General features: G+C 31.0%; 68 protein-coding genes and 1 tRNA gene (2 of these 69 cut by a window edge). 34 read left to right on the top strand and 35 right to left on the bottom strand.

The window, feature by feature from the left end; translation table 11 throughout:
- On the bottom strand, positions 1 to 553 hold the 5' portion of the coding sequence (locus EU91_RS07005; RefSeq protein ID WP_032523904.1) for a response regulator transcription factor. The gene continues 230 nt to the left of window position 1, outside the view; 553 of the gene's 783 nt are visible here — the first part of the coding sequence; it begins with the start codon at positions 551 to 553; its stop codon lies off the left edge, out of view.
- 402 nt (positions 554 to 955) lie between these two features.
- On the opposite strand from EU91_RS07005, the gene EU91_RS07010 reads away from it, so the two are divergent.
- Positions 956 to 1,315 (top strand): DUF7326 family protein, encoded by a 360-nt coding sequence (locus EU91_RS07010; protein ID WP_032523903.1) that lies wholly within the window; start codon positions 956 to 958, stop codon positions 1,313 to 1,315.
- Between the two features lie 210 nt (positions 1,316 to 1,525).
- On the opposite strand, the gene EU91_RS07015 is transcribed toward EU91_RS07010, so the two are convergent.
- The 3 genes from EU91_RS07015 to EU91_RS07025 all read right to left on the bottom strand — a co-directional run bounded on the left by EU91_RS07015 (position 1,526) and on the right by EU91_RS07025 (position 2,602).
- Positions 1,526 to 1,597: transfer RNA gene (locus EU91_RS07015), tRNA-Asn, on the bottom strand.
- A 49-nt stretch (positions 1,598 to 1,646) separates the two neighbouring features.
- On the bottom strand, positions 1,647 to 2,321 hold the full coding sequence (locus EU91_RS07020; protein ID WP_032524188.1) for an ABC transporter ATP-binding protein: 675 nt from the start codon (positions 2,319 to 2,321) through the stop codon (positions 1,647 to 1,649).
- 8 nt (positions 2,322 to 2,329) lie between these two features.
- Positions 2,330 to 2,602: a hypothetical protein gene (locus tag EU91_RS07025; RefSeq protein WP_032523902.1), complete on the bottom strand. Its 273-nt coding sequence runs from the start codon at positions 2,600 to 2,602 to the stop codon at positions 2,330 to 2,332.
- A gap of 154 nt (positions 2,603 to 2,756) precedes the next feature.
- On the opposite strand from EU91_RS07025, the gene cysK reads away from it, so the two are divergent.
- Together cysK and EU91_RS07035 are read left to right on the top strand one after the other, a co-directional pair.
- Complete coding sequence (gene cysK, locus EU91_RS07030) at positions 2,757 to 3,725, top strand: cysteine synthase A (protein WP_032523901.1); 969 nt, start codon at positions 2,757 to 2,759, stop codon at positions 3,723 to 3,725.
- 15 nt (positions 3,726 to 3,740) lie between these two features.
- Positions 3,741 to 4,418 (top strand): J domain-containing protein, encoded by a 678-nt coding sequence (locus EU91_RS07035; protein ID WP_032523900.1) that lies wholly within the window; start codon positions 3,741 to 3,743, stop codon positions 4,416 to 4,418.
- A 10-nt stretch (positions 4,419 to 4,428) separates the two neighbouring features.
- Here EU91_RS07035 and EU91_RS07040 read toward each other — a convergent pair whose 3' ends face one another.
- Positions 4,429 to 4,665 carry an NAD(P)H-quinone oxidoreductase subunit O gene (locus EU91_RS07040; protein ID WP_032523899.1) on the bottom strand — a complete coding sequence of 79 codons (237 nt, stop codon included), beginning with the start codon at positions 4,663 to 4,665 and terminating at the stop codon, positions 4,429 to 4,431.
- A 136-nt stretch (positions 4,666 to 4,801) separates the two neighbouring features.
- Between EU91_RS07040 and EU91_RS0108400 the strand changes: the two genes are divergently transcribed.
- The gene (locus EU91_RS0108400) at positions 4,802 to 5,728 is read left to right on the top strand and encodes a TIGR01777 family oxidoreductase (protein WP_032523898.1); all 927 of its coding nucleotides are present in this window, start codon (positions 4,802 to 4,804) and stop codon (positions 5,726 to 5,728) included.
- On the opposite strand, the gene EU91_RS07045 is transcribed toward EU91_RS0108400, so the two are convergent.
- The 3 genes from EU91_RS07045 to EU91_RS07055 are packed head-to-tail and all read right to left on the bottom strand — an operon-like array spanning position 5,679 to position 6,801.
- Positions 5,679 to 5,948: a hypothetical protein gene (locus EU91_RS07045; protein WP_032523897.1), complete on the bottom strand. Its 270-nt coding sequence runs from the start codon at positions 5,946 to 5,948 to the stop codon at positions 5,679 to 5,681. The genes EU91_RS0108400 and EU91_RS07045 overlap by 50 nt on opposite strands.
- Before the next feature lie 25 nt (positions 5,949 to 5,973).
- A complete protein-coding gene (locus tag EU91_RS07050; protein ID WP_032523896.1) occupies positions 5,974 to 6,402 on the bottom strand; it encodes a tetratricopeptide repeat protein in 429 nt (142 codons plus the stop codon).
- Positions 6,403 to 6,408: 6 nt separating this feature from the next.
- Entirely contained in the window at positions 6,409 to 6,801 is a 393-nt protein-coding gene (locus EU91_RS07055; protein ID WP_032523895.1) for a HesB/IscA family protein, read from the bottom strand.
- Positions 6,802 to 6,900: 99 nt separating this feature from the next.
- Here EU91_RS07055 and zds point away from each other — a divergent pair, with 99 nt between their 5' ends.
- Positions 6,901 to 8,355, top strand: coding sequence for a 9,9'-di-cis-zeta-carotene desaturase (zds, locus tag EU91_RS07060; RefSeq protein ID WP_032523894.1), 1,455 nt, complete (start codon positions 6,901 to 6,903; stop codon positions 8,353 to 8,355).
- Between the two features lie 3 nt (positions 8,356 to 8,358).
- The gene (locus tag EU91_RS07065) at positions 8,359 to 8,829 is read left to right on the top strand and encodes an SRPBCC family protein (protein WP_032523893.1); all 471 of its coding nucleotides are present in this window, start codon (positions 8,359 to 8,361) and stop codon (positions 8,827 to 8,829) included.
- On the opposite strand, the gene EU91_RS07070 is transcribed toward EU91_RS07065, so the two are convergent.
- From EU91_RS07070 to EU91_RS07080, 3 genes are read right to left on the bottom strand one after another with little or no spacing between them, the layout of a single operon-like run.
- Entirely contained in the window at positions 8,822 to 9,619 is a 798-nt protein-coding gene (locus EU91_RS07070) for a uroporphyrinogen-III synthase (protein WP_032523892.1), read from the bottom strand. The two genes, EU91_RS07065 and EU91_RS07070, sit on opposite strands and share 8 nt — an antisense overlap.
- Complete coding sequence (gene rbfA, locus EU91_RS07075) at positions 9,606 to 9,998, bottom strand: 30S ribosome-binding factor RbfA (protein ID WP_032523891.1); 393 nt, start codon at positions 9,996 to 9,998, stop codon at positions 9,606 to 9,608. Before rbfA ends, EU91_RS07070 begins: the two co-directional genes overlap by 14 nt.
- A complete protein-coding gene (locus EU91_RS07080) occupies positions 9,998 to 10,207 on the bottom strand; it encodes a DUF751 family protein (RefSeq protein ID WP_002806502.1) in 210 nt (69 codons plus the stop codon). Before EU91_RS07080 ends, rbfA begins: the two co-directional genes overlap by 1 nt.
- Before the next feature lie 54 nt (positions 10,208 to 10,261).
- Between EU91_RS07080 and EU91_RS07085 the strand changes: the two genes are divergently transcribed.
- The gene (locus EU91_RS07085; protein ID WP_032523890.1) at positions 10,262 to 10,987 is read left to right on the top strand and encodes a glutathione S-transferase family protein; all 726 of its coding nucleotides are present in this window, start codon (positions 10,262 to 10,264) and stop codon (positions 10,985 to 10,987) included.
- On the opposite strand, the gene EU91_RS07090 is transcribed toward EU91_RS07085, so the two are convergent.
- On the bottom strand, positions 10,974 to 11,681 hold the full coding sequence (locus tag EU91_RS07090; protein WP_082303023.1) for a DUF6816 family protein: 708 nt from the start codon (positions 11,679 to 11,681) through the stop codon (positions 10,974 to 10,976). The genes EU91_RS07085 and EU91_RS07090 overlap by 14 nt on opposite strands.
- A 1-nt stretch (position 11,682) precedes the next feature.
- Between EU91_RS07090 and EU91_RS07095 the strand changes: the two genes are divergently transcribed.
- On the top strand, positions 11,683 to 11,940 hold the full coding sequence (locus EU91_RS07095) for a chlororespiratory reduction protein 7 (protein WP_011375677.1): 258 nt from the start codon (positions 11,683 to 11,685) through the stop codon (positions 11,938 to 11,940).
- Here the strand turns inward: EU91_RS07095 and EU91_RS07100 are convergent.
- Positions 11,937 to 12,494 carry a shikimate kinase gene (locus tag EU91_RS07100; protein WP_032523888.1) on the bottom strand — a complete coding sequence of 186 codons (558 nt, stop codon included), beginning with the start codon at positions 12,492 to 12,494 and terminating at the stop codon, positions 11,937 to 11,939. The genes EU91_RS07095 and EU91_RS07100 overlap by 4 nt on opposite strands.
- Before the next feature lie 50 nt (positions 12,495 to 12,544).
- On the opposite strand from EU91_RS07100, the gene EU91_RS07105 reads away from it, so the two are divergent.
- From EU91_RS07105 to petL, 5 genes are all read left to right on the top strand, one after another.
- A complete protein-coding gene (locus EU91_RS07105; protein ID WP_032523887.1) occupies positions 12,545 to 13,471 on the top strand; it encodes a 6-pyruvoyl trahydropterin synthase family protein in 927 nt (308 codons plus the stop codon).
- Positions 13,468 to 14,118, top strand: coding sequence for a RibD family protein (locus EU91_RS07110; protein ID WP_032523886.1), 651 nt, complete (start codon positions 13,468 to 13,470; stop codon positions 14,116 to 14,118). Before EU91_RS07105 ends, EU91_RS07110 begins: the two co-directional genes overlap by 4 nt.
- A 17-nt stretch (positions 14,119 to 14,135) precedes the next feature.
- Complete coding sequence (locus tag EU91_RS07115) at positions 14,136 to 15,290, top strand: GNAT family N-acetyltransferase (RefSeq protein WP_032523885.1); 1,155 nt, start codon at positions 14,136 to 14,138, stop codon at positions 15,288 to 15,290.
- Positions 15,291 to 15,351: 61 nt separating this feature from the next.
- The gene (locus EU91_RS07120; RefSeq protein ID WP_032523884.1) at positions 15,352 to 15,738 is read left to right on the top strand and encodes a DUF4346 domain-containing protein; all 387 of its coding nucleotides are present in this window, start codon (positions 15,352 to 15,354) and stop codon (positions 15,736 to 15,738) included.
- A 65-nt stretch (positions 15,739 to 15,803) separates the two neighbouring features.
- Positions 15,804 to 15,896 (top strand): cytochrome b6-f complex subunit PetL, encoded by a 93-nt coding sequence (gene petL, locus EU91_RS0108395; protein WP_011375671.1) that lies wholly within the window; start codon positions 15,804 to 15,806, stop codon positions 15,894 to 15,896.
- Positions 15,897 to 15,900: 4 nt separating this feature from the next.
- Here the strand turns inward: petL and rimO are convergent, their stop codons facing one another.
- The gene (rimO, locus tag EU91_RS07125; RefSeq protein WP_032523883.1) at positions 15,901 to 17,265 is read right to left on the bottom strand and encodes a 30S ribosomal protein S12 methylthiotransferase RimO; all 1,365 of its coding nucleotides are present in this window, start codon (positions 17,263 to 17,265) and stop codon (positions 15,901 to 15,903) included.
- A 105-nt stretch (positions 17,266 to 17,370) separates the two neighbouring features.
- On the opposite strand from rimO, the gene EU91_RS07130 reads away from it, so the two are divergent.
- Positions 17,371 to 18,306: a vitamin K epoxide reductase family protein gene (locus EU91_RS07130; RefSeq protein WP_032523882.1), complete on the top strand. Its 936-nt coding sequence runs from the start codon at positions 17,371 to 17,373 to the stop codon at positions 18,304 to 18,306.
- Here the strand turns inward: EU91_RS07130 and nadB are convergent.
- Both nadB and EU91_RS07140 read right to left on the bottom strand, forming a co-directional pair.
- A complete protein-coding gene (gene nadB, locus EU91_RS07135; RefSeq protein ID WP_032523881.1) occupies positions 18,296 to 19,963 on the bottom strand; it encodes an L-aspartate oxidase in 1,668 nt (555 codons plus the stop codon). The genes EU91_RS07130 and nadB overlap by 11 nt on opposite strands.
- Positions 19,963 to 20,730 (bottom strand): DUF3120 domain-containing protein, encoded by a 768-nt coding sequence (locus EU91_RS07140; RefSeq protein WP_032523880.1) that lies wholly within the window; start codon positions 20,728 to 20,730, stop codon positions 19,963 to 19,965. The genes nadB and EU91_RS07140 overlap by 1 nt, the downstream gene beginning before the upstream one ends.
- Before the next feature lie 177 nt (positions 20,731 to 20,907).
- Here EU91_RS07140 and EU91_RS07145 point away from each other — a divergent pair, with 177 nt between their 5' ends.
- The 5 genes from EU91_RS07145 to EU91_RS07165 all read left to right on the top strand — a co-directional run bounded on the left by EU91_RS07145 (position 20,908) and on the right by EU91_RS07165 (position 25,893).
- Entirely contained in the window at positions 20,908 to 22,320 is a 1,413-nt protein-coding gene (locus EU91_RS07145) for a TIGR03279 family radical SAM protein (RefSeq protein ID WP_032523879.1), read from the top strand.
- Positions 22,313 to 23,743: a TolC family protein gene (locus tag EU91_RS07150; RefSeq protein ID WP_032523878.1), complete on the top strand. Its 1,431-nt coding sequence runs from the start codon at positions 22,313 to 22,315 to the stop codon at positions 23,741 to 23,743. The genes EU91_RS07145 and EU91_RS07150 overlap by 8 nt, the downstream gene beginning before the upstream one ends.
- Positions 23,740 to 24,540 (top strand): inositol monophosphatase family protein, encoded by an 801-nt coding sequence (locus EU91_RS07155; protein ID WP_032523877.1) that lies wholly within the window; start codon positions 23,740 to 23,742, stop codon positions 24,538 to 24,540. The genes EU91_RS07150 and EU91_RS07155 overlap by 4 nt, the downstream gene beginning before the upstream one ends.
- A gap of 88 nt (positions 24,541 to 24,628) precedes the next feature.
- Positions 24,629 to 25,546 carry a YihY/virulence factor BrkB family protein gene (locus EU91_RS07160; protein WP_032523876.1) on the top strand — a complete coding sequence of 306 codons (918 nt, stop codon included), beginning with the start codon at positions 24,629 to 24,631 and terminating at the stop codon, positions 25,544 to 25,546.
- 95 nt (positions 25,547 to 25,641) lie between these two features.
- Positions 25,642 to 25,893 carry a hypothetical protein gene (locus EU91_RS07165; protein WP_241433918.1) on the top strand — a complete coding sequence of 84 codons (252 nt, stop codon included), beginning with the start codon at positions 25,642 to 25,644 and terminating at the stop codon, positions 25,891 to 25,893.
- Positions 25,894 to 25,897: 4 nt separating this feature from the next.
- Here EU91_RS07165 and EU91_RS07170 read toward each other — a convergent pair whose 3' ends face one another.
- The 3 genes from EU91_RS07170 to EU91_RS0108390 form a co-directional block, all read right to left on the bottom strand.
- Positions 25,898 to 26,044 (bottom strand): high light inducible protein, encoded by a 147-nt coding sequence (locus EU91_RS07170; protein WP_032523874.1) that lies wholly within the window; start codon positions 26,042 to 26,044, stop codon positions 25,898 to 25,900.
- Between the two features lie 69 nt (positions 26,045 to 26,113).
- On the bottom strand, positions 26,114 to 26,497 hold the full coding sequence (locus tag EU91_RS07175) for a hypothetical protein (RefSeq protein ID WP_032523873.1): 384 nt from the start codon (positions 26,495 to 26,497) through the stop codon (positions 26,114 to 26,116).
- A 26-nt stretch (positions 26,498 to 26,523) separates the two neighbouring features.
- Positions 26,524 to 26,787, bottom strand: coding sequence for a DUF2973 domain-containing protein (locus EU91_RS0108390; protein WP_032523872.1), 264 nt, complete (start codon positions 26,785 to 26,787; stop codon positions 26,524 to 26,526).
- 170 nt (positions 26,788 to 26,957) lie between these two features.
- Here EU91_RS0108390 and EU91_RS07180 point away from each other — a divergent pair, with 170 nt between their 5' ends.
- Complete coding sequence (locus EU91_RS07180) at positions 26,958 to 28,082, top strand: trypsin-like peptidase domain-containing protein (RefSeq protein ID WP_032523871.1); 1,125 nt, start codon at positions 26,958 to 26,960, stop codon at positions 28,080 to 28,082.
- A gap of 98 nt (positions 28,083 to 28,180) precedes the next feature.
- On the opposite strand, the gene EU91_RS07185 is transcribed toward EU91_RS07180, so the two are convergent.
- Positions 28,181 to 29,797, bottom strand: a complete 1,617-nt coding sequence (locus tag EU91_RS07185; RefSeq protein WP_032523870.1) for an ABC-F family ATP-binding cassette domain-containing protein — start codon at positions 29,795 to 29,797, stop codon at positions 28,181 to 28,183.
- Between the two features lie 71 nt (positions 29,798 to 29,868).
- Between EU91_RS07185 and EU91_RS09255 the strand changes: the two genes are divergently transcribed.
- Complete coding sequence (locus EU91_RS09255) at positions 29,869 to 30,045, top strand: hypothetical protein (protein ID WP_193741583.1); 177 nt, start codon at positions 29,869 to 29,871, stop codon at positions 30,043 to 30,045.
- Here the strand turns inward: EU91_RS09255 and EU91_RS07190 are convergent.
- Entirely contained in the window at positions 30,023 to 30,253 is a 231-nt protein-coding gene (locus tag EU91_RS07190) for a hypothetical protein (RefSeq protein WP_032523869.1), read from the bottom strand. The two genes, EU91_RS09255 and EU91_RS07190, sit on opposite strands and share 23 nt — an antisense overlap.
- A gap of 34 nt (positions 30,254 to 30,287) precedes the next feature.
- Complete coding sequence (locus EU91_RS07195; protein WP_032523868.1) at positions 30,288 to 30,626, bottom strand: hypothetical protein; 339 nt, start codon at positions 30,624 to 30,626, stop codon at positions 30,288 to 30,290.
- Positions 30,627 to 30,744: 118 nt separating this feature from the next.
- On the opposite strand from EU91_RS07195, the gene EU91_RS0108385 reads away from it, so the two are divergent.
- The gene (locus EU91_RS0108385) at positions 30,745 to 31,056 is read left to right on the top strand and encodes a ribbon-helix-helix domain-containing protein (RefSeq protein WP_032523867.1); all 312 of its coding nucleotides are present in this window, start codon (positions 30,745 to 30,747) and stop codon (positions 31,054 to 31,056) included.
- On the opposite strand, the gene EU91_RS07200 is transcribed toward EU91_RS0108385, so the two are convergent.
- The 4 genes from EU91_RS07200 to EU91_RS07215 all read right to left on the bottom strand — a co-directional run bounded on the left by EU91_RS07200 (position 31,053) and on the right by EU91_RS07215 (position 36,237).
- A complete protein-coding gene (locus tag EU91_RS07200; RefSeq protein WP_032523866.1) occupies positions 31,053 to 31,757 on the bottom strand; it encodes a potassium channel family protein in 705 nt (234 codons plus the stop codon). The two genes, EU91_RS0108385 and EU91_RS07200, sit on opposite strands and share 4 nt — an antisense overlap.
- An 18-nt stretch (positions 31,758 to 31,775) precedes the next feature.
- Positions 31,776 to 33,179, bottom strand: coding sequence for a TrkH family potassium uptake protein (locus tag EU91_RS07205; RefSeq protein ID WP_032523865.1), 1,404 nt, complete (start codon positions 33,177 to 33,179; stop codon positions 31,776 to 31,778).
- A gap of 6 nt (positions 33,180 to 33,185) precedes the next feature.
- Complete coding sequence (locus EU91_RS07210; protein WP_032523864.1) at positions 33,186 to 34,994, bottom strand: SLC13 family permease; 1,809 nt, start codon at positions 34,992 to 34,994, stop codon at positions 33,186 to 33,188.
- Between the two features lie 67 nt (positions 34,995 to 35,061).
- A complete protein-coding gene (locus EU91_RS07215; RefSeq protein ID WP_032524187.1) occupies positions 35,062 to 36,237 on the bottom strand; it encodes an NAD(P)/FAD-dependent oxidoreductase in 1,176 nt (391 codons plus the stop codon).
- Positions 36,238 to 36,332: 95 nt separating this feature from the next.
- On the opposite strand from EU91_RS07215, the gene EU91_RS07220 reads away from it, so the two are divergent.
- Both EU91_RS07220 and EU91_RS07225 read left to right on the top strand, forming a co-directional pair.
- Positions 36,333 to 37,055, top strand: coding sequence for a phosphoadenylyl-sulfate reductase (locus tag EU91_RS07220; RefSeq protein ID WP_032523863.1), 723 nt, complete (start codon positions 36,333 to 36,335; stop codon positions 37,053 to 37,055).
- Positions 37,056 to 37,070: 15 nt separating this feature from the next.
- Positions 37,071 to 37,766 carry a type III pantothenate kinase gene (locus tag EU91_RS07225; RefSeq protein WP_032523862.1) on the top strand — a complete coding sequence of 232 codons (696 nt, stop codon included), beginning with the start codon at positions 37,071 to 37,073 and terminating at the stop codon, positions 37,764 to 37,766.
- On the opposite strand, the gene bcp is transcribed toward EU91_RS07225, so the two are convergent.
- On the bottom strand, positions 37,758 to 38,225 hold the full coding sequence (bcp, locus tag EU91_RS07230) for a thioredoxin-dependent thiol peroxidase (protein WP_032524186.1): 468 nt from the start codon (positions 38,223 to 38,225) through the stop codon (positions 37,758 to 37,760). The two genes, EU91_RS07225 and bcp, sit on opposite strands and share 9 nt — an antisense overlap.
- Between bcp and EU91_RS07235 the strand changes: the two genes are divergently transcribed.
- Complete coding sequence (locus tag EU91_RS07235; protein WP_032523861.1) at positions 38,225 to 38,881, top strand: 4'-phosphopantetheinyl transferase family protein; 657 nt, start codon at positions 38,225 to 38,227, stop codon at positions 38,879 to 38,881. The two genes, bcp and EU91_RS07235, sit on opposite strands and share 1 nt — an antisense overlap.
- Here the strand turns inward: EU91_RS07235 and EU91_RS07240 are convergent.
- The 5 genes from EU91_RS07240 to EU91_RS07260 all read right to left on the bottom strand — a co-directional run bounded on the left by EU91_RS07240 (position 38,878) and on the right by EU91_RS07260 (position 43,781).
- A complete protein-coding gene (locus EU91_RS07240; protein WP_032523860.1) occupies positions 38,878 to 40,167 on the bottom strand; it encodes an AAA family ATPase in 1,290 nt (429 codons plus the stop codon). The two genes, EU91_RS07235 and EU91_RS07240, sit on opposite strands and share 4 nt — an antisense overlap.
- A gap of 33 nt (positions 40,168 to 40,200) precedes the next feature.
- On the bottom strand, positions 40,201 to 41,838 hold the full coding sequence (locus tag EU91_RS07245) for an alpha-D-glucose phosphate-specific phosphoglucomutase (protein WP_032523859.1): 1,638 nt from the start codon (positions 41,836 to 41,838) through the stop codon (positions 40,201 to 40,203).
- A gap of 32 nt (positions 41,839 to 41,870) precedes the next feature.
- Positions 41,871 to 42,041, bottom strand: coding sequence for a hypothetical protein (locus EU91_RS09160; protein ID WP_011375642.1), 171 nt, complete (start codon positions 42,039 to 42,041; stop codon positions 41,871 to 41,873).
- A gap of 12 nt (positions 42,042 to 42,053) precedes the next feature.
- Entirely contained in the window at positions 42,054 to 43,154 is a 1,101-nt protein-coding gene (locus tag EU91_RS07255) for a DUF4912 domain-containing protein (protein WP_032523858.1), read from the bottom strand.
- 273 nt (positions 43,155 to 43,427) lie between these two features.
- Positions 43,428 to 43,781 (bottom strand): hypothetical protein, encoded by a 354-nt coding sequence (locus EU91_RS07260; protein WP_032523857.1) that lies wholly within the window; start codon positions 43,779 to 43,781, stop codon positions 43,428 to 43,430.
- A 95-nt stretch (positions 43,782 to 43,876) separates the two neighbouring features.
- Between EU91_RS07260 and sufB the strand changes: the two genes are divergently transcribed.
- The 4 genes from sufB to EU91_RS07280 are packed head-to-tail and all read left to right on the top strand — an operon-like array spanning position 43,877 to position 48,601.
- On the top strand, positions 43,877 to 45,319 hold the full coding sequence (gene sufB, locus EU91_RS07265) for a Fe-S cluster assembly protein SufB (RefSeq protein ID WP_032523856.1): 1,443 nt from the start codon (positions 43,877 to 43,879) through the stop codon (positions 45,317 to 45,319).
- A 21-nt stretch (positions 45,320 to 45,340) separates the two neighbouring features.
- The gene (gene sufC / locus EU91_RS07270; RefSeq protein WP_032523855.1) at positions 45,341 to 46,126 is read left to right on the top strand and encodes a Fe-S cluster assembly ATPase SufC; all 786 of its coding nucleotides are present in this window, start codon (positions 45,341 to 45,343) and stop codon (positions 46,124 to 46,126) included.
- A 4-nt stretch (positions 46,127 to 46,130) separates the two neighbouring features.
- A complete protein-coding gene (locus tag EU91_RS07275) occupies positions 46,131 to 47,348 on the top strand; it encodes a SufD family Fe-S cluster assembly protein (RefSeq protein WP_032523854.1) in 1,218 nt (405 codons plus the stop codon).
- The gene (locus EU91_RS07280) at positions 47,348 to 48,601 is read left to right on the top strand and encodes an aminotransferase class V-fold PLP-dependent enzyme (RefSeq protein WP_032523853.1); all 1,254 of its coding nucleotides are present in this window, start codon (positions 47,348 to 47,350) and stop codon (positions 48,599 to 48,601) included. Before EU91_RS07275 ends, EU91_RS07280 begins: the two co-directional genes overlap by 1 nt.
- On the opposite strand, the gene EU91_RS07285 is transcribed toward EU91_RS07280, so the two are convergent.
- Positions 48,598 to 50,523, bottom strand: a complete 1,926-nt coding sequence (locus tag EU91_RS07285; RefSeq protein ID WP_032523852.1) for an alpha/beta hydrolase family protein — start codon at positions 50,521 to 50,523, stop codon at positions 48,598 to 48,600. The genes EU91_RS07280 and EU91_RS07285 overlap by 4 nt on opposite strands.
- Positions 50,524 to 50,595: 72 nt before the next feature.
- On the opposite strand from EU91_RS07285, the gene def reads away from it, so the two are divergent.
- From def to EU91_RS07310, 5 genes are read left to right on the top strand one after another with little or no spacing between them, the layout of a single operon-like run.
- A complete protein-coding gene (gene def / locus EU91_RS07290) occupies positions 50,596 to 51,201 on the top strand; it encodes a peptide deformylase (protein WP_032523851.1) in 606 nt (201 codons plus the stop codon).
- A 4-nt stretch (positions 51,202 to 51,205) separates the two neighbouring features.
- The gene (locus tag EU91_RS07295; RefSeq protein WP_032523850.1) at positions 51,206 to 51,547 is read left to right on the top strand and encodes a histidine triad nucleotide-binding protein; all 342 of its coding nucleotides are present in this window, start codon (positions 51,206 to 51,208) and stop codon (positions 51,545 to 51,547) included.
- A 46-nt stretch (positions 51,548 to 51,593) separates the two neighbouring features.
- On the top strand, positions 51,594 to 51,872 hold the full coding sequence (locus tag EU91_RS07300) for a hypothetical protein (RefSeq protein WP_032523849.1): 279 nt from the start codon (positions 51,594 to 51,596) through the stop codon (positions 51,870 to 51,872).
- 42 nt (positions 51,873 to 51,914) lie between these two features.
- On the top strand, positions 51,915 to 53,897 hold the full coding sequence (locus tag EU91_RS07305) for an ABC transporter ATP-binding protein/permease (RefSeq protein WP_032523848.1): 1,983 nt from the start codon (positions 51,915 to 51,917) through the stop codon (positions 53,895 to 53,897).
- Positions 53,898 to 53,905: 8 nt separating this feature from the next.
- Positions 53,906 to 54,181 carry a chlorophyll a/b-binding protein gene (locus tag EU91_RS07310; protein WP_032523847.1) on the top strand — a complete coding sequence of 92 codons (276 nt, stop codon included), beginning with the start codon at positions 53,906 to 53,908 and terminating at the stop codon, positions 54,179 to 54,181.
- Here the strand turns inward: EU91_RS07310 and EU91_RS07315 are convergent, their stop codons facing one another.
- Both EU91_RS07315 and psbX read right to left on the bottom strand, forming a co-directional pair.
- Positions 54,182 to 55,114: a Ycf66 family protein gene (locus EU91_RS07315; protein WP_032523846.1), complete on the bottom strand. Its 933-nt coding sequence runs from the start codon at positions 55,112 to 55,114 to the stop codon at positions 54,182 to 54,184.
- An 80-nt stretch (positions 55,115 to 55,194) separates the two neighbouring features.
- Positions 55,195 to 55,367, bottom strand: partial view of a photosystem II reaction center X protein gene (psbX, locus tag EU91_RS07320; protein ID WP_025905805.1) — the 3' portion only. 13 nt of this gene lie beyond the right edge of the window; only the last 173 of its 186 coding nucleotides appear in the window; the start codon falls outside the window, past its right edge; it ends in the stop codon at positions 55,195 to 55,197.

Here is a 55,367-nt window from a genome sequence, read left to right as displayed (position 1 = left end):
GAATCAATGCTGGTGAAACGGTTTGACCATGCCTTTGTAAAAGGCAATGAAGTAATTCAAACTCAAGATGAGTTAGTCTAACAGGAGATTCAAACCAAATAGCTTCGAATCTTTCTGGCACAAGAGTAAGAGGGCCGTAGTTTAAAATTTCTTGTTGGTTACTAGAGTTTAATTGTGCTCTATTTGTTCTCCTTAATAATGCTTTTATGCGTACATGCAATTCCTCCAAATCGAAAGGTTTTGTAATGTAATCATCAGCTCCGGAGTTAAAACCGGTTACTTTATCTTTAATGCCACCCAATGCTGTTATCATCAAGATTGGTATATTTGATGTTCTTTCATCTCTTCTAAGTCGCTGGCATAAAGTTAAACCATCAACGCTTGGTAACATTAAATCTAAAAGTATTAAATCTGGTGCATATTGAAGTGCTAACGCTTGCCCTTTAATGCCATCTTCAGCTTTTTGTACATCGAAACCAGAATGTTCTAAATGCTTAGCTACTAAATCACGCATATCACGATCATCTTCAATTAAAAGGATTGAAATTTTCATATTTATAAACTATTAAATAAAAATTAAGTTTTAGTATTATGATTCTCTCAAGAATTTACAAAGATTGCTGAATTAGTGTAAACAATTTTATCAATTAGATTTATCGATTAACTCAATAGCATCAGTGTATTAGAGAGAAATTTCATATTTTTAAAAAGTTTAAATTTCACAATTTCTTCCGATTTTATTAATTTTTTCTTAAGAATTAGAGAAATATTCGAAAAAATTATGGTTAAATTTGAAAATCTTTCAAATTCAAATTGCCAAAAGAAGGTATCTAAATAAAAATTACTCTGTGCTTTTTAGTTCCAAATAGGATTTCAATAACTTTAGAGTTTTTGATTTCTTGAGAGTGTTTAAATTAATTAATTTTGACTATATTAAAAAAAATTTAAAGGGTTTATGAAAAAGAAGTCATTTATCTATTCTGATTTATCTAAAAAACAACTAGAAAAACTTAAAGAATTTTATATCCAAAAAAAAGTTGAATCTATGACTCATCAAGACCTTAAAAAATATGTATTAGAAATTATTTCTCATCAAATAAACGATACTATTGACAAAGAAGAAGAAATGGAAGCATGGAGAGAAATGTCAGATTTTTTTGGAGAGCAATTTGAGCTAGTTATATTAGAGATGCAAACAAAATACATTGACGAGAAAAACATTCTTGAAACAGAAATAGATACTCGCAAACAAAGAATGAATTTACTTGAAAGGAATAATCTAGATCAAGAGAAAAGGGATATGTGGGATGACTAGAATTTTCTGCAAGATGTAATTTGTAGTACATAAAAAAACGTTTTATTCGTTGTATAGATAGATTGATATTTGTTCTATTTACTGTTCTAAATACTATATATAATTTTTAGATTATGTATTCGACCAACCACTTTTTTAAAAAAAAGAGGTCTTAGAAATAAAAAAGTCACCTTTGTTAGGGTGACTTTACATCAATTTTTGAAATATAAGCTCCCCGGGCGGGATTCGAACCTGCGACCAATCGATTAACAGTCGATCGCTCTACCGCTGAGCTACCGAGGAATATAAAATGAATTTAACTCTTTAAAGTGCCCTATGACAAGTAAAAGTTTTAATTATATTGAAATTTTGATGGTTCTCTCCAACTAGATAAAAAACCATTTTTCAGCTCTGCTACTGAATCAGCATAAGTTAATTCTTCATAACGATGAGTAATCCACAAAGCGGATAAAGGTTTTTTATGGTCACTTGTAAGATTTTTAATAGTTTTTAAAACTTTTAATTGACTGGTTTGATCAAGTAAAGCTGTAGGCTCATCCAAAAGAATAAAATTTCTATTACTAATAAGAGCGCATGCAATTGTTAAGCGTTGTTTTTGTCCACCGCTTAAAGTATGAATAGGCCTTTTTTCAAAACCAGTCATTCCTACCTGATCAAGCACATATTCAATTTTCTTATTTATTTCATTTTGACTTATATTTTGATTAATATTAATCAGAAGTTCACTCCTGCAATTTGGCATCAATATTTGATGATCAGGGTTTTGAAAGACCATGCCAATATTTGCTTTAGAATCGATTATTCCATTTTTGGGTTTAATTATTCCATTAATTAATTTTAAAAGAGTACTTTTTCCACTACCGTTTTTACCTACGATCATCCAAAATCCAGGTTTTTTTATAGAGAAGTTACATTTAAAAATTAAATTTTCTTTTTTTTCAGGATATGAAAAAGAAACATCTTTTAATTGAATATGAGGTATTTCATTTTCAAGAGAATCTCGCATTAATTCTGTCAATCTATGTTGAGAGAGAATCCTGGTCTTTTAGCTCCTCCAGCTACTGAAGATTTTTCATATATCTGAACAGAAATGATTTCTTTAGCTTTGACAGCAATTAATTTATCTTGCACTTTGTCACATTTTAATTCTATCAAATTTGAGGATTCTAGACTTTCATTCATAGAACTTTTTATTTCATCAAAAATTCGTTTAGCATCATCAAATTCTTTCTTCTGAATTGAAAGTGGGAAAGGTGAATATCTCAGACTTAGTTCCAGCGAATACATAATCTTTATAAAAACTACCTTTTTATAATAGTAAATATTTTTACGCTAAAAGTTATTTTAAATTAAATTCTTTTGAGAAAATTATATAAAAGATCTGCAAATACAATTATTATGTATATAGGAGATTTTATTTTGCAATTTAAAAAATCATTTCATGGAAATAGCAAATGATATAACTTCTCTAGTTGGAAATACACCGTTAGTTAAATTAAATCGAATCAGAAATTATTTTAATTGTTATCCAGAAATAATAGCCAAACTAGAAAGTTTTAATCCATCAGCATCCGTTAAGGATCGCATTGCTTATTCAATGTTATGTAAGGCTGAAGAAGAAGGATTGATAACACCAGACAAAACAACGTTAATTGAAGCGACAAGTGGCAATACTGGCATCGCATTAGCAATGGTTGCTGCAGCAAAAGGCTATAAATTGATATTAACTATGCCGGATACGATGAGTATTGAAAGAAGAGCAATGTTGAGAGCATATGGAGCTGAATTACAGCTAACCCCTGGGCAAGAAGGGATGAAAGGAGCCTTAGATTTAGCTAATGAGTTGTCTTCAAGCATTGTAAATAGCTATCAATTTAATCAATTTGAAAACTTTGCTAATCCAGATATTCATGAAAGAACAACAGCTCAAGAAATATGGGCCCAATCCAATAACAATTTAGATGGACTTGTTACGGGAGTAGGCACAGGAGGAACAATTACTGGTTGCGCACGTTTTTTGAAAAAAGTTAATCCAAAATGCAAAATTTATGCAGTAGAGCCCAAAAAAAGTGCTGTTATTTCTGGAGAAAAAGCAGGATCTCATTCTATTCAAGGAATAGGAGCAGGTTTCGTACCTAAAGTACTGAATACTAAATTAATTGATGAAATTATAAAAATAGATGACGATGAAGCATTTTATTATGGTCGTTTATTAGCTCGATTGGAAGGTCTTTTATCTGGCATCAGCAGCGGAGCAGCTCTAGCAGCAACTATAAAAATTGGTGAAAGGAAAGAATTAATGAATAAAAGATTGATAGTTATTCTTCCAAGTTTTGGTGAAAGATATTTATCAACAGCAATGTTTGAATCGAATACCTCAATTCAAGCCAGAAAAGATGGTTATCTTTAATCCGTAATTTATAAAATGGAAAAAAATTTATATGAAGAATTAGGCCTCAAAAAAAATGCAACCAGCAGTGAAATTAAATCTTCATATCGTGCTTTAGTTAAGCAACATCATCCAGATGCAGGCGGGGAAAAAGAAAGATTTCTTGCAATACAAAATGCCTGGGAGACTCTAAATGACCCTATCAAAAAAGAACAATATGATAAAAATTTTTTCTCTTCCAGTTCATCATTTGATTCATTAAATGAAAATTGGGAAGGTAAATTTAATTCAAAAAAATATAATTCGTCAATTAAAGACAAAGAAGTAGAAACATGGATAAAAGAAATCTTCATTCCGATCAACAGATCACTCAATCAAATAATTAAACCCTTGAACAACGAAATAAAAGAACTTTCTGCGGATCCATATGATGACCAACTTATGGAAAATTTTTGCAACTATATAAGTCTTTCACAAAAGAAAATAGAAAAAGTTGAAAAAATTTATAACAAAAAAATAGTTCCAAAATCTATTTCAGCTTTAGGTCTCGATCTTTATCATTGTTTTTCACAAGTTAAAGATGCACTATCAGAATTTGATAGATATACACAAGGATACGTGGATAATTACTTATTTGATGGTAAAGAAATGATTAAAGAAGCAAAAAGAATCCAATCAAAAATGTCTATAGAGAAAAAAAATAAAAACTTTTAGATATAAGAATTTATTGAATATATTCTTCAAGTTGATCTAATTTTAACCAAACGTCTGGGACGGGCCTGCGCCATCGAATCTGAGCATATTCTTCTTTAACTGAAAGAATCTCTCCAGGACCTTCAAAGACATAATTAGGTAAATCATCATCACTGGCTAGCGCCTCGATACTTTTTACATATTTATCTCTATCTACAAAAACTAAACTTCCTTTCTTGAGAGGTTTCTTTTGAATAGATTCTGTCATGATCTAAGTCAACAAAGTTATTTGAAGTTATTATACAAAAACTTGTTTGATAAATATCTAAAAAAATTGATAACTGAATAATAATTACAAACGTCTAAAAAATTTAATAGCCTTAAATGATAAATATCTATAAAAAATGCGTCTTTTACTCCTTGGCTGCACTGGATTTGTTGGTAAAGAATTAGTGCCAACACTAGTAAATGAAAATCACGAGTTATATATCGTTAGTAGAAAACCCATAACTAAATTAAAGCTTGATTTAGATTTCAAAAAATTTAAATTTATTCAATTAGATTTATCAAAAGAACAAAACTGGAATAACCAAAATCTTCTAAATATTTTAAAAGAGATAGATGGAATTATTAATTTAATGGGAGAACCCATAGCAGAAAAAAAATGGACTTCTGCACAAAAACAAGAGATTGAAAAAAGTCGCATTAACACAACGAAATTTATGATGAAGACTCTTAAAAATTTCAAAATCAACCCAAAAGTGATTATAAATGGATCAGCAATAGGTTATTACGGCACAAGTTTATCTAGTGAATTCACTGAAAATAGTATTGGAGGGAATGACTTTTTAGCTAATCTTTGCAAAAAATGGGAAGCAGTTGCAGCTGAAAAACCATTTTTCTCAAGGTTGGTTATTTTTCGAATTGGAATTGTTCTAGAAACAGATGGAGGAGCATTAGGAAAAATGCTACCTATATTTAAAGTTGGATTAGGTGGACCAATTGGGGATGGTAAGCAATGGATGAGCTGGATTCATAGAAGTGATTTATGTGCATTAATTACTCAAGCATTAATTGATAAAAAATATTCAGGAGTATTTAATGCAGTTGCGCCAAATCCAGTATTAATGCAAGACTTTTCTCAGATTTTAGGCAAATGTCTTAATAGACCTAATTTACTTCCTGTGCCTGGAGCAGTTTTAAAAATATTGTTAGGAGATGGAGCAAAAGTTGTATTAGAAGGACAAAAAGTAATCAGCAGCAAACTCAAAAATTATAGTTTTAGATATCCTCTTCTTGAGAAAGCAATTTACGCCTCCACCAAGAATTAATTCCATTTACTAAAGCACCAATAATAAGAATTGTTATTAATGGGACTATAAGAGGATTCCAAACTATCTGAATAAAATTAACAAAAATAAATATCCCATTTAATTGCATGATGATTGCAAAAATAAAAAATATTGCAAAAAAAATTACTGTAAATAAGTTTATTAACAATAAATTATCGACAATTTGTTTTAAGTTATTTTGATTATTTTCACTAGTCATTTTTAATGAGAAAATTCTTGAGAATTTAGAATTCCAACCATTTTTTAACCTTGATTAACTCAGGCCAATCTGGATATCTAATTAATCCATCTTCAACAGATTCTTTCAACTCACTCTTCACTTCTGGCATCATCATAGACATTTTTTTTATTAACTCAATATGATCCCTAACACCTTTATTATTGGTAGCCAAAAGAGCTAAAGACAAATTCATTCTTGCTTGTGGATCTTGCTGATTTAATCGAACAGCTTGTCTGGCAGCTGCCAAAGCTTCTTCATTATTTTTCAAAAGTAATTGAAGCCATGATAAACAAGTCCAGGCAGCAAAATGATTTGGAATTTGCTGTATAATTTTTTGAAAATCTTGAACGATTGGAATTAAATCTTGCCCTGCTTTATATCTTGATAGAGCTGCATTAAAATCCTCTTCGATGGGATTAATTTCGTTATTCATTATTTATTAAACTGCAAAGGAGCTTCCACAACCACAAGTTTGTGAAGCATTGGGATTTACAAAATTAAAGCCGCCTCCAATTAATTCCTTACTAAAATCTAATTGCATTCCATAAATATATAAGAGACTTTTAGGATCACAAACTACTTTAAAGCTTTGATCAGCTTTTAATGAATAATCATAAATTTTATCATCGGGATTTATTTCATTAATTCCTATAAAATCCATCGTATAACTCATCCCACTACAACCGCCTGATCTTACACCTACCCTTAGTGCTTTTTTATCACTTTGGCCCTTCAATAAATTTGAAATTTGTTCTATAGCATCACTTGTAATTAAGATACCTTTGCCATCGTCAGAATTTTTAATTTCCTGTTTAACTTCTACATTTTCCATAAACAAAGGATTTCTACTATTTATAATATAAAAACTTAATCGACAGGATGCATAGAACAAACAATATCCAAACTTGATTTGTTATAATTTTAAGAAAAAGTGAAAATTGCAATAGTTGGTTCTGGATTAGCTGGTCTTACAGCTGCTGTAAATTTAGTTGATGAAGGCCACGAAGTAGATATTTACGAGAGCAGGTCTTTTTGGGGAGGTAAAGTCGGAAGTTGGGAAGATAAGGATGGCAACCACATAGAGATGGGATTACATGTATTTTTTTACAATTATGCAAATCTCTTTAAATTAATGAAAAAAGTTGGAGCTCTAGACAATCTACTACCTAAAGATCATACTCATCTATTTATCAATAATGGTGGCAATTTAAAATCTTTAGACTTCAGATTCCCTTTAGGTGCTCCATTTAATGGACTAAAAGCTTTTTTTACCACCGAACAACTTACTTGGGTAGACAAGTTAAGAAATGCCTTAGCTTTAGGGACAAGTCCAATTGTTAGAGGATTGATAGACTATGAAGGCGCAATGAAAATAATTAGAGATTTAGATAAAATTAGTTTTAAAGAGTGGTTTTTAAACCATGGTGGAAGTGAAAAAAGCTTAGAAAGAATGTGGGATCCCATCGCATATGCTTTAGGTTTTATTAATTGCAAAGATATTTCAGCAAGATGTATGCTAACTATCTTCATGATGTTTGCCTCAAAAACAGAAGCCTCAAAACTAAATCTCTTAAAAGGTTCTCCTCATAAGTGGTTAACTCAACCTATTGTCGACTACATCACAAACAAAGGGGCAAAAATTCATCTTAATCATAAGGTTGAAGAAATCATATATGACAAAGAATCTTCCTCTTATTCAGTTAATCAATTAAAAATATCTTCTCCTGAAGGACTTAAGGCAGTATTTGCTGATAAATTTCTTGCTGCCTGTGATGTTCCTGGCATAAAAAAAATAATTCCAAAAGAATGGTATAAATTTAAAGAATTTGAAGGTTTAAAAAAACTTCGAGCAGTCGCTGTTGCCACAATCCAATTAAGATACGACGGTTGGGTTACCGAATTACAAAAAGAAAATACCGTAAACACACCAACTGGACTAGATAACCTTCTTTATTCTGCAGATGCTTCTTTCAGTTGTTTTGCTGATTTAGCTCTAGCCAGTCCAGTAGATTACAGGAAAAAAGATATGGGATCACTTCTACAATGTGTTTTAACTCCCGGCGATAGATGGATGGGAAGATCTACAGAAAGGATTACAAAAGAAATAGATAAAGAGGTGCGCCGTCTCTTCCCATCATCAAAAAACCTTAAATTACTTTGGAGTAACGTAGTACAAATTCCACAATCACTCTATAGAGAATCTCCCGGCATGGAACCTTTCAGACCCGATCAAAAAACATCTATACCTAATTTCTTCATGGCTGGTAGTTACACAAAACAAGATTACATAGACTCTATGGAGGGAGCTACAATGAGTGGTCATTTAGCTGCTGCTGCAATTTTAGAGAAGAAAGCAGAATTAGCAAAAAATCTTGCAGTAAGTTAATTTATGGGTACTTGGCTAAAACATGACGTAATAACCGTTGTTAATGCACCTCTTGAAAATGTATGGAATACATGGAGCGATTTAGACTCAATGTCACTTTGGATGAGCTGGATTGAATCTGTAAAAACAGTTGATGAAGAAACTAGTACATTACCAGATTTAACAGAGTGGACTCTGGCTGCAAATGGCTTTAGGTTTAAATGGAAAGCTCAAATTACAGAAAGGATCGAAAAAAGCAAACTTAAATGGAAATCAATAGGAGGTTTACCAACTGAGGGATCAGTAGTTTTTCAAAGTAAAAGTGATCAAATCACAACCGTAAATTTAGCCATAACTTATGAGCTACCTAAAATGATTGCTCGGTTTATGGAAGAGAATATATTAGGAAAAATGGTTACAAATGAATTACAGGCCAATATTGATAGATTCAAAGATTTAGTTGAAAAGAACTATACAAAAGATCTTTCTAATTAAAAATATTAATTGCTGTATCTAGTAGTCCTTCAAAAGTATATTTTTGTGCCTGACCATCAACTCTTCCAAAAATCTTGTTACATACTTTTGTTGTCTGAGGACCAATAGTTAATAACTTAATTTCATCACAATATCCTAACCATTCTTTACCCAGTTTTTTTTCTAGTAACAAAGCAGAATTTGATACGGTTTTACCGCTTGAGAAAATTATTGCATCGACTTTTCGATTAGAAATAATGTCAATTGTTTCTTCTGGAATTGAGTCAGGGCATCTAGTTTCATATGCAGCAACCTCAAATACACGGGAACCAGCCTTTCTAAATTGATCTGCAATTAGATCCCTACCACCTGTTTGGACTCTTGGTACAAAGACTCTAAGTCCATAACCAGATACGGGGAAATTATCAATTAAACTCTCAGCAACAAATTCTGGAGGTATGAAATCAGCCTTAATCCCAAAATTATCAAGAGTTTTTGAAGTTTTTTCTCCGACTACAGCGATTTTTGTTTTCTTAGAACACTCTTTTAATGAACTATTAAAGTATCTAAGTCTTTTATCCACAAATTTAATCCCATTACTACTGGAAAAAATAATCCAATGAAAATCATTTATTTGATCTAATGCTTCGTCAAGAGGTTTCAAATCATCAGGATCACCAATACTTATTGCAGGCAAATCAAATACATTAGCGCCCTTGCTTATGAATATCTTTTTTATATCCAATATCCCTTCTTTTGATCGAGTAATAATTATATTTCTTTGATCAAGGGGAAGATCAACTTTTGGCATCCTTGTCCTCAAAATTATTAGTTTGATTTTTACTTTTTAATTCATCGAGAAGTTTCAAGACTGATAATCCTTTATCAAGAACAACATCGTCTTTAAAAATTATCTCTGGAACTCTTCTCATCTCAATTCTTTTTCCTAAACTATGCCTTATAGAGCTTTTAGCAGTATTTAAGTTTTCCACAATCTCTTTCCTTACTTTCTCTTCAGCAGTTGAACTTATATAAATTTTACAGTGTTGCAAATCACCTGATAAATCAATCTTAGAAATATTGACGAAATGATCTCTAATAAGATCATTTTCTAAATCATTCTGCAAAATAAGGGTTATTTCTTTCTTCAAAAGAGAAGAAACTTTTGCAAGACGGTAATTATTTGGCATTATGGTTGTAAATTTATTGGGTTTGTCATCGCTTGCAAGACAAAATAAACAGTTATGAAAGCACTTAAGACAGAAGATATCAAACCTACTATTGTGAGTGGATTTGATCTATTCTTGAATAAAGGTTCAAGCAAAGCAACAAGTCCCCCAACAATGATAGAAATCAAATACTTTGGATATCTCGCAACATTAGAGAAAAATTCGCCCATCAGCTCCACAAATAGATTACTTTTTTAGCTAAGTTTTAACAAACATTAAACAGCATGATTACATTATATCAATTTAGGCATAGTGCTTTTTGTTTAAAAACAAGAATGGCTCTTCATGCAAAAAAACTACAATATCGAGTTGAAGAAGTAACACCTGGAATTGGCCAATTTGAAATCTTTAAATTATCAGGTCAAAAACAAGTACCTGTAATAGTTGATAGTAATGATCAAGTTATTAATGACTCTTCAACTATTTGCGTATATTTAGATAAGAAAAATGAAAACAACCCACTCTTTCCGGAGGATCCAATATTATTTGCACAATGCAAACTAATTGAAGACTGGGCAGATACTACAATGGCTACAACTTGTAGAAAAGCTTTAATTAAATCTGCAATAGAAAATCCACAGCTAAGAACTGCATTACTTCCAGATGAAATACCTTCTTCAGTTAAAAGTATTGTTGATAAATTACCTTTTAAAAATCTTAGTAAAATTTCTAATGTAGTTTTGTCTTCTAAAGATAATTTAGAACTCCAAAAATTACTGGAAGCTTTATCAAAATCCTTGATCAACAAGAAATATTTAGTTGGAGATAGTTTATCAATTGCAGATATTTCAATTGCTGCTCAATTATCCCTTCTTAAATTTCCAAAGTCTGCAGGACCAATTCTTTCAGGAGAAGGAAGCCAAGAATACATAAACAACCCTTACTTAGAAAATCTTTTCATTTGGAGGAACAACTTAGAAGAATATCTTTTTAGTGCTAACTCTCAATAAATTCAAACTTCAATTTATATTTATTTGTTTTTATAGCATGAATAGAAGAATCACCAACTTTTGAACCATAAGAAGCAACATATTGCACTCCACAAATTGATGGTTTGATTGAATTATCAACTTCCAATATTTCTTCGGAACATTTTTGAAATTTACTAATGGTCTCTACCTGATTAATCCTTGAAACACCTGGCTTATGTGCTGTTTGTATAACTAGCTCATCTGCGAAAAAAATATCTTCATCTTTAATCTGATTTCTCCCTATAATTCTTGAATCGATATAAAAATCATCTTTTAAATAGGTAATTTGATTATTAATAGATTGAGGGTCATTTACAACCTTGATTAAGGTTTCACCAAATATTGCTTTTCCAATAGATTCAGAATTTTTTGCACGATTACCAACAATTAAATCTGAATCATTTTTAAAAAAATTTACTTTATAAACAACTGGCTCTTCTGAATCATTAACTATATCTTGAGAAGTAACAAGCCAATTCCCCTCGAACCATTTAGGATAAATTAAATCCTTAGAAGTATCCGATAATTTAAAATTTGGCAAATATAATTCTGGCCATTGATTTACACGATTCTCCAAAAACTCGCGTAAATTAGAATCTACCAGAGCAAAAGAACTTTCTAAAAAAATTCCTTGAAAAATCAAGCAAAGAATTAATCCAAGAAGAATTTTCATTATGTCAAATCCACTAATAAGAGCATCAGACCATTATGTATTATTAGAGCCAGATTCAAAAGAAAAAATTGTATCAAAGCAAGAAGCAATTTTATGGTTAAAGAATTGGCTTAGTAAGACAGAAACACAAACAATATATCAAAATATTGAAGATCCTGATCAGGAATTTTTTGAAGAATTATTGGAAAGCACTTATGAATTAGAAATAAAATTAGGATACGTTATCAAATGGTTTGCAGTAAGAATTGAACCAGATTAACTAATTATTTCTTTATGAATTGCATTAATTATTTTCATAGCAACTTCTTCAATATTTTCTTTTTTTACTTGAATTCTTAAATCTGCTTGAGAATACAAATTTTCTCTAGATTGAAAAATGCTCATATATAAATCTTTTAGATTCTTTCCCTGAAGAAGTGGCCTATTTTCAATTTCATTTTTCAATCTTTCAATTGCTATATCTTTATCGAGATCTATCCAAGCAATTATTCCCTGTCTTAAGATTCCCCAGTTTTCCGATTTGGTAACTATTCCTCCCCCAGTTGAGATTACTAATGAAGGAATTTTGATAGTTTCTTGAAGACAGTTTGCTTCTAATTCACGGAAATTATCTTCTCCTTCATCATTAAAAATTTGATTGATAGATTTTTTTGCCACCTTCTCTATTAATGAATCTAAATCAATGTATCTATACTTCAATAATTCAGCCAGCTTCAAACCAGTTTGTGACTTACCAGAACCCATCATTCCTATTAAAAATATGCTTCTGCCCTTAATAGTATGAAGTGTTTTTTCGATAATGGATTGTTCCATAAAGACAAAAGCGTATTTAAAACCTTAAGATAGTATTATCGCAGACAGGTATGACTTCTACACAATCCAAACCATTACATGGAAAAGGACGTGAATGCGTCATAACTCGACGTGCCTGCTTTAGTTCTAGTCACCGTTATTGGCTTCCTGAAAAAAGCCCAGAAGAAAATTTATCTCTTTTTGGAAAGTGCAGTATTGCACCAGGACATGGTCATAATTATGAGCTTATTGTTTCAATGGGAGGAGAACTAGACTCTGATGGAATGGTACTTAATCTCTCTGATGTAAAACACTCTATTAAAGATAAGGTTACTGGACAATTAGATTTTCGTTTCTTAAATGATGTCTGGCCTGAATTTAATGTTGATAACCAAGAGGGTATACTTCCTACAACTGAAGCATTAGTAAAGGTCATTTGGCATCGTCTAAAGGATGATTTACCTCTTACAAGTCTAAGACTTTATGAAAACCCAAATTTATGGGCAGATTATTTTGGAAAAAACATGGAAGCATTTTTAACAGTACAAACTCATTTTGCAGCAGCTCATAGACTTGCAAAAGAAGAGATATCCTTTGATGAAAATAAAAAAATCTATGGGAAATGTGCCAGAGTTAATGGACATGGTCATAATTATCTTGTCGATATAACTGTAAAAGGAGACATTGATAAAAGAACAGGAATGGTTTGCGACTTATCTGCCCTCCAAGAGATAATTAATGATTTAGTTGTTGAGCAACTAGATCATACTTTTCTTAATAAAGACATCGAATTTTTCCATAATTGTGTTCCAACTGCTGAAAATATAGCTTTATATATTTCTGATATTCTTAAAAAACCAATACATCAACTTGGTGCAACATTACACAAAATAAGACTCCAAGAGAGCCCAAATAATGCTGCAGAAATTTATGTTGATCAAAAGTTAACCAATTCATTAAAATTGAAATTTGAAAATAATTTAGTAACACAAACTTGAGTATCCCAAGAGTAATAATTGTTATAGCATCAAGTCTTGATGGTAGAATTGCATTTCCTGAAGGTGGAGAATCTCATCTTGGAAGCGATGAAGATAAAAAAATATTAAATCAAAACTTATCAATGGTTGACGCCACCATTTTTGGTTTAGGTACTTTAATAGCTCATCAATCAACTTACCTAGTTAAAAATCTCAATGATAATGACGAAGTAAATATATCAAAAAGACAACCAATTTCTATAGTTGCTTCAAATAGCAAAAAATTTAACAGTAATTGGAAATACTTTCGTCAACCAATTAGAAGATGGCTAATAAGCTCAAGTAAAGTTGATAATTCGTCGAATAATGAATTCGAAAAAGAACTCTTTTTCGAAGATTCATGGGGAAAAACTTTAATTTCACTCAAAAAACAAGGGATAAATGATTTAGCTCTTTTAGGTGGTGCAAAACTTATAAATTCATTTATAAAAGAGGATCTAATAACAGATATAAAAATTACAATAATTCCACGAATCATTGGAGGTAGATATACATGGATCCCTCCAGAACAAACAAATGCGATTTTTAATCTCGAAAGACGATGGGAAATAAAATCAATTAAAAATTTAATGAATAATGAAATCAATATTCATTACAAAAAAATTTAAAATAGATTCAATAATAAATGAAACAACCAATACATAAAGTTGAAGTCAAATTATCAATTAAGGAAATCTCCAAGGAGATATGGAATGAATTAGCAAATGAAATTAATAACCCATTTTATGAATGGACTTGGATTAAAAACCTTGAGATATCAAAAAGTGTTTCAAGAGAAACTGGTTGGCAGCCACTATATTTTGTTGCTTTTAAAAATGAAGAGATATATGGAATTGCCCCACTTTTTTTAAAAAATCATAGTTATGGAGAATTCATTTTTGACCAATCATTTGCAAGATTGGCTCAAGAGCTGAATTTAAATTATTACCCTAAATTAATTGGAATGAGTCCTTATAGTCCTGTAAATGGATATCAATTTCTTTATAAAAAAAATAAAGACAAGAAAGAAATTACAAATTTACTTATCAACCACATCGAAAGCTTTGCGATTACAAACAAAATTCTAAGTTGTAATTTTTTATATATTGATGAAAGTTGGGGCAACCATCTTAAATCATTGGGGTACCATGAATGGATAAATTCCAGCAGTGAATGGAGGAGTAATGGAGAAAAAACATTTAATGATTTTCTTTCTAGATTTAACTCTAATCAGAGAAAAAATATAAAAAAAGAGAGGAAATCAATTACTAAACAAGATATAAAAGTAGAAATTTTTAATGAAGATGATATCAACCAAGAAATCCTCAAAAAAATGCATAATTTTTATGAACAGCATTGTTCGAGGTGGGGAGTTTGGGGAAGTAAATATCTAACATCTACATTTTTCGAAACACTGGTTGATAATAAAAAAAATATTTTACTTTTTAGTGCATCAAAACATGATTCAAATGAAATTTTTGCTATGTCGATGTGCGTTAAAAATCAAAATAACTTATGGGGTAGATATTGGGGTAGTCAAGAAGAAATATCTAATTTACATTTTGAATTATGCTATTACCAGCCAATTGAATGGGCAATAAAAAATAGTATCCATTTGTTTGATCCTGGAGCAGGTGGTAAACATAAAAGACGGAGGGGGTTTTTTGCAAAAAGCACCATTAGCTTGCATAAGTGGTTTGACAAAAATATGGAAAATATAATTAGTCCTTGGCTAAATGAAATGAATAAACAAACCGAGATGGAAATTAATTTTGAAAATAAATCTATACCCTTTAAATAAAAAATTATTCGGCTTTACCAAAGATTATATTAGTAATATAGTTTGAAATTAAATTACCAAAATGGATTCAAGTCAAAGTTTAGATGAAAAAATAAAGATTGATAATAGTCTGTCCCACCGATATATAGACTTAGATCCAAACGGTTACTTCATTATAAAAGTAGATTTAGAAGAAAATAAAATAATTTTAGAGCACTTTCTAAATAATATTAATGATGACGGATATGCGCTTGACCCAGAAACAAATGAACCAATTAAATGCGACTCTCAAAATAAAAGAGTTTGTAATGAAGTTTTTAAAGGAATTAGTGCGAAACAACTTGGAATATTGATCACTGAAGAAAGAAATGACTTAATAACAAGATTCGATCATGCTCTATATTTAGGCCGGGAACTACAAAAAGCAGAAGAATGTTTATACAAAAAATTACCATATATCCAAGATTAAGAAATTAAACGAAAAAATCTAATCTTTTCATCTGATGTTAAATTAAATAAAAATAAAAAAAATTAATGAACATCATTTTCTATTTTGCATTTATTGGTTTTGGTTTTGGAGCTGCTTTCGCATTAGATAAGCTATTAAGAGCAGTTAAATTAATTTAAAAAACTACAAAATTTTAATAGTCTCTCCATATAAATCATATTCATCCGCAAAAGAAATATTTGCTTCAACAAATTTGCCAATATAATTTTTCAAGTCAATTTTCTCTTTAACAGATAAAATTACAGTTCCGTCAATTTCAGGCGCGAAATTGTAGGACCGACCAATTAATTCGTTATTATCTGATATTTGTTCTACCAAAATCTTCATTTTTGAACCAACATATGTCTGATTTTTTTCTTTAGAGATATTTTGTTGAACTGAAATAACGTTATCTTTTCTTGCCTCTGAAACCTCTGGAGATACTTTATTTGGCAAATGAAAAGCTGCAGTTCCTTCCTCAGGTGAAAAAATAAAAACTCCAACATGATCAAATTTGTGCCTATCCAAAAATTCGAGAAGATGTTCAAAATGTTCTTTTTTTTCTCCCGGGAAACCAACAATGAGACTAGTTCTTAATACAGCAGATGGAATTTCTTCTCTAATTTTTTCCAAAATTGATTTATTCAAAGAAGCTTGCCAAGGTCTATTCATACTCTTCAAAACATCTGGATGACTATGCTGAAGCGGCAAATCAAAGTAAGGCACAATATTCTTTGAATCTTTGAAAGCTCTAATAACTTCATCAGTTAAACCTGTTGGATAAGCATAATGTATCCTTATCCAAGGAATTGAAACTTTAGAAAGCTCATTCAAAAGTTTGGCTAATGATGGTTTTCCATAAATATCCTGACCATAATTAGTTGTTATTTGACTAATTAAAATGATTTCTTGAATACCCTTTTTTGCAAGACTTTTGGCTTCTGAAACTATAGATTCTATTGTTCTACTTCTTTGAGGTCCTCTCAACTTAGGAATAATACAAAAAGCGCAATTATAGTTGCAGCCTTCAGCAATACGAAGATAAGCAACAAATTTGTTTTTATCTACAAAACGAGGCATTTCCTCATCTGCAATAAATTCAGGTATTCTTGAAACTTCATTAACGATTTCCCCTTTTTCTACTCTGTCTAAAACCTTGGCTATCTTTTGATAATCTCCTGTTCCAACCAAACCTTTTATTTCAGGAATTTCTTTTATAAGCTCATCTTTAAAATGCTGAGCCATACAGCCTGCAACTATTACTTTCTTTCCTTGATTTGTATATTCTAGAATTTTTCTAATAGATTCTTCTCTAGCTGTTTCAATAAAACTGCAAGTATTTACAACAACGACATTTGCATCATGTATATTGCTGTCAACTTTATAACCCTCTTTATCTAATAAGCCTTGCATATGTTCAGTATCAACAAGATTTTTCTCACATCCAACATGACTGAATGCAATCTTAGATAGTTTTTTTTCTTTTAAATTGAGACTATTTTGCTTCACAACTTGAAAAATAAAAATTAAAAGATTTAAACAGCATTTCGTATATAACTCTCATGCCAAGATAATATTAGGATAGATAATGTAAATATCAAACTTTGATTTTATATGGCGCTTAAGACTTTAAACAGAAGAAATAAAAAAGATTTGAAATGGCCAAAAATCATAATCGCAATTCTTAGCACTATAGGCTTAGTTGACACTGGTTCGATTACTTTAAAAAACTGGGGATTATTTACTTCGCTTTCATGCCCAGGGATAAAAAATGGTTGTGAAACAGTTTTAAATAGTCCTTGGGGAACTTTATTTGAAAATAATCAAGTTAATATACCTCTCTCATTAGCTGGATTCATAACATATTTATCAATAATAATTATCACAATAATACTCTCGCTTAATTTAATTTCCCCAAAAGAAAAACTAAATAAGTTTTTATGGTGGTTAGTATTTCTAATTTCTTGTGCGTCATCAACATTTAGCTTTTTATTGATAAATATAATGTTTTTTAAGATTCAAGCATATTGCTTTTTTTGTATACTTTCAGCAATTTTATCGTTTTCTATCTTTATAATTTCTATGATTGGAGCAAAGTTCGAAAGTAGAGAACCTATGATTTTTAGAGGTTTCATTGTAGCCATTAGTGTTCTACTGGGAGGACTAATTTGGTCAACAAACGTTGACCCCTCAAATGCTATTGATGTTGCAAACCCCATTGAAAATGTATCGCCAATAATTACCACTTCAAGCTCGCCCCAGAAGGTAAAGTTTGCAAAATTTCTAAATGAAAGCAATATTGTTATGTATAGTGCATACTGGTGCCCGCATTGCCACGATCAGAAACAATTATTTGGTAGGGAAGCAGTTAAAGAATTAAAAGTAGTTGAATGTGCTAAAGATGGTAAAGATAATGAGTATGAGCTATGCCAAACGAAAGGAATCAGTGGATTTCCTTCTTGGGAAATAAATGGAGAAATTATTAGTGGTACTCGTGACTTAAATGAATTAGCAACAAAAACTAACTATCCTGGAGATCTTAATTTTTAATAAATCTTTTTTGAATTTTTTGATCTAACTGTTGTCTAGTATGGCATTCCCAATTTTTATCTTTTTCAGGGAAATCATCTCTATAATGACCTCCTCTACTTTCTTCTCTATATAGACAAGCTTTTAATAAAGTTATGGTGGTTATTTGTCTATTCTTTAAATCAAGTAAAAGATTTAATGCCCTCCTATTGCGTTCACTAAGTTTTATTTTTTGATCAAATTTTATTTTTTCAAGACTATTTAGTAAATCATTTTTATTTAATTTATCTATATCATTTTGAATGTAATTTAAAAATTTCCTCATATTTACCTTATTTCGAGATACACCTAAATTTAACCAACATAGTCTTCTTAGTTCATCAATTTTTTCAGCGATTATAGAAATTTGATCTTCTTTAGGATCTTCAATATCAAACTCTTGAAATGATCTATCAAATTTTTCAAATTTAGAAAGGTCATTCAAAACAATTGAAGACATTTTTCTTGCGAAAACAAGACACTCCATCAGTGAATTACTTGCAAGCCTATTAGCACCATGCACACCTGTAGAAGCAACTTCTCCAACTGCATATAATCCTTTTCTTGTTGAAGATGCATTTAGATCAGTTTTAACACCTCCCATCCAATAATGAGCTGCAGGGGCTACAGGAATAACCTCATTTAAAGGGTTAACGCCATAATCCTGACATCTACTTAAGATCGTGGGAAAGCGCTCTACAATTTTTTCTGGGTCAATATACCTAAGATCTAAGCCAACATGGTCTACATTATTATCATGCATATTTTTCATAATTGCTCTACTTACCTGATCTCTAGTAGCTAGATCACGATTTTCGAGATTTTTAACTGGACTTTCACCATTTTTATCAACTAAAATCGCTCCTTCTCCTCTAAGTGCCTCAGATATTAAGAAGCAAGGTGCACCATAAAATTTTAAAGCGGTTGGATGAAATTGAACAAACTCTAAATCTTCGATAGCAGCTCCTGCTTTCCATGCAAGAGCAATGCCCTCACCAGAGGATTGAGGAGGATTTGTTGTATTTGTAAATAAGTGCCCACCCCCACCTGTAGCCAACACAACGGCTCTAGATTTAATCCAATATAAATTTGCTCCATCAAGAACCTGTACTCCTCTACATTCTTTATTTTCAATGAGAAGTTCAGTAACTCTTACACCCCTGCAGTGAAGAATATTGTTTTGATTCTCAATATGATCTTCTAGAACTTCAACTAATGCTCTTCCTGTACGATCTTTAACATGTAAGACTCTTCTTCGTGAATGGGCTGCTTCCAAGGTAGTAGAAAGTTGATCAGAACTTTGATCAAAAATCATACCTAAATTCTGCAACCTTTCTACACAACCTGGAGCTTCTTTAACCAGCATTTCTACAGCTTGAAAATCACATAGTCCATCTCCTGCTTTTAAAGTATCTTCAGCATGCAGATCAAATGAATCATCTTGCCTAACAACAGATGCAATTCCTCCTTGAGCCCATCTACTGGAAGATATCTTACTAGTATTTCTATTTAAAAGAAGCACATTTAAATTTGCGGGTAATTCAAGACAAGTCATAAGGCCGGCAGCTCCAGCGCCTACAACGATTACATCCCAATTATTTATTGGAATCTGTTCTTGCGAAAATGGAGGCCTTAACATTAAACTAACCCACTTAAAGTTGGTTGCAGAATTGCTAAAAAAATAAAAATACCATCCACAATTAATGTCGTTTGAATTACATAACTAGAAACTAAGAGTGCTTTACCACTAGTAGTATTAATTGTGGCAGAATCTAGGATTTCTTTTGAAATAAACCAAAGTATAAGAGCAACAAAAACAATAATAGATAATGATTTTATATGTATAAGACTCTCTGAGGTTTCTTGAAGAATTATCGGTGCATTTTCAGAATCTGCTGTAATAACCTGCCTCCATTGATCCATGATTCCGATTAAAAATATTGTAATGTCGGTAACTGCGGTTCCAAATAAAGAAGATATATAAAAACTTGAACCTATTTTCCAATTAGTACCAAATCCAATTAAAGCTAATGGGAGAACTACAGCTTCAACAGGTATATGTAGAATAGGAAATGGGCTTAACCATCCCCAGAACAAACATCCTCCAAGCCAACTACCTGCCACCCCAAGTAATAATGAACTGACAATAAACCACTTATTAGATCCTTTCTTATTCAGAAGAAATGCCACTAAGAGAATAACAAATGTAAAACAAAGAGCACTTATTGGTTCTAATCTAACCCAAGGGGCTTGAACAAAAATAGGTAAAATTACAAAAAAAGAAGACCATAATCTTAAAGATACAGGATTTGATAAAAAACTATCTTCGAATGAATCAACTGTATTGTGCAATTCATTGTTGAATTTATCTTTCACTTCTAAATTTTTTGTAATTAATTCTTTCAATGAAAAAAGTTATTTAATTAATCTAAATCGTGTTTTAGAAAACTGCGAATGCCATATTTTAATAAATCAAATGCCCATAATTTCAAACCTATATTTAGTTTTTTAAAAGTATTTAATACACTTTGAGTCATATGTAAGTTTAGAATAAATAATAATAAGAGTATTTGGCCTTAAATTGTGTGGCAAGAAATTAATTACAAAGAAGATCACAATGATCTTTTGGTTCCTAATATTACTTATAGAATAAACCCTGCAGAAATTGAAAGTATTGAAGCTAATTCAATTGCTCAAGAAATAGGATTTGAATCAGGTGATTCGATAATCAGTATAAATGGAAAAAAACCAAGAGATTTAATTGATTATCAAATTCTAATTAGTGAAGAGATTTTAAACATATCAGTTCTAGATAAAAATGATGAAATTCATAATATAAGTATCGAAAAAGATCAGGACGTTAATTTAGGTATTAATTTTAAAGATGCATTATTCGATTCAATCAAGCAATGCAATAATAGATGTCCATTTTGTTTTATTGATCAACAGCCAAGCGGTAAAAGAAAAAGTCTTTACGTAAAAGATGATGACTATAGATTAAGTTTCCTTTATGGTTCTTATCTTACTCTCACTAATTTAAAAAATGAAGACTGGGAAAGAATTTCTGCACAAAAACTATCTCCACTTTTTATTTCGGTTCATGCTACTGATCCTGATACTAGAGAAAATTTATTAAAAAATAAAAAAGCAAGGGCAATCCTTGATCAAATTTCATGGTTTGAAAAAAACTCTATACAAATTCATGCTCAAATTGTCGTATGTCCAAATATAAATGACGGCGAGATTCTTGAGAAATCAATTTTAGATCTTGCTGAATTCTTTAAAAAAACTACTCAAACAGTCCTCTCAGTTGCGATAGTTCCTGTAGGACTTACAAAATTTAGACCTGCCAATGATGGCTTAAAATCAATAAGTTCAGAATACGCGATTAAGATCATCAAAAAAGTAGAGAGAATTCAATCCTTATTACAAAAAAATCTTGGAACTCGTTTTTGTTGGTTAGCAGACGAATGGTATTTAATTGCTGGTAGAAATTTACCTAGTTACAATACCTACGAAGATATGCCTCAAGAGTCAAATGGAGTAGGTTCAATTAGAAGCTTTCTCAAAACATTAAGTGAAAAGACTAAAAACCTCCCCAAAAAAGTAAATCAGCCCAAAACAATTAGTTGGGTTGTTGGTAAATTAGTTTATGAAGCACTAATTCCTATAGTTAAAAAATTAAACTTAATCGATGGATTAACCATTAATTTATATGGTTTACCCAGTATTTATTGGGGGCAAGAACAAGTTGTAACTGGACTTCTTACAGGTGAAGATATAATTTGCGGGCTTAAAGATAAAGAATTAGGAGATGCTATTTACTTACCATCAATTATGTTAAAACTGAATACTGATTTATTTCTAGATGATAAAAATATTAAAGACGTGGAAGATCAATTAAAAACTAAAATTCACGTTCTAGATGATTCAAATGATATTATAGATACTTTGATTGGAAAATCGAGTAACACTTCTACTTTAAAAAATGCTTAGAAGAGTAATAAATCCTATTTTATTTTTACCTCTTACTTTTTGTATTAATTCAATAAATGTTCATTCGAGCGAAACAAAAAACAATATCAATAGAGGTTTAGAACAAAAAACAAATAATTCTTTTATTAATTATGAAAATATACAGAAAATTATCTTAAATAATCCAGAGTTAAAATCGCTACAAAATTTAACTGCCTCAGCAAGCTTTAATCTTTCAAGTCAAATTGCAAAAAGATACCCTTCCCTAGATTTTCAAGCTAATGGATTACCAAAATATACCGCAGGTAAAAATTATAATAGTAATTTAGAGACTTTGAAAACATCACAATTTACAGCTAATCCTTCTATTATTTTTAGGTGGGATTTAGTAGATCCGCTTAGGGGATCAGAAATTAAAATTGCAAGAGAAAATTTCAAAATTGCAAAAAATAACTATGAGATAAAGAGAAAAGATTTAATTCAAGAAGCAAAATTAAGATACCATAAGTATCAAAAGTCATATCAGGATATAGAAAATAAAAAATTTACACTTAATTTGTCGATTACGAGTTTGAATAATGCTAAAGCAAAGTTAGAGGCTGGAGTTGGTACAAAATTTGAGGTTCTAGAAGCAGAAGCTCAGTTATCTAGAGATAAACAGTCTCTTTTTGAAAAGAAAATTGAACATGAAATTAACAAAATTTTACTAAAAGAAATCCTCAACATAAAAGGAGACATAGAAGTAAGTAAAAAGCAAAATTTAATAGGTTTCTGGAACCATAAATTGAATGACAATATTAAAGATGGTATCGATAAAAATCTTTCTTTAAAAAACCTTCTTCTTCAAAAATCTATTAAAAGGAGTCAAGCAAATAGTTTTTTATCTCAAAATAAGCCAAAAATTTATATTAGCAACACATTCTCAAGTATATTCTCCAGGGGTGACTCTTTATCACCTAATATAGATTCTGAAGAATCTGGATCAAACTATACAAATACTATAAGTCTAAATTTTGCATGGAATATTTTTAATGGTGGGCAGAACAATAACTCTTACAAGTCAAAAATAAAAGATGCAAAGGCTGAAGAATATGCTTTTGAAAATCTAAAAAATGTTTTGACCACAAAGATTAGTCAAGCTTATTTGAATCTTAAATTAAATGAAGAGAAAATAATTTCATCTTTCCAAGAAATTGAATCTAGTAAAGAATCTGTAAGACTTTCCAGACTTAGATATGATGTTGGAATATCTACTCTTAAAGATGTACTTCTAAGACAAAGTGAATTAAGTAATGCAAAATCAAAAAATATTGACGCAATTTATAATTTCAATGTGAAACTAGATGAATTAGAAAAATTAACTTTCCTTGAAAAAAACAAAAATTGCTCGGAAAATATTAATAAAAACATTGATAAAGAATCCATTTGCAATATTCCAATATGAAACATACAAATTTAACTGTTGATCAATTAAATAAACTGGACTCTTTATTTGAATTAGTTAGTCAGCGTCAACTAAGAGATTTTGGAAATATTAGTGCTAGCAATAAAGCAGATGGATCATTAATAACAAGTTGTGATTTATGGAGTGATAAAACAATCGTTGATGGTTTAGCTTCAATAACTCCAGATGAAGGTGTACTCAGTGAAGAGGGAGGAAAGTCAATTCCAGATACAAAAGCATATTGGGTAGTAGATCCACTAGACGGTACAACAAATTTTGCTGCAGGTATTCCATACTGGTCTATATCTGTAGCAAGATTCGTAGATGGCAGACCTCAATCTTCTTTTTTAATAATTCCAACATTGAAAAAAAAGTTTATATCAATCAAAGGCAAAGGTGTTTGGTTAAATAACCAAAAAATAAACCCTAGCCAGAAGAATCACCATAGTGAATGCATTTCTTTATGTAGTAGGTCTATAAAAATTTTGCAAAAAAAACCAAACTCAATATTTCCTGGAAAAATCAGGCTCCTAGGTGTCTCGAGTTTGAATCTAACAAGTGTCGCGATGGGACAAACTTTCGGAGCAATAGAATCAACTCCCAAGATATGGGATATTGCGGCAGCCTGGCTTTTATTAGAGGAACTAAATTGTTCTATAGACTGGTTAAAAACAGACCCTTTAAATTTAGTTTCAGGACAAAACTTAAGCAATATTAATTTCCCATTAATTGCCTGTAAATCAGAAGAAAAAATGAAAATCTTAAAGCCATGGGGGAATTTATTATTAGAAAAATAGTGGGATCATAGATCAATATCTGCTTGAAAAATAAATTAATTAGATACAATAATATTAGATATGTGATAAATATTTGAAGAAAATAAATATGCAGCGAAGTACAACTTGGATAATGAAAAGTTTGTGGGGAGCTTGTGAGAGATGGAGCAAATCTGATTGTATTGATTTGAGCGCCGCGTTTGCATACTACACACTACAATCATTTTTTCCTATTCTGCTAATTTCTCTTTCAATAGCATCATGGTTCTTAGGAAAACAAGAAGGTTTAGATGAACAAATCATTTCTGTTGCAGCTCAGATTTTGCCTCCTTCAGTAGTTGAATTAGTCGAAACAACATTATTTAAGTTAATTGATCAAGGTTTTGGAGCAGGTATTCTGGGGGCAATGTTTTTGCTTTTTACTGCAGGAAATGCATATTTATCTCTCCAAAGAGGTTCAGATAGGTTGTGGGAAGACGAACTTCCTTCTAAAAAAATAAATGCTCCTTGGAGAGAACAAGCTTCTAGGTTTCTCAGAAATAGAGTTGAAGCTTTTTTAATAGTATTCTTTATAGGTTTCTTAATGGTATTGGACCAGATTAGTGCGAACATTAGGATGATTCCAAGTAACGTTTTAGAAAATCTTTCAAAATCTAATAATTTAATTTCTGATTTATTACTAAAGTTACCGCTATTGCAAGTTGGGCAATTTGCTATACCACTAATTGGCTTTTCTTTAATGGCTCTTTTATTACAAGCACTCTTACCCAGTAGGAAAGTTCCTTTGAAACCACTATTACCTGGATCTTTACTTATTGGCATTGGCCTAACAACTTTGAATCTGGCAGTAAGTAAAAGTATTCTTTCTCTTGGCACAAGATTTCAAGCATATGGCTTCATTGGAGGTTTTCTGGTACTTACTTTATGGGTATGGCTACTAGGAGTGATTTTATATTTTGGACAATGTTGGAGTGTCGTAATTGCTAGTATGTCTTTAGTTAATAAAAAAAGATACAGTAGAAAATAATTATTATGAACTATTTTCTTAAAGCTAATCAAAATTTCCTGTTTTTTTCATTAATTTTTTTACTAGTTATCCCAATTTTTGGGATTAACTTTTTAATGAGTCTGCTTGGAAATATCCTTCTCCTTTTTTTACTAATTCCTGTTTTATTTTTAATACTTATAGCAATAGGTTTTAATTTTTATAAGTCTAAACTCAATACATGTGTTAGTTGTGGTGCAATATCCTCGTCTTTAAATGAAAAGTGTATTAATTGTGGTGCTGATTTTAAGAATATGAATAGCAGAAATCAAGTAGAAAAAAAACCAGGTGAAAGTACAATCGAGGTTAAAGCTGTAGAAATTAAATGAAATTCTAACCTATTCCAATTTGACGTAATATACTTTGTCCAGTAATTAATTCAGTACCCAGACCAATCAAAATACCCATCATTGCCATACGACCATTCCAGGTTTCAGCAAAATTAACAAATCCAAATCTTGGCTGATTTTCTTCGTTCATAATTAACTAGATTGATTATTTAGATATTTTAACGTTAAGAGGAAGAATTTACGATAAATAATAAATTAATTATTTAACATGTCTAAGACCATCAACAGGCCGATACTCATCTCCAGTTAATTCCTCATATACAATTGCAGGTAATCCTGTATCAAACATTGTTTGTAATGCTTCTTTTAACATAGGATTCCATCCTCCTGTACTGACTTTTCCATGTCTTACTGTCCAATCCCAAGTCCCTTGCAAATCTCTAGGTAATCTTCCATCTCTATCTCTTCTAGCAACTAAATCTAAAGATTCTACTAAACCAACAATAATCGGATTTTTGCCATAAGAAGGAGTTAAACTTAATTCAAGCCTGACAGGATCTTCTTTAACCATTCTTAGTCTAAACCTAGGTGGCAACTTAAGAGATCTTATAACTGCTGAGACAATTTTTGTTCTTAATTCCAATTGTTTTACCTTAAATTTAAATTTGACTAATCAGTGGTTGAACCTTTTTCTTCCAGGGTATTATCATTATCATTTGAAAATCTTACTGTTAATAATTCCTCCTCTGTTATGTTTCCAGATTTATCAAGAAGTTCTGGATGGATTGTATACTTTTTTTGTTTTAGATTTGATTTGTAAAAATGTTTTTTTTCTATGCCAGAAATACCCCAACCATTAGACATAATCTTAAAAGCTTTCCAAACGAGATATGTTAAGGCCGCTGAATATATAATTGGAAATAGGAGTGTCATTAAACTTATAGATTAATAATATATATGATTAATATGATAGCTCGAAAAAAAGAGAAATAGCTATTTTAAGGTAATAATTTATTCTCTTTACTAAATAAAAATTTTTTTTGAAGTTATTATAAAATTACATTAATAGATAATTATTTAATGTCAAAGAGAAGTATATAAAAATGAAATTCAAACCATATAACCACAAAAAATTATTAATCTCATCAGCAATTACAATGGGTATTATATTTCCATTAAATGTAATATCCCAACCATTAACTAAAACAAATTTTAATGAAGATAATTTTTATTCAAAAAGATCTTTCATATCTGAAGCTGTAGAAAAAACTGGTCCTTCTGTAGTAACTATTGATACTCAAAGATATGTTAAAAAAAGAAAATTTCCGAGAAATTCTCAACTTAATATAGACCCATATTTTGAAAGATTTTTTGGATTAGATTTACCCTACGATAATCAACCAAGGATTGAACAGAACCAGGGAAGTGGATTCATTTTCGCAGACGGACTTGTAATGACTAATTCTCATGTTGTCAATGGATCTGATAGAGTAATCGTTGGATTAACTACTGGCAAAAAATTAAAGGCAAAACTTATAGGACAAGACTTTTTTACTGATTTAGCTGTACTAAAGATTGAGGGAGATGGACCTTGGCCAATTGCACAATTGGGTGATTCAACAAAAATTAAAGTTGGTGATTGGGCAATTGCAGTTGGAAATCCATTCGGACTAGAAAACACAGTTACGCTTGGTATTATCAGTAACCTCAAAAGAAACGTCACTCAATTAGGAATTTACGATAAAAAGCTTGAACTAATTCAAACAGACGCAGCTATTAATCCTGGAAATTCAGGAGGACCTCTATTGAATAGCAATGGAGAAGTAATTGGTATTAATACCTTGATCAGATCAGGTCCAGGGGCTGGTTTAAGTTTCGCAATCCCAATTAATAAAGCGAAAGATATTGCATATCAACTCATAAATAATGGGAAAGTAATACATCCCATGATTGGGATAAGCCTAATAAATGAAACAAATTATGAAACAAACAATAATGCCGTAAAAGTTGGTTATGTAGTACCAAATAGTCCAGCTGATAAGAGTGGAATTATGAAAGATGACATCATTATCAAAGTAGGTAATAAAAATATCGAAACAGCTTCAGACGTTACAAACCAAATCAGTAGCCATGGTATTACTAAACAAATAAATATATTATTAAGGCGAAGAAATAAATTAATTAAGTTAAAAGTAGTACCAACTGATATTAGTAATCTAAAAAATTAGTAAAAGCCAAAACTTTCATTTTTTTTGTAATTTTTAGATCAAGAAATGACGGCAACCTATATAAAGAAAAATTATTAGATGATGTTTAATACTTTATTTTACTCTTTTCTTTTTTCTAAAAAATATTCGTAATTACCATTGTATGAAAATAACTTTGAATCTTTTATTTCTATAATTCTATTTGCAACTTTTGAAATGAAATATCTATCATGCGAAATGATTAATAGTGAGCCCTTATAGTTTTTAATTGCTAATTCTAAATTTTCCTTAGATTGAAGATCCAAATGATTGGTGGGCTCATCCAATAGAAGAAAATTACTGGGAGTCATAATCATAAGCGCCAAGGCTAATCTTGCCTTTTCTCCGCCACTAAGTTGTTTAATAGTCTTAAAAACAGTTTCATTTTGAAAACCAAAACCTCCTAAAAAAGTTCTTACTTTTTTTTGTGGCCAATCTGGAGATTTATTGCATATTAAATCAATAACCTTTTCATGAAGTGAAAGTGCTTCAGCCTGGTTCTGTTCATAATAACTTGTAATTACATTATGTTTACCAAAATTAATTTCTCCAATTTCAGGAGTTATTCTTTTCATTATAAATTTTAGTAATGTAGATTTACCACAGCCATTAGGGCCTAATATTGCAATTTTTTCTCCTGCAGCAACCTTCAAATTAACATCTAAAAATAGAATTTTATGATCGTAACTATGCGACAAATTTTTGATAGTTAGAACTGATTTTCCTGAACGAGGACAATCTGGAAAATTAAAAGAGACTTTTTTTAAAGTAGCAGTAGGCGATTCAATTCTAGAAATCTTTTTTAATTGTTTTTCTCGACTTTTAGCTTGGGAACTTCTTGTTGCACTAGCCCTAAATCTTTCTATATATTTCTTTTGGATTGCGATTTCTTTTTGTTGTAATTGAAATGCTTTATTTTGAGATTCCTCATTTAAAGATTTTTGCTCCACGAAAAAAGAATAGTTCCCATTATATATTTCAGATATCCCTCTATTTATAAAAATTATTTTTTCGCATAATTTATCTAAAAAATATCTATCATGGCTAATTATAATAATTGCAATCTTTAGAGAAGATAAATACTCTTCCAACCAGAAGATAGTATCCAAATCCAAATGATTGGTGGGTTCATCTAGTAAAAGTAAATCAGGATTTTGTAGGATTATTTTTCCAAGCGCCACTTTCATTTGCCAACCACCTGAAAAATTTCCAACTAATTTATCAGCATCTTCGGCAGAAAAACCAAGCTTCGGCAATATTTTTTCTACATCAGAACGCATTTTATACCCACCTAAGGCTTCAAATTTTGCTTGATATTTTGCAAGCTGATTTACTAACATTTCAAGTTCATTGGAATTTTTTCTTATATCCAACGATTTCATTTTTGACTCAATTTCTAAAAGTTTAATGGAAACAATTTGTACATCTTTGAAAGAACTTTCTAATTCCTCTCTCACTGAACGATTTAATTGACAATCTAACTCTTGTTTTAAATGAGCAATTTTAGGATTCCCTTCCTTGATAATCGTTCCACTTGTTTGATCTTCCTCACCAATTAAAATCTTAAATTGGGTTGATTTACCTGCACCATTTGAACCAACTAAGCCAACTTTCTCGCCTTTCTTAATCTCCCAGTGAATATTTTTTAAAACAACATCGGTCGAATAAATTTTGCTTACACCCTCAAATCTAATCACTGTTTTAAAATAGAATTTACAAAATAGTAGGCTTATTTACTAAAAAATATTTTGTGGAATAAAATTGAATTATGAAAAGAATAGAACAAATTGTAGTAATTTTCATAGCTGCAGCTCTTGCAATTCCAAGTTATTGGTTCTTTTGGACTTTAGCTGGTGGAGGAGGTTACAATAAAAGAATTAAACCAATGACGAATCAAAACAATAATTATTCGAAACCTTTTCCTAAAGACCTCCGCGAGCCTTAACTAACCACATTTTAGTTGCATCATCATCAATAGTACTTAAATATTCAATAACTTCTTCTTTAGTCACTGAAATATCTAATTCATGACCAATATCGCATATTTTGTCTAGAGCTTTTTTAGGGTTAGTCAAAGCTAACATAAACAGACTTTGTTTCTGTTTAGAGTCTTTTGCTATTAATTTATAGAGCTTTTCAGCATTACTAATCATTTTTTAAAATACTATTTACTAATAGATTATTACCTCAAGCTGCATTTTTTTCTTTATATTCATTAAAAGATAAATCATTATCTGTATCTTTTATTTCTTTCGCTGATGCATCTGCCATACTTCTTGCATCTGAACATAAAACCTTTCTTAGTTTGGCGAAATTAGCTGCATGAGATTTTCTACCATCTTTTTGCGCGTAATACTCTGACTGTTGAAGAATATGGTGAAGATGAGTTAACAAATATGGACTGATAACAGCTGAAACCAAAACATCGCTATTTTCATATTCAGAAGGATCCGAATTAACTAATCTTTTTTTCTTTTTATCAATTATCGACCGTTTAGGTGAATCAAGTTTTCTTGAATTTTTCATAAGGCAATAAAATCATTAATTGATACGGGCATATAATTCCTTACTAATTAATATACACAAAGATACTATCCTTGACTAACTGTGTATACTAATAAGTAACAGTTATCAACATTTACCCATGGCTACCCGCCAGAATTCAACAAATGGGAAGCCTAAATCCCCTAGAATTCAAGTAGTTCTTCCAGAGTTACTTTGTGATCAGCTGACGATCTTAGCCACCAATGAGTCTCGAACTGTCAGTAATATGGCAAAAGTTTTAATACAAGAAGGTTTAAAAAATTACTTTGAAAAAGAAGGCAAAGCACTTTTCTCAGAACATAATTTAAATACAAATAAGTTTAGAGAAGAACTAGAAAAACAAAGCATCAGAAAATTAAAAAGAGCTCCTCAAAGAATTAGATACTATAAAAAATCAGATCAAAATAATTAATTTTGAGGTAATTTTTGTAGATCTGCAGTTTTTCCCATAACTACCAAAATATTTCCTCTTTCTAAAATGTATTTTGCAGGAGGATTAACTGTTAATTCTTCTGCAGGTCCTGCTGCAAGAACATTTACTAAATAATTTTTCCGCATGTTTAAATCTCGCAAAGATCTTCCAATAAACTCCTCTGGAACAGTTATTTCATCTATACCAGTTTGGTTATCAAGTTCCAATCTTTCAATTAGGTTTGGTCTAACCAGTTCCAAACCTAATCTTTCTCCTTGCATTCTGGAAGGGAAGACAACTTTATCTGCCCCTACCCTTTTTAACATTTTTTCATGTAAGTCACTTGTAGCTCTCGCTATTACTCTTTTCACTTTGCTACCTTCACTATCCTTAGCAATAAGTGTCGTAGTTATACTTGCTTCAATAGGTTCACTTATACCCACGACAACAGTATTCATTTCAAGTATTCCAGATTCTTTCATAGACTCTTCATCAGTACAATCTACAACTCTAGCTTCTATAGAAGGTTCTAATTGTCTCAAATCATCAATAGCTTTTTCTGAATAATCAGCAGCTAAAACATCTGCACCATTACTTATAAGTTCTCTACAAACTGCGGTTCCAAACCTTCCAACTCCGACAATTGCAAAAGTCAATGCTTCTTTTTCTCTCTTTTGAGACCACTGCCACCAATCAGCCATAATAATACTCAGTGAATCCTAAACATAAAGATCAGCCCTAGGATAGCCAATTCTCTTTTGTCTATCTATTCTACTCTTATAGAGAGCCTGCCAAAGTGCACTTAAAAGCAAAAGTATACCAAGCCTACCCACAAACATCCCAACAATGAGAATAAATTGGCCAAAATGATTTAATTTTTCAGTTAAACCGATATCAAAACCAACTGTTGCGAATGCCGATATACAAGTAAACAAAATTTCTAGGAATGTGAAAGATTCTTTTTTAACAAATGTATTAGTAGTACTTAGCAGCATTGCCATTAAAAGAATAAAAAGCAAAGAACCAACCGTGATTCCAACAGCCTTTAAGATTACTTTATCTGATATTAATCTATTGCTAATAATTACATCCTTCTGCCCTCTTAAAGTAGATCTAGTTGCGGCCATTAATGCAATGAATGTAGTTGTTTTTATTCCTCCTCCAGTGCCTCCAGTACTTGCGCCAATAAACATCAATGTCATCAATAACAAGAGGCCCGTATCTGAGATAGAGTTTAAAGAAATTGGGTAATTTGTAAAGCCTGCAGTTCTTGCACTGACTGTTTCAAAGATTGATGATAATAACTTTTCAAACAAATTTAAATTATTGAAAAATTGACTATTTAACAATGATTCAGTGATAAAAAATCCTAATGATCCAAATAATATAAGAGACAAACTTGTCCTAATAACTAATCTAGAATGAAGACTCAATTTTTTATATGAGAGATTTTTCTTATTACACCAAATATCATCAATGACTCTCCATCCGAGTCCACCCATAAAAATGAGAAAAATAAACACAATATTAACCACAAAATTTGATCTATAATCTTGGAGACTATTAGACCAAAGAGAAAAACCAGCATTGTTATATGCAGATATGCTATGAAAAATAGAAGACCAAAGTCTTTCCCATTTATTTTGTATATCTATAAATCCAAAAGAATATAAGACAATTGCACCAAAAGATATTATACAAGTTGCAGTAATGGCGATGCTTTGAAAAGTTCGACCAATACCTCCAACTCCAAATTCATCTAGAGTTTTTCCTTTATCTAATCTAGTTCTTAGCTTTGTCCCTTTTACAACAAAGCCTTGTAAGAATGTCGTAATAGCCATTAATCCTAGACCACCTGACAAAAGCATGAAAGCCAAGAAAACTTGACCAAAGAAATTTAAATCAATACCAATATCTATTATGGTTAGGCCAGTAACAGTTATAGCGGAAGTGGATGTAAAAAATGCTTCCCACAAACCAACCTTTGCAGATGAGCATAATGGTGAACTCAAAATTAAAGTTCCAAAAAAAATAATAAACAATCCTGTAACAATAGTAAATTGAGGTACAGATAGTTTTCTGTAAGCATCTTTTAATTTATAAACATTACTAGTGAATTTCACTTTTTTTTATCTGAAATTTAAAATTATCAATGCTGGCACTGTAAATGACATTATAAGTGTTAATCCAGCACCGTATTTTGCAATATCAAAAAATCTATATCTTCCAGGCCCGTAAACCATCAAATTTGTTTGATATCCCATTGGAGTCAAGAAAGATTGACTTGCGCCAAATAAAACAAGCATTATTAAAGCGCTTGGTGCAATACCTAAAACGCTTGAAAATTCAATAGCAACTGGCAAAATTAAAGCAACCGAAGCAGCATTACTAATAAATTGTGTAAGGATAACAGTCGACACAAAAATTACAACTAGTGCAAAATACAAAGGCATTCCATTAAGAACAAAATTTAGATTGACAGCTATTAAATCTGCTAATCCTGTGACTTGCATTGCGACACTAAAACATGATAAGGATCCCAGCAGTAAAATTACGTCTAACCTAATTGATTTTTGTATTTCTGCAGGTCTTAAGCATCCAAAAGCAACCATTGTAATAACTGCTAAAAGAACTGATCCTACTAGTGGAATATTAGTAACTGCAGGTAAAACAACCATCCCTATTGCAATTGCAATCGATATGGGTTTTTTTATCAAGACAGGTAAATCATCTTCAAATTGATCTAAAATAAGTAAATCATTACTAGCTTGCAAACCTCTTATTGAATCCAAAGGAGCTTGTAATAATAAAACATCTCCAGCTCTTAAAACAGCCTGGCCTAATCTCTCCTGGACAGTCTGCTGACCTCTTCTCAATGCCAAAACTGTTGCATTATGACGTTGTCTGAATCTTAATTCTCTCAAACTTGCACCAGCCAGAGTTGAGCCTGCTGGCAGCAAGGCTTCAAAGGTTTTAGTACCTTCATCATCTGAGAAAACATTAGTTCCTGCTAAAGATTTTTTATTCTCACCTAATAAAATGGTGTGTTCCTGCTGCAGTCTCAATAAGTCAGCTCTCGTAACACGGATTATCAACCTATCATCAGGTTCAATCTTCCTATCTGCCAGAGGAGGGAGGATAACTTTTCCATTTCGTTGTAACTCAAGAACATCAACATCAAATCGTCTTTGTAATCTACTATTTCTCACAGATTGTCCAACTAATTCAGAAGAAGAGGGAATTGTAACTTCAGTGAAGTAAATATTCATATCCCCATTTCTAATAAAATCTTTATCTCTCCCTCTATCTGGCAAAAGAATATCAGAAACTAAAATCATATAAGTAGTTCCTATCAGCCACACAGGAATTCCAATTGACGTCAAACTAAATAATTCCAAAGCTCCATAACCTAATTGCTGACTAATATCACTTACAAGGAGATTTACTGAGCTACCTAATAATGTCAGAGTTCCGCCTAGTAAAGTAGCAAATGACAAAGGTAACAGAACTTTAGATGGTGATATATTTCTCCTCTCGCACCAACCTTCAATTAAAGGTAACAAGGATGCTACTACTGGAGTATTGGGTACAATCCCAGATATTGGAGCAATTAAAAAAGCTATTAATGAAATTAATTTCCTTGGAGTTCTTATACTTTCAGAAGAAATCAATTCTCTCACCCTATCTAAAGCACCACTTTTAAATAATGCAGAAGAAACTGCAAATAAACCCATAAGAGTAATTAAGGATGGGCTTCCAAATCCAGCTAAAGCTTTTTCAGGGGAAAGAACTCCTGTAGCTATAAATATCCCAACACATAACAAACCAGTCAATTCTGGCGCAATACTATTTTTGATAAACAAAATTATTGACATTATTAAAACAACTACTGTTATAAAAGCGTCAAAATTATTACTAACAACCGCAATTAAATTCATAAAAAACTGATTTAACTCAATATACCCAAAAACAATATTTCAAAAAAGTTTAATTAGGATTATCTTTTTAAAAAAACTTTTTGAAAATAGATTTCTTTTGAAATATCCATGAAGATGCAGATTTTAAACTTTCAGTAATATCAGGCAACTTAGAAGCATATATAAGTCTTCTTGCCTCAAAAGCTAATTTCCCCGATAGAGTAACCCCAAGCCCAGAGATTGAAGCATCTCCTATTCCCAAGCTAATCATTTCACCATTGTCTTGAAATTCAAAAGGTAAAGGATCTTTTCCTTTAATTAATAGTTCTAGATTTTTAGCGAGATGATTTCCTTCTTGCATAGCAACTTGAGCTGTTATAGGTAGATCCTCCATTCCTGAAATGATTGAAATATCGCCAATAGCAAAACAGTTTTTATGGTTTTCTATTTGCGAATTTTTATTTACTAAAATTCTTCCGAATTTTTTTGTTATTTCATCAGTTTCTAAGTAAGACAAATTAGGTTTAACCCCTGCCGTCCAAATAACGATATCTTTATCCAAAGAAGTTATTCCATTCTCACTTAAAATACTAATTTTAGTTTCTGAGACTTCTTTAACTGTGGAATTCAAAAGTACTTTGATTTTTCTTTTTTCTAATGCCTTTTCTGCCTGTTCTCTATTAAAAATTTTGTTTTTATTAAGGATTTCATTTGATTTTTCTATTACATTGATTTCAAATTGGTTTATAAATATATCTTTAATTTTGCATGCTAGTTCGATGCCAGAGGGACCACCTCCAACTATAAATAACTTTTTATGCAAAGCAGTTTCTTGTGATTTTTTGAAAAAAGAATTTAATTCATTAAGATCATTAAAATCATTAAAAAAATAACAATTTTCATACACACCTTTTATTGAGAAACTATTTGGAATAGATCCTGTACAGATAACAAGATACTGATAACTTAATTTTAAATCGTCACTAAATTCAAGAATATTTTCTTTGAAGGAAATCTTGGTTAAACAATTTCTTAAAAAAGTTATACCAGCATCAGAAAAAATATTTGCAAATTTTGGGGCGGCTTCCCAACTTCTTATTTCTTGACTTAAAACTTCGTACATTAAAGGTTTAAATATAAAGTTAGTCTCAGAATCAACTACAAGAATCGGTAAAGAAGGATTAAGATTCTTTAAATTCAAAGCAAATGTCATACCTGCAAAACCTGCTCCAACTATTACTATTGGTTTTTGTATTGATTTCATTGGAGAAATATTGTTCAACCTAAATGTATTATTAAACTAAACGAATAATTTTTAAATTGAGCGAAGTAACATTAAACTCATAACCAATTTGAAGAATGATTGAAAACATCCACAAAGATATTCAAACAAACTTAAGGAAATATAATAATGATCTATTAAATATGAATCCTCAAGGAATACTTTCATGGGGTTATGAAAAGTTTGATAATCAATTTGCCATTACAACAAGTTTTGGCATTCAGTCATCAGTCCTTTTAGATATGGTCAGTAAATTATGTCTGCAAAAAAAAATCAAAATATTTTGGATAGACACAGGTTACTTGCCTCCAGAAACATACCATTACGCTGAAAAGCTTATTGAAGATTTATCCTTAGAAGTAGAAGTTCTTCAAAGTGAATTATCTCCAGCACGAATGGAGGCTAAATACGGCAAACTTTGGGAAACAAATAAAGAAAGTGATTTAGATAAGTATCATCAATTAAGAAAGATAAAGCCTCTAGATAATGGTCTAGAAAAATATAATATTTCCTGCTGGGCAAGCGGTGTTAGATCCAGTCAAACAGAAAATAGAAATAAAATGAAATACCTAGACGTAATTCGTCAAAGACTTTCTTTAAGACCTTTATTACATTGGACAAATAAAGATATTTTTTATTATATGGAGAAGAATAATTTACCTGCCCATCCACTTTTTAACAAAGGTTATTCTTCTGTAGGGGATTGGCATTCAAGCAGTCCCGATGGTATTGAAACAAAAGGCAGAGATGCAAGATTTGGAGGGATTAAACAAGAATGTGGGATACACATTAATAATTAAATTGATCATAGAACAATGGTCTCAGATATAAATTTTTTATTAGTAGGTAATAGTAGGCTTCATTGGGCGAAATATTCTAAAAATCAATCTAAATTCTTCCATACCAAAAAAGATCAAAAAGTTCCAAAAAATATAGATCTTGATCAATTAATTTGGGCTTCTGTAGGAAAACTACCAAATTTTTTATTGAAAAAAGAAAATGAAATAAAAACTAAAGATATTCAGTTATCTAATCTTCCTTATTATTTTGGAGTTGATAGAGCTCTTGCATGTATTGCCGCTTTAAAAACTATTGAAAACCCTGACAAAAAAGATTTACTAATTGCAGATTTTGGAACAATAGTATCAATAACAAAATTGAATTCAAATGGATCTATTATAGGAGGTCAACTTATTCCAGGTTTTCTAACACAATTAAAATCAATGGAAAAAAATACAAAAAATCTTAAAGTTCCCAAAAAATATGATATTCCGATCAAAGATTTTTTACTTAATACAGAAGAAGCAATTTTAAAAGGAGTAATCAACTCTCTAACTGGAGTGATAAATAGTTTATTTAATCCCGCAAATGATATTTTAGTAATCTGTGGAGGAGACTCTCAATTACTCACAAAATCTTTAAAGACTGAAAAAGAAAATATTATCAATGCTCCTAATTTAGTTATGGAAGGGATGATTATTCACTACTTGTCCATTAGAGAATTAGCTTAACCCAAGGTCAGCAATTATATGATCAGCCATTATTGCTGCTTTTACCTTTAGGTAAATTTTTTCGATGCAACCATCAGTATCGATTAAGAAAGTATTTCTCATCATTCCCATATATTCTTTCCCCATGAATTTCTTAAGTCCATAGCTATCGTAATCAGAAGAAACTTTAAAAGGGTCAGGATCAGTTAAAAGAATAAAAGGTAAATTAAATTTTTCTATAAACTTCTGATGAGAGGAGGCATTATCTTTACTAATTCCAATTACGACAATATTATTTTTTTGGAGTAAATCCCAATTCTCTTTAAAATTACAGGCTTCTTTAGTACATCCTGGAGTATTATCTTTTGGATAAAAATATAGTATTATTCTTTTACCTTTAAAATCACTAAGAGAAACTTCTTTCTCAAAAGAATCTTTTAATTTAAATACTGGTGCTTTGTCGCCAACCTTAAGAGCCATTGAAATTATTAAATGAGTATGAATATAAAATACCAAAAATTTGGTTTTATGAGATTAAAGGTGTGCAAGATGTCGCAACGGTAGAAGAAATTAAAACTGCAAAAAAACTAACAAGTTCAAGATCAAAGATTTTTTTAGAAACAAGAGCTTATTTACGACAATCACTTTCAACACTTTTTGATTTAGATCCACTAGAAATTCCAGTTAATGCTTATCCTGGAAAACCTCCAAGTTTACCCTCTGGCATGGGAAATATAAGTTTAAGTCATTGTAAAGATGCCATTATTATAGTTTGGCATAAAAGCAGAATAGGGATTGATATTGAGAGAACAGATAGAGATTTTAACCATATAAAATTTGCAGAAAAATATTTTTTACATACCAACAAAACAAATCATAATAATTATTTGACAAAAAATATGATATTAAATCAATGGTGTGCTGTTGAAGCGGCTATAAAATGGGATCATGGAAAATTAGCTAAAGACATTAACCATTGGCAATTTTTTGAAAAGCCAAAAGAGTTGATTCATAATAAGAAAAACATACATTTAAATTATTCACATATTAACTTCGATAATTGGACTATAGCTTTAGCATACGAAGAAAAAACTTCTTTAGATCCTAAGATTATTTGTTCTTCAAGAAATTTTTAGTTTTCTTCTCTTCTAAGCAGTTCTTCATATTTAGTTTTCTCCCATCCATTTTTATTTGGTTGCCATATTTTTAAACCTCTTAAAGATTGAGGGAGATATTCTTGTGCTACCCAATTGCCTGGATAATTATGAGGATTAACATAACTATTGGAATTATTTTTTAAGTGAAGTGGGACATCAAAAGAATTAGTACACTTAATTTTTTCAATTGCTTTAAAAATACTTTTCGTACTATTACTTTTTGGAGAAATAGCTAAATATAGAGAAGCCTGCGTTAAAAAATATAATCCTTCTGGAAAACCAACTCTATCAAAGGCGTCACAACATGATTGTACAACTACTATGGCATTAGGATCAGCTATTCCAATATCTTCACTGGCAGATATAAGTAGTCTTCTAAAAATAAAATTAGGATCTTCACCAGCCTCCAGCATATTCGCCAGCCAGAACAAAGTTGCGTCTGGATCAGAACCTCTTATGGACTTGATAAAAGCACTTATTACATCGTAATGATTTTGACCATTTTTATCGTAAACAATATTTTTCTTTTGAATTGCATCTTCTGCTATTGAGAGATTAATATGGATTTCTTTAGCATTATTTTCAAGAGTTGTTTCTATGGCCATCTCCAGCGCATTGATTAATGTTCTTGCATCACCGCCACAAAATTTAATTAAATGACTTATGGCGTCTTGACTTAAATAAACCTTTTTTGAATCTTTTTGTTTTGAATAGTAAGTTATGACTTTTTGTATTATTTTCTGCAAATCATTTTCTGCCAAAGGAAGTAAAGTAAAAATACGAGACCTACTAACAAGGGCTTTATTAACAGCAAAGAAAGGGTTTTCAGTTGTAGCACCAATAAAAGTAATAGTTCCATTTTCTATTGAAGGTAATAGAGCATCTTGCTGAACTGATGTAAATCTATGGACCTCATCAATAAAAAGAATTGTTTTTCTGTTTGAATTTATTAATCTATCTTTTGCATTAGCGATTTCATTTCTTAATTCTTTAACACTTGATAAAACTGCATTTAACTTAATTAACTTTGACCGCGTATTAAAGGAAATAATTTCAATTAGAGTAGTTTTTCCAACACCAGGAGGGCCAGAAAAAATAAAATTACTAATCTTATCGTTTAATATTGCACTTCTTAAAAGCGAATTCTCATTAAGGATTGGTTGTTGACCAAAAAAATCTTCCAAATTCTTTGGTCTTAATTTATCTGCCAAAGGTGCATTATTTTCTATATGAGAATAATTAGTAAATAAATTTTCTGAATGCATATAAATAAAAACAAAAAATCATTACTCTCAATTCTATGTAATTACTGTAGGAGTTTCCATTTGAGTAAGTTTTGAAATGTTTAATAAATCATCTAAATCATTTATTAGAGGTTTCAAAGCGATCTGAGGATTTAACGAAAGATTCTGTTGAGGATCGAAAAATTTCTCAAAGTAAAGTCTTAATGTTGCACCCTTAGTTCCAGTTCCAGAAAGGCGCACAATTACTCGAGAATTATCATCAAGGATCAATCTTAAACCTTGATTTTCACTAATGGAATTATCAACGGGATCTAAATATGAAAAGTTATCTGCAACTTTGACTAAATGGCCAGCAAAGCTATTTCCTTTTAAATGTTCGAGCATAGAAGTTAGATTACCAAAGATTTGATTAGCAATATTTGAGGGAATTGCCTCATAATCATGTCTTGAATAATAATTCCTACCAAATTGTTTCCAATGATTCTGCATCAAATCACTTACCGAACATTTTTTCTCAGCTAAAACTTGTAACCAATACAAAACTGCCCATAGTCCATCTTTCTCTCTCACATGATTACTACCTGTTCCGAAACTTTCTTCTCCACATAAAGTAATTAAATTAGAATCTAAAAGATTTCCAAAAAACTTCCAGCCAGTAGGTGTCTCGAAACAAGGTATATTTAATGCTCGAGCAACATTATCAACCGCTGAGCTGGTTGGCATGGATCGTGCCACACCTGTAATACCATCTTTATAACCAGGGACACATTTTGTATTGGCAGTGATAACTGCAAGACTATCACTAGGATTTACAAAACATCCACTTCCTAAAATCATATTCCTATCTCCATCTCCATCGCATGCAGCACCAAAACTATAAGATTTTTTATTTAATAACAAATCAGCCAAGTGGGATGCGTAAGTAAGATTAGGATCAGGATGTAAACCTCCAAAATCTTTTAACGGGTTACCATTCATGACGCAATCAGGTGTAAGACCCATTTTTTCAACAAAAATATTTTTTGCATATGGGCCTGTAACAGCATTCATTGCATCAAAGATTAACGAGAAGTCTTTTTTTAAAAAATCACTAATTTGATCAAAGTCAAAAATTTTCTCCATCAAATTAGAATAATCAGTTAATCCATCAATAATTTCTAAAGTAGTTTCACCGTAAGGATAAGTTCCATATTCACTAAAATCAGGTAATTGAATTTTACAAATTTTATAACTAGTTAGTATTTGTGACGCCTTGAAAATCTTATTAGTAATTATCTCAGGAGCTGGGCCACCATTAGAGATATTCAATTTCACTCCAAAGTCGCCATCAATCCCACCAGGATTATGGCTTGCAGAAAGAATAATTCCACCAATAGCGTTTTCTTTTCTAATTAAATGTGAAGTCGCAGGAGTAGATAATAAACCGTATTTTGGAACAATAACCTTTTGAACTTTATGAGCAATACATATTTGGACAATTTTTTCTATTGCTTCAATATTGCCATATCTGCCATCACCACCAACTACTAATGTTGAACCTTTTAAATCTTCTAATGATTGTAAGATTGCTTCAATAAAAACTTCTAGATAATGTTGTTCCTGAAACTTTAAAGTACTTTTTCTTAATCCAGAGGTGCCTGGTTTTTGATCTAGAAAAGGAGAATTGATATTAATTACACTAACTTGATTCATATTTTTAAGAAACTTCCAAAAATCTAACTAAATTAGTGAGGCATTTCGGAAGTTCTTAACATAGCGATAAACCATAATGAAGAAATTAATAATGCACTAAGAATTCCATAGTTAACACCAAATTTAGAAATTGTAATTGGAACTATTAGCGGAAACGTTAATGCCCCAAACAATGGAGTAAAAGCTACAATTTTTTTCAGCATTAATTTAATCTATTAAAACCATTCAGTCTCAGCATTATCTTTTTCATTAGTGTCGTCAAGTGGTGTTGTTCTTTCAAATTTCATTGATATACTTTTTTCTTGCTCACCGGATACATCAACAGCTTTAATATCATAGTTTTGAGTCCCATCTCTAAATGGAACTTGAATTCTAAAAGTACCATCTGCAGCAAGAGGTACATCTTCTCCTCCTATTGTCAGTTTTGCAGAAGGCTCTGTAGCTCCATAAACAATTAATTCAGCATCAGCAACGAGCCAAAAAGATCTATTTTTAACAATTCCGCTTCCAGAATCATTTAAACCTGATGACCATTTACCAACACCTGAGTCTGTAAGATTATCATTGAGGTTTGTTGAATTTACGTTTTCCATAAATTCTTCAGAACCAACTTTTCTTCTGAAAGGAATGTTTGTTGCTGCTTGGTATAACCTTTCATGCATACCATTTTGCTCTGAAACAACAGGATTAGAAATATCTGGGATTGACTCAAGAGTAGAATCTAAGTTAAAAGGTACAAATTTATCTAGAATTTGCTCAGAAGGATGAGACCCAGGAACATGGCTTATCGTAGAAAATGCCAATGACATCCAGTTAAACCCATATTTGTAACCTAATTCAACTTTATAATCTCTATCTGCAAGTGGGATTGGCAAATACCACTCGGTGCTGTAACTATCAACCGCAATCTCCCTTAGTGTTCCTTGATTCAAGTTGCTTCCTTCAGAACCAGAAGCATCAAATAATCGTAAACATAATTTATTGGCTCCCAGAGATTGTGCTTTTTCTCTATCTGCATCAGAAATTTGCCAAAAAACATAAGCCCAATCTGGATCTCGGGGTAGGAAAACTACATTAGTTTTAACTTCTTCACTACTATTGAAAGTATTGGACTCAGTAGTTTCTTCAGATTTTGACTCAGGAGGTGTAGTGTATGTTTTTTTTGTAGATTTTTCTTGATATTTAAGTATTAAATCAACTAAAACAGCTTTTGTTTTGCGACTGTATAGCGGAACCGATAATTTACTTGCTTCTTGACGTAATTGTCTGAGGGTTAGTGAGAGTAATTGAACTTTGTTCATGATCCCATCAGCCACTTTAAATTCTCCGTTTTTGTTTGGGATCAGTATGTTCTTTTTTTTTGGGAATTGTGTGTCTTTTTGGCCTGTCGTCAGGATCCTCTGACTACTAAAAAATTCTCAAAATTGATATTTTGCTTCAAAACAGTTGGTATAAATAGAATTAATTAATTTTTAGATCTTTTTGAAATGTAAATTAATTTTCTTTTTTTTTAAATTTTATTACCTGAATTTGTTAACGACTCAACAAAAATATATTTTTTCTTCGGGATCAGTTAAATAAAAGAGCATTCAGCGTTGTTCGACTAGAAGTACTAAATCATCTATCTCTAAATCCTCAATACTTTTACCTATTTTTTTTGAAAAAGTACTTAATTTTTTTGAAGTGGATTCTAACTGCTCATAAAAAAGATCACTAAATTTTTTATCATCAAATTTTTTGGATTGGCTATCACACCATGCTCTCAGGGGATTTTTATTTTTATATTCCGAACTATTATCTACATTGATAGTTTTTAAAATCTGAAGGCAATGAGCAAGTATTCTTAAATGGTGTTTCTGCATTATAGGTAGATCAAGATTATCAATTTCTTGAATAATTTCTATGTTTAAGGGGTTAGACAAGGGATCAAGATGATTAGACATTAATTTTTAGTTTTAATAAAGGAAAAAAACTCAATATTGGGGGAATCTTTCGTTAAAGTATATAAAGCTAATTGTAATAGGTTATTTTTGATAACATGGTCAACGAAAATTTAGTTAAAGATGTAGTAAAAGAGCCTTACAAATATGGTTTCGTTACTGATATTGAAACTGAAAAAATAGAGAAGGGATTAAATGAAGATATTATAAAATTAATTTCACAGAAAAAAGAAGAACCAAAATTTCTTCTTGATTTTAGATTAAAAGCCTTTAAAAAATGGCAAAAAATGAAAGAGCCTGATTGGGCAGGATTAGGATATAAACAAATCGATTATCAAGATATTATTTATTACTCTGCTCCTAAGCAAAAAGAGAAAATTTCTAGCTTAGATGAAGTTGATCCCAAACTTCTTGAGACTTTTGACAAATTAGGAATACCCCTTACGGAGCAAAAAAAACTAACAAATGTAGCAGTAGATGCTGTCTTTGATAGTGTTTCTATAGCTACAACTTTTAGGGAAGAACTTGCTGAACATGGAGTTATATTCTGCTCAATTAGTGAAGCAGTAAAAAATCACGCGGATTTGATTGAAAAATATTTAGGTACAGTAGTGCCAGCTAGTGATAATTATTTTGCAGCACTAAATTCTGCAGTTTTTAGTGATGGTTCTTTTGTTTATATCCCAAAAGGTGTTACCTGCCCTATGGATCTATCTTCCTACTTCAGGATTAATAGTGGAGATTCAGGACAATTCGAAAGAACACTAATCATTGCTGAAGAATCAAGTTCTGTAAGCTATCTAGAAGGTTGTACAGCACCAATGTTTGATACAAATACCCTACATGCAGCAGTTGTAGAGCTTATAGCATTAGACGACGCCTCAATAAAATATTCAACAGTGCAAAATTGGTATGCTGGTGATGAAGAAGGTATTGGCGGAATTTTTAATTTTGTCACCAAGAGAGGTAAATGTTTAGGTAAGAGAAGTAAAATTAGCTGGTCTCAAGTTGAAACAGGGTCTGCAATTACATGGAAATATCCTAGCTGTCTTCTTTTAGGGGAAGAATCTGTAGGTGAATTTTATTCAGTGGCTCTCACCAATAATCTTCAGCAAGCAGATACCGGCACAAAAATGATCCATATTGGTCCTAAGACCAAATCAACTATTGTTAGCAAAGGTATTAGTGCAGGTAACTCAAAAAATAGCTATAGAGGTCTTGTCAAAATGGGAACAAAAGCTACAGGATCAAGAAATTACAGTCAATGTGATTCAATGTTAATAGGGGATCAAGCTTCTGCAAATACATTTCCTTACATCAAATCTCAACAACCCAATTCTGAAATTGAGCATGAAGCAAGCACATGTAGAATCTCAGAAGACCAACTTTTTTATCTCCAAAGCAGAGGTATAGATTTTGAAGAGGCAGTATCTATGATGGTTAGCGGTTTTTGCAGAGATGTATTTAATCAATTACCTATGGAATTTGCTGCTGAAGCAGATAAGTTACTGGCACTTAAACTAGAGGGATCAGTAGGTTAATTAATCAATTTCTAAACTGAAATGCAAAGTAAAATGAAAGAATCAGATCCGATTTTAGAAGTTGAAAATCTCTCCGCATCTACTGAAAATCTTCCAATTTTAAAAGGGGTTTCACTTACTGTCTATCCAGGAGAAATCCATGCCATTATGGGAAGAAATGGATGTGGCAAAAGTACTCTTTCGAAAATCATTGCAGGACATCCCTCGTATAATATTACAAATGGCGACATAAAATTTTTAGGTGAAAACATCAACTCTCTAGAACCTGAAGAGAGATCTCAATCAGGAATTTTTCTTGGTTTTCAATATCCAATTGAGATTCCAGGTGTTAGTAACCTTGAGTTTCTTAGAGTTTCAACTAATGCTAGAAGGAAATTCCTCAACAAAGAAGAATTGGATACTTTTGATTTTGAAGAATTAGTTAAAGAAAAGTTAGAAATTGTGAAAATGGATCATGCATTCCTGTCAAGGAGTGTCAATCAAGGCTTTTCCGGAGGTGAAAAAAAAAGAAATGAAATTCTGCAAATGGCTTTACTTGAGCCCAAGATAGCGATATTAGATGAGACCGATTCTGGTCTAGATATCGATGCTTTAAGAATTGTGGCATCAGGAATTAAAAAAATATCTAATACACAAACTGGAATTATACTTATTACCCACTATCAAAGATTATTAAATGAAATTAAACCAAATTATGTCCATGTTATGTCAGACGGTCAAATCATAAAAACTGGTGAGAGTGATCTTGCTCTAGAACTTGAGGAAAAAGGGTATGAATGGACTGATAACTTTATAAAAGAGACCTAAACAAATGGAAATTATTGAAAAAATAAAAAATAATAAAGCGGACGATAATCTAACAGAAATACAAAAAATCTGTCTTCATAAATTACAATCAAACCCTTTCCCTAATCTTAAAAGTGAACTATGGAGGCTTTCAAATAAATCAAAATTGTCAAAATTTTTAGATTACTCAGTTAATGAAAAAGATTCAAAATTTGATATACCATATCCGAAAAATTCTCAAAGTAATATTAGATTAATAATTGGTGAGAATTACCAAATTAAATTAATAGAGAAAAATTATTCAATACAGCAATTAAGTGAGGATGAATTACAAAAATATATCAAGGAACAGATATCTTTTTTTAAGCAAAACGAAAATTGGAGTGACCTACTAAATCTGTCTTTAAGTTGTAAAAATAATATTTTGGGATTAAAAATAAATGGATCAAAAATTCCTCCTATTGAAATTTTTAGTAATGCATCAAGAAATTCTTTAAAAGCAAAAACCCTCGTAATATTTTTAGAAAAGAATTGTGATATTGAATTATTACAAGTAAATCTTGGTAAAGAAAACTCTTCATTATCTCAATCAACTTTCTTTTGCTTGAAAGAAAATAGTTCCATAAATCATGGTGTTGTTTCTTACGGTGAAAACAGATCCAATCTATTAAATTCTCTCAATGTAATTCAACAAAAAAATAGTGCTTACAACTTAGGATCTTTACATTTCAAATTCAATTACGCGAGATTTGAAATTAGTATTAAACAATCTGAGGGAAACGCTAAAACAAATATCAAAGGTATGCAAATAACCAAAAAAGATGAGCAAATTTCAACCTATGCAAAAATTGAATTTAATGGCCCAAATGGATTTCTAGATCAAATTAATAAATCACTTGCTGATGATAAATCACATGCAATATTTGAAGGTTCAATAATAGTTCCGAAAATTGCCCAGAGAACTGATGCTTCCCAATTAAGCAGAAATTTACTTTTATCAAATCTCGCACAAATAGATACCAAACCTCAATTAGAAATAATTGCTGATGATGTCAAATGCAAACATGGAGCTACAATTTCGCAACTAAATGAAGAAGAACTTTTTTATATGCGAACAAGAGGTATCACATTAACAGAAGCAAGTAAACTACAATTAAGTTCTTACTTTCAAGAAATAATTTCATTTATTCCCATTTCAAAAGATAAATGGGATTTGCTTGATAAACTTTTAAATGAGGCTTAATGGAAACAATACAAAATTTTCCTGAAATAACTAAGAAAGACTTTCCTCTTTTAAATAAGAACTTAAATTGTAATGAGCAAATTATTTATTTAGACCATGCTGCAACCACACAAAAACCAATACAAGTCTTAGAAAAAATTAATGAATACTACAAAAACTTTAATGCCAATGTACATAGAGGGGCACATCAATTAAGTACTAAAGCAACAGAAGAATTTGAAAATGCACGATATTTAATCAGCAAATATATAAAAGCGAATTCAGCAAAAGAAATTATTTTCACAAGAAATGCTACTGAGGCAATCAATCTAGTAGCTAGATCTTGGGGAGAATATTCATTAAAAGAAAACGATGAAATTCTCTTATCAATAATGGAGCATCATAGCAATATTGTTCCATGGCAAATGATTGCAGCAAAAAATAAATGCAAATTAAAATTTATCGGTATAGATAAAGATGGGAAATTAGATATAGAAGACTTTAAATCAAAACTTACATCTAAAACTAAACTTGTTAGCCTAGTACATGTTAGTAATACACTAGGGTGCTGTAATCCAATCAAAGAAATAACTAAATTAGCTAAACAAAAAGGTTCTTTAGTGTTAATAGATGCATGCCAAAGTTTGGCGCATCAAAAAATGGATGTAATTGATCTTAATATAGATTTTTTAGCTGGATCAGGACATAAACTATGCGGTCCTACAGGTATTGGTTTCCTCTGGTCAAGAAAAGAAATCCTAGAAAAAATTCCTCCTCTCTTTGGAGGTGGCGAAATGATTCAAGATGTTTTTGAAGAAACAAGTACTTGGGCAGAGCTACCACACAAATTTGAAGCTGGAACTCCTGCCATTGCAGAAGCAATAGGTCTTGCAGAAGCAATTAATTATATTAAAAATATTGGATTGAATGAAATTCATGAATATGAAAAGACTATTACTAAATATTTATTTGAAAAATTAAATCAAATAGAAAATATTGAAATCATAGGTCCATCGCCGGAGATAGACCCAGACAGAGCCTCACTTGCCACCTTTTATATAAAAAATATACATTCAAATGATATTGCTGAAATTCTTGATTCAAAAGGAATTTGCATCAGAAGTGGCCACCATTGCTGTCAACCTCTTCACAGACACATTGGAATTAAATCAACAGCTAGGATCAGCATGAATTTCACAACCAATAAGGAAGAAATTGATATTTTTATAGAAAAATTAAAAGATACTATTGATTTTCTAAAAATCAATTCTTAAATATTCAAAGCATTTTTTAAAAATTCCTGAGATTTTTTCATTACTACTTCTTTATTTTCAATATTTCTAAAACCATGCCCTTCATTATCAAAAAAAATAACTTCTGAATATTTATTATTCTGAATCAAAATTTCTTGAATTTTTAAAGTTTGTTTATAAGAAATAACTGCATCTTTTTTTCCATGAAACAATAAGATAGGTTTTTTTATTTTGTTAATATAATTTATCGGGGATCTATTAATATAATTATCATGGTTTTTTGCATAATTTCCTATCAAAGAATTTAAATAATCTTTTTCAAATCTATGAGTGTTGTAATGCATATCCTTCAAATCAATAACAGGATATTTACAAATTGCTGCTTTAAAAATAGACCCACATAATAAACAATTCAGGGCAGTTAAACCACCAGCACTATTCCCAAAAATTACTACTTTTTCACTATCAACTTGATTTGATTTAATCAATTCAAGAGCTAGTGATTTGCAATCATAAGAATCAACAATACCCCATTTAGAATTCAACCTCTCTCTATATTCTTTGCCAAATCCTGATGATCCTCCATAATTGACTTCAGCAACAAAAAATCCCTTCGACGTCCAATATTGAACTTCAGAATTATATGATCCATCAAAACATGAAGTTGGCCCGCTATGTGCTCTAACAAGGAGCGGTGGCTTTCTAAAATTTTCAACAAGCGGCTTATAAAGAAAAGAATGAGTAGATTGAGCCTCAAAACCTTTAAACCAAAATGTTTCAGGTTTTGAACAATCTTTTATATGATCAAAAAATATCTGCTCAGAAAAATTTGATAAAACTTTTTTTTCAAAATCAATTTCAAATACAATTCCCAAAAAATCAGATCCATAACCTTTTAAAAGAACTTTTTTTCGAAAAACACTGAAATCACTTATTGAAGTAAAAGGAGTAGAAAATTCCTTAACAAATTTAAGATTTTTATATTGTTCCACTATTAAATTATTTTCTTTTTTTGCTAGGCAAAATAAATTTTTTATAGTCCCTGAAAAAAATGTTATTCCGGAGACCCATTGTGGTGCTCCATATTCAAGCAAATTTCTCTCTACTCTTTTCTTAATAAAAATATTCTCAATTTCATTAATATCTAAAAACAACAAATTCCACCATCCAGAACTATCTTCAGAACATACTAAAAGTGTTTCACTTATCCAATAGGGTTGAAAAAAAGAAACGTTTTTTTTCGCATTTATAAGCTTATTTGAGAATTTTTTTATTTTTTGTACCTCTCCATCTAGATCTATTTGAGCAAAAAACAGATCATTTTTGTCCCAGGGCATATATGGAGAATCCCACTCTATCCAAGAAAGTAATCTAGCAGAAGTATTAGAAGATAATTCTCCAGCAAAATTTTTAAATTTTTTAATTCGATGAATATCTTGTTTAGTTTTTTTTAAATTTAAAGAAAATAAATAATCTCTATTATTTATCTCGCAAATTCCATACAAAAAATTTTTTTCAGAAATGACAAATGAAGAATCGAAATTTCCATCAATTGATTTAGATAGTTGTCTAGGTTCTTGAACTGAATCGAGATATATATTTTGACTTCTATAATTTGACGCTGCCTCTTTAAAAATTTGAAACCATACTGCCTTAGTAATCTGATCTATCCATATTAAATAAAAATTATTTTTAAAATTTATACATTTATATGCTTTACCACCATATCCATGAAAATTATTTTTAATATTATGCTTTTTACTTGTTAATTTCTGAGGAAACGCCCCTTTATCATTAAATGGTCTTGCAAAAATAGCATTCTCATTTTGACCTTCACCAACAACATCAATCCAAAAAATGATATCCCTAATAATAGTTAATTCCTTGTAAGCATTTTTTTTAGATTCAGTTTGCCTAACTTTTAACTTATCATCATTACTCATTTAAAATATAAAGAAAGTAAATTAAAGTGCTAGTATTTTTATAGCTAAACTCTTAATTAAAAACTTTTTAACGTGGCAAACCATTTTTCACAACTTGCAAAAAAGTCAAGAACAAGTGGAAGCTCAGAAAAAATTGCAAAAGAACAAACAGGTAAGCCATCTCTAGATATTTATAAACTTGGTGATGATGTGTTGAGAAAAAATTCCAAAAGAATCACTAAAGTTGACGAATCGATTAGAAAACTTGCTAGAGAAATGCTTCAAAGCATGTATGCAGCTAAAGGAATTGGACTTGCCGCACCACAAATTGGCATCAACAAGGAGCTTCTTGTGATAGATGTAAATTTTGAAGATTCAGCAGCAGAACCTTTAATATTAATCAATCCAGAAATTACAGACTTTGGAACAACTCTTAATTCATACGAAGAAGGCTGTTTGAGTATACCTGGCGTCTATTTGAATGTAGTAAGACCATCAACTATTAAATTAAAATTTAGGGATGAAATGGGTAGACCACGGAAAATGAAAGCCGATGGACTTCTAGCGAGGTGTATTCAACATGAAATGGATCATTTAAACGGAATACTATTTGTTGATAGAGTTACATCAAAAGATGATTTAAACAAAGAACTTATAAAGGAAGGGTTTAACGAAGAAGATGTAATTTCTATTAATTAATCTAATGACTGAAACTACAATATTTCAAAAAATAATTAATGAAGAAATACCCTGCGATAAGCTTTATGAAGATGAGTTTTGTATTGCTTTTAACGATATCCAAGCGCAAGCACCATTTCATTTTTTAGTGATTCCAAAAAAGCCAATCATCAGCCTATTAGATTGTATTGAAGAGGATGCAAATTTGTTAGGGCATTTACTTTTTGTTGGTAGCAAAATAGCTAAATCAAAAAATTTAACTAATTGGAGAACAGTAATTAATACTGGAGCAGAATCGGGACAAACAGTTTTTCATTTACATATTCATTTTTTATCTGGAAGAAAAATGAATTGGCCCCCAGGTTAAAACTCTCGAAAGAAAAGTTTATGGGTTATAAATAAGTAAAAACATAATGAATACACCAGATTCCTTAAATACAAAATCCAAAAATTTATTCAATTTAGTCTCAAAAAATTGGGAAGATCTAGACGATTCTCTCAAAACTAAATTAATAAAAATATGGAAGGTTTTAACTTATAAATGGCAATTACAAATTTTATTTAATCTACCTTTTCTCTTATGGTGGGTATTAGATAAATGTTTCCCAAAAGTTCATGAATTTAATACTACAATCTTAAATTACTTAAATTTACCTGACTGGGCACTTTCATTTATCGGCTTTGGTCAATAGACTGCTAAAAGTTATAATTTATTCTATAAAACTAGTCGAGTAATGAATAAAGAAGTTAATAATAAATCCAAAATATTATACCAATTACAAAAATTAAGGAAGCTGTCTCAGCCATTTTTTCTTCCAATAGATCAATGCAATGGACTTCAATTCATATGGCTTTTGATTTCTCTTTTATTTTGTGTTGGTGGAGTAGTACTTGTTGGTCTTACAGGCATAATTAGTTTTTTTGAAAACCTTCAACCAATATTTCTTGAAAAGTATTTTGGAGGTGTGGTAAGTACTGTCAATTCGATTTGGGCTGGTAGCTGGGGATTGCTTTTCTCTGCCTTATTTCTAATTGGATCAGGCAGCTTTTTTAGCTTGAGACGTCAATTAAAAAACCGAAGATGGTTACATTGGTTATTCCTTGCGATAATTGTATTAATGCTTTTAGCTGTAAACGGAATAAACGCAGGTATTGGTTTCATAGCAAGAGATTTAACAAATGCTTTAGTAGAAAAACAAGAAGATGGGTTTTATCGGATATTAGGGATTTACGCTTGTTGTTTCGCTGTGGCTCTACCTATACGTGTTTCCCAAATATTTTTTACATATAAATTAGGAATAATTTGGAGAGAATGGCTTTCAAAAAGTTTAGTCAAAGATTATATGACCAATAAAGCCTATTACCAATTAAATCCCAATGATGAAGAACAAACCGATGTAGATAATCCTGATCAAAGAATCACAGATGATACTCGAGCTTTTACCGGTCAAAGTCTTTCTTTCACATTAGGTATTTTTGATGCCCTACTAACATTTTCACTTAATATTCTTATTTTATGGAGTATTAGTACAACACTTACTTTTTCTTTATTCGGTTACGCTGCATTTGCAACTTCTATCCTTTTAATTGCTGGAAAAAATCTTGTAAAGATTGACTTTGATCAACTCAGATATGAAGCAGATTTTCGATATGGCTTAGTTCATATTCGAGATAATGCTGAATCAATAGCCTTTTACTCTGGGGAGAATCCTGAGCGAAGTGAAACTGAAAGGCGATTAGGAGAAGTGGTGAGAAACTTTAATTTACTGATTATATGGAGAGTAATAATAGACGTCATGAGAAGATCCATTAATTATGCTGGAAATTTCTTTCCATATCTAATAATGGCAATTCCTTACTTTAGAGGTGATATTGATTATGGACGCTTTATTCAGGCAAGCTTTGCATTTGGAATGGTTGAAGGTTCGTTATTTTTTATTGTTAATCAAATCGAAGAACTTGCAAAATTTACTGCTGGCATTGGCAGATTAGAAGGATTCCAATCAAAAGTTGAATCCATTAGTCAAACCAACCCAACAAGCAATCAAAACGTTATTTCAGATTACCCCTCAATTCTTATTAATAATGCTGACCTTTGCCCACCAGGATCAAATAAAACAATCATTAAAAATTTAAATTTAAGCATCGACAATAATCAATCACTTTTGGTTGTAGGACCATCTGGATGCGGAAAAACATCTTTACTAAGAATGATTAGTGGTTTATGGGAACCCGATCAAGGAGTAATTAAAAAACCAAAAATTGGGGAATTATTATTCATACCTCAAAAACCATATATGTTACTTGGTTCTTTAAGAGAACAATTATGTTATCCCACAGAAGTTAAGAAATTTAGTGATGAACATCTTACTTCTGTACTACATGAAGTAAATTTAAAAACCTTAGTGGATCGGTATCCTAATCTTGATATAAAACAAGATTGGCCACGAATTCTTTCCCTAGGCGAGCAACAAAGATTAGCTTTTGCAAGACTGTTACTAAATTCTCCAAGATTTGCAGTACTTGATGAAGCAACAAGTGCTTTAGATATTAACACTGAAAAAAAACTATATAGTTTACTAAAGGAACGAGAACTTTCTCTAATAAGTGTTGGACATAGACCTAGCTTAAAAGATTTTCACGAAAATATTTTAGAATTAAATGGACAAGGAGACTGGAAATTATTGACTTCTGATAAGTATAATTTTAAGGATTAACAAAAAAAATGAATTCTAAAGAAGAACAAACTAACTCAGAAATCACTAATTTAGAAAATGAGAGTTTTATAGAAGAGCAAAAAGATCCGAATCAGATCAATGAACAAATTGAAGACAATAAATTAGATGAAAAAACTATAGAAATTAAAGATGAATATAAATTTGGATGGAGTAGTTATTCTGAAATAACTAATGGAAGATTTGCAATGATTGGCTTCCTTGCAATAGTATTGATTGAATTATTTAGTAAACAATCGTTTTTAAAATGGGCAGGAATCTTATAATTAATCATCAAATCTAGAACTGTTATCTCTTGGTTTCTTCTTGTTTATTCCAACGTTATATCTACTATTTTGATTTTTTGAACTTGATCTAACTGAAGAGCTCACTCTACGCGTCTCACGTGGTTTTTTGGCTTGATTAGCATCTTTAAATGAAGCATCTTCTACTTGAGTTGTTGAAGTTTGCTGCCTAATAGAGGATCTAGTAGGTTTCTTTCTTAATGGAGAAGAATCAGTAGGAGCAGAGATATTATCTTGTTTAGAAACTGTACGATTCATTCTGGGTCTAGACCCTGTTTTAACTTCATCGCGAGATAAATTTCTTCTTTCACCAAAGTTGTTTGTTTCTGGTTGTTTACTATTTCTAACTTCAGAAGTCTGTCTTCTTCTCCTTCTTATAGGTTCGTCATTTTCAAACTGACTTATTTCTCTTGAAGATGGCCTACTTCTACTTGCTGCAGCTGAGGGTATCGCTCTTGAAACATTCCTCCTACGAGATCTCCCCTCCATATAATCTTCTTCAAATTCATCTTCTTGAGGTTTAAATCTTCTGGATGGTCTTTCGGATTCTTCAAACCTATCATAATCGTTATTAAATCGGCCTCTAGAATTTCTGGGACCATCAGAAATAGGATCATCATCAAAATAAGATGATCTTCTAGCTTGATCAGTAGCAACTCCCCTCAATCGCACACTTTCATATGCGAAAAAAACTGTAGTTCCTGCAAGTAAAAACTGACCAAACTGAAGGATAGGATCTAACCTCCAACCTTGAAAAAATAATATTCCTCCACACAAAAGTCCAATTGCTGCGAAGAAAACATCATAATCCCTTGCCAAGGCAGGCTTAAAGGACCTTAAGAAATAAAGGCCTCCTCCACATACCGCGAGAACTATACCAACAATACTGGCCCAATTGAGACTAGCATTGACCACATTCTTTCTCCAAAAATTTATTTTTTAAAGGGTTATTTATATCCCCTATATATATAGTGTACTTAAAACTTCTACAAAAACTAGCGTCTTCCGGTAGAAGTACGATCGAGGGAATCTTTCTGGCTAACAAAAATCAAAAATGCAGTGGCTGGAATAACGATTAGTAAAGCAGCCGCAATAAAACTACCTATCATTCCAACTGCTGAATTATTTGCAACTTCAGCAGAAAAATCTGCGGCTAGTAATAAATTTG

The organism is Prochlorococcus marinus str. GP2 (assembly GCF_000759885.1).
GTDB lineage: Bacteria > Cyanobacteriota > Cyanobacteriia > PCC-6307 > Cyanobiaceae > Prochlorococcus_A > Prochlorococcus_A marinus_J.
This window is presented reverse-complemented; position numbering and strand designations above follow the sequence as displayed.

Bases quoted from the DNA above. Each gene is read 5' to 3' on its own strand.
- EU91_RS07215 (WP_032524187.1), bottom strand. From the start codon at position 36,237: ATGAAATCAATACAAAAACCAATAGTAATAGTTGGAGCAGGTTTTGCA.
- EU91_RS0108385 (WP_032523867.1), top strand. From the start codon at position 30,745: ATGGCTACCCGCCAGAATTCAACAAATGGGAAGCCTAAATCCCCTAGA.
- EU91_RS07115 (WP_032523885.1), top strand. From the start codon at position 14,136: ATGAAACAACCAATACATAAAGTTGAAGTCAAATTATCAATTAAGGAA.
- EU91_RS07050 (WP_032523896.1), bottom strand. From the start codon at position 6,402: ATGAATAACGAAATTAATCCCATCGAAGAGGATTTTAATGCAGCTCTA.
- EU91_RS07200 (WP_032523866.1), bottom strand. From the start codon at position 31,757: ATGGCTGATTGGTGGCAGTGGTCTCAAAAGAGAGAAAAAGAAGCATTG.
- EU91_RS07220 (WP_032523863.1), top strand. From the start codon at position 36,333: ATGATTGAAAACATCCACAAAGATATTCAAACAAACTTAAGGAAATAT.
- EU91_RS09255 (WP_193741583.1), top strand. From the start codon at position 29,869: ATGAAAAGAATAGAACAAATTGTAGTAATTTTCATAGCTGCAGCTCTT.
- EU91_RS07300 (WP_032523849.1), top strand. From the start codon at position 51,594: ATGAATACACCAGATTCCTTAAATACAAAATCCAAAAATTTATTCAAT.
- EU91_RS07295 (WP_032523850.1), top strand. From the start codon at position 51,206: ATGACTGAAACTACAATATTTCAAAAAATAATTAATGAAGAAATACCC.
- EU91_RS07275 (WP_032523854.1), top strand. From the start codon at position 46,131: ATGGAAATTATTGAAAAAATAAAAAATAATAAAGCGGACGATAATCTA.
- nadB (WP_032523881.1), bottom strand. From the start codon at position 19,963: ATGTTAAGGCCTCCATTTTCGCAAGAACAGATTCCAATAAATAATTGG.
- cysK (WP_032523901.1), top strand. From the start codon at position 2,757: ATGGAAATAGCAAATGATATAACTTCTCTAGTTGGAAATACACCGTTA.
- EU91_RS07165 (WP_241433918.1), top strand. From the start codon at position 25,642: ATGAGTCTGCTTGGAAATATCCTTCTCCTTTTTTTACTAATTCCTGTT.
- EU91_RS07130 (WP_032523882.1), top strand. From the start codon at position 17,371: ATGGCGCTTAAGACTTTAAACAGAAGAAATAAAAAAGATTTGAAATGG.
- EU91_RS07100 (WP_032523888.1), bottom strand. From the start codon at position 12,494: ATGGAACAATCCATTATCGAAAAAACACTTCATACTATTAAGGGCAGA.
- EU91_RS07310 (WP_032523847.1), top strand. From the start codon at position 53,906: ATGAATTCTAAAGAAGAACAAACTAACTCAGAAATCACTAATTTAGAA.
- EU91_RS07280 (WP_032523853.1), top strand. From the start codon at position 47,348: ATGGAAACAATACAAAATTTTCCTGAAATAACTAAGAAAGACTTTCCT.
- EU91_RS07260 (WP_032523857.1), bottom strand. From the start codon at position 43,781: ATGTCTAATCATCTTGATCCCTTGTCTAACCCCTTAAACATAGAAATT.
- EU91_RS07120 (WP_032523884.1), top strand. From the start codon at position 15,352: ATGGATTCAAGTCAAAGTTTAGATGAAAAAATAAAGATTGATAATAGT.
- EU91_RS07070 (WP_032523892.1), bottom strand. From the start codon at position 9,619: ATGCCAAAAGTTGATCTTCCCCTTGATCAAAGAAATATAATTATTACT.
- EU91_RS07210 (WP_032523864.1), bottom strand. From the start codon at position 34,994: ATGAATTTAATTGCGGTTGTTAGTAATAATTTTGACGCTTTTATAACA.
- EU91_RS07020 (WP_032524188.1), bottom strand. From the start codon at position 2,321: ATGCGAGATTCTCTTGAAAATGAAATACCTCATATTCAATTAAAAGAT.
- EU91_RS07225 (WP_032523862.1), top strand. From the start codon at position 37,071: ATGGTCTCAGATATAAATTTTTTATTAGTAGGTAATAGTAGGCTTCAT.
- EU91_RS07035 (WP_032523900.1), top strand. From the start codon at position 3,741: ATGGAAAAAAATTTATATGAAGAATTAGGCCTCAAAAAAAATGCAACC.
- EU91_RS0108390 (WP_032523872.1), bottom strand. From the start codon at position 26,787: ATGACACTCCTATTTCCAATTATATATTCAGCGGCCTTAACATATCTC.
- EU91_RS07105 (WP_032523887.1), top strand. From the start codon at position 12,545: ATGACTTCTACACAATCCAAACCATTACATGGAAAAGGACGTGAATGC.
- EU91_RS09160 (WP_011375642.1), bottom strand. From the start codon at position 42,041: ATGCTGAAAAAAATTGTAGCTTTTACTCCATTGTTTGGGGCATTAACG.
- EU91_RS07245 (WP_032523859.1), bottom strand. From the start codon at position 41,838: ATGAATCAAGTTAGTGTAATTAATATCAATTCTCCTTTTCTAGATCAA.
- EU91_RS07305 (WP_032523848.1), top strand. From the start codon at position 51,915: ATGAATAAAGAAGTTAATAATAAATCCAAAATATTATACCAATTACAA.
- EU91_RS07180 (WP_032523871.1), top strand. From the start codon at position 26,958: ATGAAATTCAAACCATATAACCACAAAAAATTATTAATCTCATCAGCA.
- EU91_RS07080 (WP_002806502.1), bottom strand. From the start codon at position 10,207: ATGGGCGAATTTTTCTCTAATGTTGCGAGATATCCAAAGTATTTGATT.
- EU91_RS07085 (WP_032523890.1), top strand. From the start codon at position 10,262: ATGATTACATTATATCAATTTAGGCATAGTGCTTTTTGTTTAAAAACA.
- EU91_RS07170 (WP_032523874.1), bottom strand. From the start codon at position 26,044: ATGAACGAAGAAAATCAGCCAAGATTTGGATTTGTTAATTTTGCTGAA.
- EU91_RS0108400 (WP_032523898.1), top strand. From the start codon at position 4,802: ATGCGTCTTTTACTCCTTGGCTGCACTGGATTTGTTGGTAAAGAATTA.
- EU91_RS07045 (WP_032523897.1), bottom strand. From the start codon at position 5,948: ATGACTAGTGAAAATAATCAAAATAACTTAAAACAAATTGTCGATAAT.
- sufB (WP_032523856.1), top strand. From the start codon at position 43,877: ATGGTCAACGAAAATTTAGTTAAAGATGTAGTAAAAGAGCCTTACAAA.
- bcp (WP_032524186.1), bottom strand. From the start codon at position 38,225: ATGGCTCTTAAGGTTGGCGACAAAGCACCAGTATTTAAATTAAAAGAT.
- petL (WP_011375671.1), top strand. From the start codon at position 15,804: ATGAACATCATTTTCTATTTTGCATTTATTGGTTTTGGTTTTGGAGCT.
- EU91_RS07040 (WP_032523899.1), bottom strand. From the start codon at position 4,665: ATGACAGAATCTATTCAAAAGAAACCTCTCAAGAAAGGAAGTTTAGTT.
- EU91_RS07160 (WP_032523876.1), top strand. From the start codon at position 24,629: ATGCAGCGAAGTACAACTTGGATAATGAAAAGTTTGTGGGGAGCTTGT.
- EU91_RS07155 (WP_032523877.1), top strand. From the start codon at position 23,740: ATGAAACATACAAATTTAACTGTTGATCAATTAAATAAACTGGACTCT.
- EU91_RS07240 (WP_032523860.1), bottom strand. From the start codon at position 40,167: ATGCATTCAGAAAATTTATTTACTAATTATTCTCATATAGAAAATAAT.
- EU91_RS07285 (WP_032523852.1), bottom strand. From the start codon at position 50,523: ATGAGTAATGATGATAAGTTAAAAGTTAGGCAAACTGAATCTAAAAAA.
- EU91_RS07190 (WP_032523869.1), bottom strand. From the start codon at position 30,253: ATGATTAGTAATGCTGAAAAGCTCTATAAATTAATAGCAAAAGACTCT.
- sufC (WP_032523855.1), top strand. From the start codon at position 45,341: ATGCAAAGTAAAATGAAAGAATCAGATCCGATTTTAGAAGTTGAAAAT.
- EU91_RS07055 (WP_032523895.1), bottom strand. From the start codon at position 6,801: ATGGAAAATGTAGAAGTTAAACAGGAAATTAAAAATTCTGACGATGGC.
- EU91_RS07095 (WP_011375677.1), top strand. From the start codon at position 11,683: ATGTCAAATCCACTAATAAGAGCATCAGACCATTATGTATTATTAGAG.
- EU91_RS07195 (WP_032523868.1), bottom strand. From the start codon at position 30,626: ATGAAAAATTCAAGAAAACTTGATTCACCTAAACGGTCGATAATTGAT.
- EU91_RS07010 (WP_032523903.1), top strand. From the start codon at position 956: ATGAAAAAGAAGTCATTTATCTATTCTGATTTATCTAAAAAACAACTA.
- EU91_RS07025 (WP_032523902.1), bottom strand. From the start codon at position 2,602: ATGTATTCGCTGGAACTAAGTCTGAGATATTCACCTTTCCCACTTTCA.
- rbfA (WP_032523891.1), bottom strand. From the start codon at position 9,998: ATGCCAAATAATTACCGTCTTGCAAAAGTTTCTTCTCTTTTGAAGAAA.
- EU91_RS07065 (WP_032523893.1), top strand. From the start codon at position 8,359: ATGGGTACTTGGCTAAAACATGACGTAATAACCGTTGTTAATGCACCT.
- EU91_RS07090 (WP_082303023.1), bottom strand. From the start codon at position 11,681: ATGAAAATTCTTCTTGGATTAATTCTTTGCTTGATTTTTCAAGGAATT.
- EU91_RS07150 (WP_032523878.1), top strand. From the start codon at position 22,313: ATGCTTAGAAGAGTAATAAATCCTATTTTATTTTTACCTCTTACTTTT.